Annotated in this window: 51 protein-coding genes and 2 tRNA genes (2 of these 53 running past the window's edge); 29 read left to right on the top strand and 24 right to left on the bottom strand. The window is 51.5% G+C overall.

The features are described from left to right. Positions 1-4 carry the 5' end (the start) of a dipeptidase PepE gene (gene pepE / locus DEV76_RS19345; RefSeq protein ID WP_109699572.1) on the bottom strand. It extends 701 nt beyond the left edge of the window, so 4 of the gene's 705 nt are visible here — the first part of the coding sequence; the start codon lies at positions 2-4; its stop codon lies beyond the left edge, outside the window. A 125-nt stretch (positions 5-129) separates the two neighbouring features. Beyond that, entirely contained in the window at positions 130-627 is a 498-nt protein-coding gene (locus DEV76_RS19340; protein WP_109699571.1) for a nuclear transport factor 2 family protein, read from the bottom strand. A gap of 146 nt (positions 628-773) precedes the next feature. Between DEV76_RS19340 and DEV76_RS19335 the strand changes: the two genes are divergently transcribed. From DEV76_RS19335 to DEV76_RS19305, 7 genes are all read left to right on the top strand, one after another. After that, complete coding sequence (locus DEV76_RS19335) at positions 774-1,100, top strand: MerR family transcriptional regulator (RefSeq protein ID WP_109699570.1); 327 nt, start codon at positions 774-776, stop codon at positions 1,098-1,100. 58 nt (positions 1,101-1,158) lie between these two features. Continuing rightward, positions 1,159-1,923: a type I methionyl aminopeptidase gene (gene map / locus DEV76_RS19330; RefSeq protein WP_109699569.1), complete on the top strand. Its 765-nt coding sequence runs from the start codon at positions 1,159-1,161 to the stop codon at positions 1,921-1,923. A 298-nt stretch (positions 1,924-2,221) separates the two neighbouring features. Then, a complete protein-coding gene (locus DEV76_RS19325) occupies positions 2,222-4,405 on the top strand; it encodes a chondroitinase-B domain-containing protein (protein WP_109699568.1) in 2,184 nt (727 codons plus the stop codon). An 87-nt stretch (positions 4,406-4,492) separates the two neighbouring features. Then, a complete protein-coding gene (locus DEV76_RS19320) occupies positions 4,493-5,671 on the top strand; it encodes a heparan-alpha-glucosaminide N-acetyltransferase domain-containing protein (protein ID WP_109699567.1) in 1,179 nt (392 codons plus the stop codon). A 9-nt stretch (positions 5,672-5,680) separates the two neighbouring features. Then, complete coding sequence (locus DEV76_RS19315) at positions 5,681-6,550, top strand: aldose 1-epimerase family protein (RefSeq protein ID WP_109699566.1); 870 nt, start codon at positions 5,681-5,683, stop codon at positions 6,548-6,550. Positions 6,551-6,730: 180 nt separating this feature from the next. Continuing rightward, the gene (locus DEV76_RS19310; RefSeq protein ID WP_109699565.1) at positions 6,731-8,815 is read left to right on the top strand and encodes a hypothetical protein; all 2,085 of its coding nucleotides are present in this window, start codon (positions 6,731-6,733) and stop codon (positions 8,813-8,815) included. Positions 8,816-8,827: 12 nt separating this feature from the next. Beyond that, entirely contained in the window at positions 8,828-10,150 is a 1,323-nt protein-coding gene (locus tag DEV76_RS19305; protein WP_109699564.1) for a hypothetical protein, read from the top strand. Here DEV76_RS19305 and DEV76_RS26355 read toward each other — a convergent pair. Then, entirely contained in the window at positions 10,071-10,493 is a 423-nt protein-coding gene (locus DEV76_RS26355; RefSeq protein WP_157963000.1) for a transposase, read from the bottom strand. The two genes, DEV76_RS19305 and DEV76_RS26355, sit on opposite strands and share 80 nt — an antisense overlap. A gap of 193 nt (positions 10,494-10,686) precedes the next feature. On the opposite strand from DEV76_RS26355, the gene DEV76_RS19295 reads away from it, so the two are divergent. From DEV76_RS19295 to DEV76_RS19285, 3 genes are all read left to right on the top strand, one after another. Then, on the top strand, positions 10,687-11,388 hold the full coding sequence (locus tag DEV76_RS19295; RefSeq protein ID WP_109699562.1) for a hydrolase: 702 nt from the start codon (positions 10,687-10,689) through the stop codon (positions 11,386-11,388). An 89-nt stretch (positions 11,389-11,477) separates the two neighbouring features. Beyond that, positions 11,478-13,232: an amidohydrolase gene (locus DEV76_RS19290; protein ID WP_232826992.1), complete on the top strand. Its 1,755-nt coding sequence runs from the start codon at positions 11,478-11,480 to the stop codon at positions 13,230-13,232. Positions 13,233-13,238: 6 nt separating this feature from the next. Continuing rightward, complete coding sequence (locus DEV76_RS19285; protein ID WP_109699662.1) at positions 13,239-14,609, top strand: alginate export family protein; 1,371 nt, start codon at positions 13,239-13,241, stop codon at positions 14,607-14,609. A 143-nt stretch (positions 14,610-14,752) separates the two neighbouring features. On the opposite strand, the gene DEV76_RS19280 is transcribed toward DEV76_RS19285, so the two are convergent. From DEV76_RS19280 to DEV76_RS19255, 6 genes are read right to left on the bottom strand one after another with little or no spacing between them, the layout of a single operon-like run. Continuing rightward, complete coding sequence (locus DEV76_RS19280) at positions 14,753-14,944, bottom strand: hypothetical protein (RefSeq protein WP_157962999.1); 192 nt, start codon at positions 14,942-14,944, stop codon at positions 14,753-14,755. A gap of 38 nt (positions 14,945-14,982) precedes the next feature. Next, on the bottom strand, positions 14,983-15,690 hold the full coding sequence (locus DEV76_RS19275; RefSeq protein ID WP_109699559.1) for a DNA alkylation repair protein: 708 nt from the start codon (positions 15,688-15,690) through the stop codon (positions 14,983-14,985). Positions 15,691-15,699: 9 nt separating this feature from the next. Continuing rightward, positions 15,700-16,572: a pirin family protein gene (locus tag DEV76_RS19270; protein WP_109699558.1), complete on the bottom strand. Its 873-nt coding sequence runs from the start codon at positions 16,570-16,572 to the stop codon at positions 15,700-15,702. 11 nt (positions 16,573-16,583) lie between these two features. After that, the gene (locus DEV76_RS19265; RefSeq protein ID WP_109699557.1) at positions 16,584-16,814 is read right to left on the bottom strand and encodes a (4Fe-4S)-binding protein; all 231 of its coding nucleotides are present in this window, start codon (positions 16,812-16,814) and stop codon (positions 16,584-16,586) included. 11 nt (positions 16,815-16,825) lie between these two features. Next, entirely contained in the window at positions 16,826-17,197 is a 372-nt protein-coding gene (locus DEV76_RS19260; protein ID WP_109699556.1) for a hypothetical protein, read from the bottom strand. 21 nt (positions 17,198-17,218) lie between these two features. Continuing rightward, positions 17,219-17,518, bottom strand: coding sequence for a GNAT family N-acetyltransferase (locus DEV76_RS19255; protein ID WP_109699555.1), 300 nt, complete (start codon positions 17,516-17,518; stop codon positions 17,219-17,221). Positions 17,519-17,712: 194 nt separating this feature from the next. Here DEV76_RS19255 and bioA point away from each other — a divergent pair, with 194 nt between their 5' ends. After that, entirely contained in the window at positions 17,713-19,002 is a 1,290-nt protein-coding gene (gene bioA / locus DEV76_RS19250) for an adenosylmethionine--8-amino-7-oxononanoate transaminase (protein WP_109699661.1), read from the top strand. Positions 19,003-19,358: 356 nt separating this feature from the next. On the opposite strand, the gene DEV76_RS19245 is transcribed toward bioA, so the two are convergent. The 3 genes from DEV76_RS19245 to DEV76_RS19235 all read right to left on the bottom strand — a co-directional run bounded on the left by DEV76_RS19245 (position 19,359) and on the right by DEV76_RS19235 (position 21,608). Further along, entirely contained in the window at positions 19,359-19,853 is a 495-nt protein-coding gene (locus DEV76_RS19245) for a DUF2911 domain-containing protein (RefSeq protein ID WP_109699554.1), read from the bottom strand. Positions 19,854-19,934: 81 nt separating this feature from the next. Continuing rightward, positions 19,935-20,480, bottom strand: coding sequence for an SRPBCC family protein (locus DEV76_RS19240; protein ID WP_109699553.1), 546 nt, complete (start codon positions 20,478-20,480; stop codon positions 19,935-19,937). 27 nt (positions 20,481-20,507) lie between these two features. Then, positions 20,508-21,608, bottom strand: a complete 1,101-nt coding sequence (locus DEV76_RS19235) for an ABC transporter permease (RefSeq protein WP_109699552.1) — start codon at positions 21,606-21,608, stop codon at positions 20,508-20,510. Between the two features lie 225 nt (positions 21,609-21,833). On the opposite strand from DEV76_RS19235, the gene DEV76_RS19230 reads away from it, so the two are divergent. Further along, entirely contained in the window at positions 21,834-22,172 is a 339-nt protein-coding gene (locus DEV76_RS19230; RefSeq protein ID WP_109699551.1) for a hypothetical protein, read from the top strand. Between the two features lie 181 nt (positions 22,173-22,353). Here DEV76_RS19230 and DEV76_RS19225 read toward each other — a convergent pair whose 3' ends face one another. Both DEV76_RS19225 and sppA read right to left on the bottom strand, forming a co-directional pair. After that, on the bottom strand, positions 22,354-23,139 hold the full coding sequence (locus DEV76_RS19225; RefSeq protein WP_157962998.1) for a hypothetical protein: 786 nt from the start codon (positions 23,137-23,139) through the stop codon (positions 22,354-22,356). Positions 23,140-23,216: 77 nt separating this feature from the next. Continuing rightward, complete coding sequence (gene sppA, locus DEV76_RS19220; RefSeq protein WP_109699549.1) at positions 23,217-24,968, bottom strand: signal peptide peptidase SppA; 1,752 nt, start codon at positions 24,966-24,968, stop codon at positions 23,217-23,219. 81 nt (positions 24,969-25,049) lie between these two features. Here sppA and folK point away from each other — a divergent pair, with 81 nt between their 5' ends. Together folK and DEV76_RS19210 are read left to right on the top strand one after the other, a co-directional pair. Further along, on the top strand, positions 25,050-25,544 hold the full coding sequence (gene folK / locus DEV76_RS19215) for a 2-amino-4-hydroxy-6-hydroxymethyldihydropteridine diphosphokinase (protein WP_109699548.1): 495 nt from the start codon (positions 25,050-25,052) through the stop codon (positions 25,542-25,544). A 3-nt stretch (positions 25,545-25,547) separates the two neighbouring features. Then, complete coding sequence (locus tag DEV76_RS19210) at positions 25,548-26,171, top strand: deoxynucleoside kinase (RefSeq protein ID WP_109699547.1); 624 nt, start codon at positions 25,548-25,550, stop codon at positions 26,169-26,171. Between the two features lie 78 nt (positions 26,172-26,249). Here DEV76_RS19210 and DEV76_RS19205 read toward each other — a convergent pair whose 3' ends face one another. Then, on the bottom strand, positions 26,250-26,456 hold the full coding sequence (locus DEV76_RS19205) for a hypothetical protein (RefSeq protein ID WP_109699546.1): 207 nt from the start codon (positions 26,454-26,456) through the stop codon (positions 26,250-26,252). 179 nt (positions 26,457-26,635) lie between these two features. Here DEV76_RS19205 and DEV76_RS19200 point away from each other — a divergent pair, with 179 nt between their 5' ends. Continuing rightward, entirely contained in the window at positions 26,636-27,229 is a 594-nt protein-coding gene (locus DEV76_RS19200; RefSeq protein WP_109699545.1) for a hypothetical protein, read from the top strand. A 130-nt stretch (positions 27,230-27,359) separates the two neighbouring features. Next, positions 27,360-29,306 carry a peptidase associated/transthyretin-like domain-containing protein gene (locus tag DEV76_RS19195; protein WP_109699544.1) on the top strand — a complete coding sequence of 649 codons (1,947 nt, stop codon included), beginning with the start codon at positions 27,360-27,362 and terminating at the stop codon, positions 29,304-29,306. Here the strand turns inward: DEV76_RS19195 and DEV76_RS19190 are convergent. Further along, a complete protein-coding gene (locus DEV76_RS19190; protein WP_109699543.1) occupies positions 29,303-30,547 on the bottom strand; it encodes a BaiN/RdsA family NAD(P)/FAD-dependent oxidoreductase in 1,245 nt (414 codons plus the stop codon). The genes DEV76_RS19195 and DEV76_RS19190 overlap by 4 nt on opposite strands. Before the next feature lie 121 nt (positions 30,548-30,668). Here DEV76_RS19190 and DEV76_RS19185 point away from each other — a divergent pair, with 121 nt between their 5' ends. After that, a complete protein-coding gene (locus DEV76_RS19185) occupies positions 30,669-33,104 on the top strand; it encodes an MG2 domain-containing protein (protein ID WP_109699660.1) in 2,436 nt (811 codons plus the stop codon). Between the two features lie 126 nt (positions 33,105-33,230). Here the strand turns inward: DEV76_RS19185 and DEV76_RS19180 are convergent, their stop codons facing one another. Further along, a complete protein-coding gene (locus tag DEV76_RS19180) occupies positions 33,231-34,439 on the bottom strand; it encodes a hypothetical protein (RefSeq protein WP_109699542.1) in 1,209 nt (402 codons plus the stop codon). Positions 34,440-34,860: 421 nt separating this feature from the next. Here DEV76_RS19180 and DEV76_RS19175 point away from each other — a divergent pair, with 421 nt between their 5' ends. The 4 genes from DEV76_RS19175 to DEV76_RS19160 all read left to right on the top strand — a co-directional run bounded on the left by DEV76_RS19175 (position 34,861) and on the right by DEV76_RS19160 (position 38,928). Further along, entirely contained in the window at positions 34,861-35,199 is a 339-nt protein-coding gene (locus DEV76_RS19175) for a DUF4180 domain-containing protein (RefSeq protein WP_109699541.1), read from the top strand. Positions 35,200-35,289: 90 nt separating this feature from the next. Then, positions 35,290-35,363 (top strand) — tRNA-His (locus tag DEV76_RS19170). A gap of 72 nt (positions 35,364-35,435) precedes the next feature. Beyond that, a complete protein-coding gene (locus DEV76_RS19165) occupies positions 35,436-36,026 on the top strand; it encodes a DUF445 domain-containing protein (protein WP_157962997.1) in 591 nt (196 codons plus the stop codon). A 322-nt stretch (positions 36,027-36,348) separates the two neighbouring features. Next, the gene (locus DEV76_RS19160; RefSeq protein ID WP_109699539.1) at positions 36,349-38,928 is read left to right on the top strand and encodes a TonB-dependent receptor domain-containing protein; all 2,580 of its coding nucleotides are present in this window, start codon (positions 36,349-36,351) and stop codon (positions 38,926-38,928) included. A gap of 130 nt (positions 38,929-39,058) precedes the next feature. Here the strand turns inward: DEV76_RS19160 and DEV76_RS19155 are convergent, their stop codons facing one another. Continuing rightward, positions 39,059-39,715, bottom strand: a complete 657-nt coding sequence (locus tag DEV76_RS19155; protein WP_109699538.1) for a protein-L-isoaspartate(D-aspartate) O-methyltransferase — start codon at positions 39,713-39,715, stop codon at positions 39,059-39,061. A gap of 97 nt (positions 39,716-39,812) precedes the next feature. On the opposite strand from DEV76_RS19155, the gene DEV76_RS19150 reads away from it, so the two are divergent. Beyond that, a complete protein-coding gene (locus DEV76_RS19150; protein ID WP_109699537.1) occupies positions 39,813-41,534 on the top strand; it encodes a phospho-sugar mutase in 1,722 nt (573 codons plus the stop codon). Beyond that, positions 41,534-42,484, top strand: coding sequence for a DUF2279 domain-containing protein (locus DEV76_RS19145; protein WP_109699536.1), 951 nt, complete (start codon positions 41,534-41,536; stop codon positions 42,482-42,484). The genes DEV76_RS19150 and DEV76_RS19145 overlap by 1 nt, the downstream gene beginning before the upstream one ends. A 2-nt stretch (positions 42,485-42,486) precedes the next feature. Here DEV76_RS19145 and DEV76_RS19140 read toward each other — a convergent pair whose 3' ends face one another. Then, complete coding sequence (locus DEV76_RS19140; protein WP_109699535.1) at positions 42,487-42,984, bottom strand: phosphoribosyltransferase family protein; 498 nt, start codon at positions 42,982-42,984, stop codon at positions 42,487-42,489. A 63-nt stretch (positions 42,985-43,047) separates the two neighbouring features. Between DEV76_RS19140 and DEV76_RS19135 the strand changes: the two genes are divergently transcribed. The 4 genes from DEV76_RS19135 (at position 43,048) to DEV76_RS19120 (ending at position 47,243) form a co-directional block, all read left to right on the top strand. Next, on the top strand, positions 43,048-44,337 hold the full coding sequence (locus tag DEV76_RS19135) for a (Fe-S)-binding protein (protein ID WP_109699534.1): 1,290 nt from the start codon (positions 43,048-43,050) through the stop codon (positions 44,335-44,337). A gap of 10 nt (positions 44,338-44,347) precedes the next feature. After that, positions 44,348-45,130 (top strand): (Fe-S)-binding protein, encoded by a 783-nt coding sequence (locus tag DEV76_RS19130; RefSeq protein WP_109699533.1) that lies wholly within the window; start codon positions 44,348-44,350, stop codon positions 45,128-45,130. Between the two features lie 32 nt (positions 45,131-45,162). Beyond that, positions 45,163-45,675: a hypothetical protein gene (locus DEV76_RS19125; RefSeq protein ID WP_109699532.1), complete on the top strand. Its 513-nt coding sequence runs from the start codon at positions 45,163-45,165 to the stop codon at positions 45,673-45,675. A 161-nt stretch (positions 45,676-45,836) separates the two neighbouring features. Next, positions 45,837-47,243, top strand: coding sequence for a hypothetical protein (locus DEV76_RS19120; protein ID WP_157962996.1), 1,407 nt, complete (start codon positions 45,837-45,839; stop codon positions 47,241-47,243). Positions 47,244-48,176: 933 nt separating this feature from the next. Here the strand turns inward: DEV76_RS19120 and DEV76_RS19110 are convergent. The 5 genes from DEV76_RS19110 to DEV76_RS19090 form a co-directional block, all read right to left on the bottom strand. Then, complete coding sequence (locus DEV76_RS19110; protein ID WP_109699529.1) at positions 48,177-48,617, bottom strand: energy transducer TonB; 441 nt, start codon at positions 48,615-48,617, stop codon at positions 48,177-48,179. Beyond that, entirely contained in the window at positions 48,611-49,213 is a 603-nt protein-coding gene (locus DEV76_RS19105; protein WP_109699528.1) for a hypothetical protein, read from the bottom strand. The genes DEV76_RS19110 and DEV76_RS19105 overlap by 7 nt, the downstream gene beginning before the upstream one ends. A gap of 95 nt (positions 49,214-49,308) precedes the next feature. After that, on the bottom strand, positions 49,309-49,911 hold the full coding sequence (locus tag DEV76_RS19100) for a hypothetical protein (protein WP_109699527.1): 603 nt from the start codon (positions 49,909-49,911) through the stop codon (positions 49,309-49,311). A gap of 924 nt (positions 49,912-50,835) precedes the next feature. Continuing rightward, positions 50,836-50,908, bottom strand: a tRNA-Gly gene (locus DEV76_RS19095). A gap of 121 nt (positions 50,909-51,029) precedes the next feature. Beyond that, positions 51,030-54,749 (bottom strand): CBM96 family carbohydrate-binding protein, encoded by a 3,720-nt coding sequence (locus DEV76_RS19090; RefSeq protein WP_109699526.1) that lies wholly within the window; start codon positions 54,747-54,749, stop codon positions 51,030-51,032. Positions 54,750-55,252: 503 nt separating this feature from the next. Between DEV76_RS19090 and miaB the strand changes: the two genes are divergently transcribed. Together miaB and DEV76_RS19080 are read left to right on the top strand one after the other, a co-directional pair. Further along, entirely contained in the window at positions 55,253-56,671 is a 1,419-nt protein-coding gene (miaB, locus tag DEV76_RS19085; RefSeq protein WP_109699525.1) for a tRNA (N6-isopentenyl adenosine(37)-C2)-methylthiotransferase MiaB, read from the top strand. A gap of 14 nt (positions 56,672-56,685) precedes the next feature. Continuing rightward, on the top strand, positions 56,686-57,671 hold the 5' portion of the coding sequence (locus DEV76_RS19080; protein ID WP_109699524.1) for a sigma-54 interaction domain-containing protein. Its footprint extends 268 nt past the window's final position; 986 of the gene's 1,254 nt are visible here — the first part of the coding sequence; the start codon lies at positions 56,686-56,688; its stop codon lies beyond the right edge, outside the window.

Genomic DNA, 57,671 nt, shown 5'->3' with positions numbered 1-57,671 from the left:
GCATGTCCCGAAATTACGGATACTAACCCAATCGGTAAGCCGGTATTACATGATTTTACAACATTGCCTGAAAAGAAACCACGGAGCCGCTGATAACAGCAACTCCGTGGTACAGCGGTAAAGCTCCGGTCAGGAACCAGCGCTGGCCTGCAGTAAAGCGGCCGAGTCTTCATAAAAATGGTAGGATACGATCTTTCCCCCTCGCACCACGCATTTTAATGCCCAGTCGCTGGAAAAGAGTTTACCCGTGGCTTTCACTTCATGCGTGAACTTACCGCTGGCAAATACGATCTCTCCTTCGCCGATCACCTGATCTACCGTAAAGGCTTTGGTGCTGAAGGCAGCTCCCAGCCCGGACACGAATTCCCTTACGCCGGTGTGGCCTTTGTAAGAACCGTAGAGCTGTCCGGCAGCCCTTTCTCCGGTACGTACTGCGGTGATTTCCGCATTGGGGTCAAAAGTCTGAACGAGGGCTTCGAGATCGCCTTTCCCGAATGCGGCAAAGAATGCCTGAACGGTGGCTTTGGCAGGTGCTTTATCAGCACGGGAAGAGATGGCATGGAGGTTCCGGGCCTGTACCGGGGCAATAGCTCCGGCCAGACAAACAGCTAATAATAAACGTTTCATTTTAGGGTGTTTTGAAGAGTAATGTGCCGCCCATGGCGGACTTCGTAAACAATGCTAATAAATGGCCATTATTGTAAGTTATTTACAATTGCAAATTAAAGGAATCCTTTCTAATTTTACAACAATCATTGTAAATAATTTACAAAATGGAATCATCCGAAGAGCTGCAATTCGACTTTGCTTTCCTGGGGAAGCTGGTGGTAGGCATAGGGGAAGTATCCCAGATTACAGGCATTGCCGCACGGCAGATCCGGTATTGGGAAGATAAGGGGATCATTGTGAGCCTGACCGAAGAAGAAGGGAAGAACCGCCGTTATGACTACGCCAATATCAAGAAGATGCTCCTCATTAAAGAGCTGATCGATGAAGGGTACACCCTTGATTCGGCGGCGGAGAAGATCCGCAAGCGCATGGAAACAATTGACAAAGCGCTGAAGCAGCTTAGTAAGCCGGGTAAAGCACCTAAGCAATAATGCCTAGACGATACCGGGTAGTATTCCGTACATTGCAGTAACTGATAAACCTACGCCCATGTCAATAACGAACGAAGCAGAGCTCCAGGGCATGCGGGCAGCCGGAGAGGCGGTAGCCCTTACTTTAAAAGCAATGCGGGAATATGCCCGCCCGGGAATGTCTACCGGTGAGCTGGACGAATTCGGGAATGCCGTAATGGCCTCCTTTGGCGCCAAAAGCGCCCCTAAATTAACATATGGATTCCCCGGCTGGACCTGCATCTCCGTCAACAGCGAAATCGCCCACGGCATCCCTTCCAATAAGCGTATACTGAATGAAGGCGATCTGCTGAACGTAGACGTGTCTGCCGAACTAAACGGCTTCTGGGCCGATAACGGCGGGTCGTTTGTACTCGGGGAAGATATCCACGGCCACCAGAAACTGGTAGATGCCTCCCGCGAGATCCTCCGCAAAGCCATCGATAATATCCGCGACGGTGTGAAGATCGCCGAGATAGGCGGACTGATAGAAGCAGAAGCCAAAAAAAGAGGCTACCGCGTTATCGAGAACCTTACCGGTCATGGCATCGGGCGCAGCCTGCATGAAGAGCCGCACTCCATCGCCAATTACTACGACAAATACAACCGCAACCGCTTTAAGAAAAATGGTGTAGTAGCCATCGAAACCTTCATCTCCACCAAAGCCACCTGGGCTTACGAGAATGGTGACGGCTGGACGCTGCAAACCAAAGACGGCAGCTTTGTTGCCCAGCATGAGCACACCATCATGGTAACCGATGGCGCTCCCGTACTGCTCACCGCCGGGAACGATATCTGGAACTGATCACACGAACGAAATAATGAAAGGGCCGTCTCATACTATTGAGACGGCCCTTTTAATGTTCCCCATATTATCATACCCCTCCCCCTTCTTCTTGACTATAGTATATATAGCATCAGCCTCACCCTCCCCAGAGCAAAAAACTACCTGATTTCAGCAAAAAAGCATCTATATTTTTGCAAACGTTTGCATACATTCGGTTACCATTTAACCGCGTTATGAAAAAGCATCATCTGTCAGGATAAAAACTATCCATTTTTCCCTTTACCAGTCTTTCATATCATCACCCAAAATTCCACTTATGCGAAAACGTTACCAATTATTACTGAGCCTTCAGCTCCTGTGCGCCGGCGCATGGGCCATCGACCGAAACGTGTCGAACATGACGGCACTTAACACTGCTATTTCAGCAGCACAACCGGGCGACCGTATCATCCTCCAGAACGGTGTATGGAACAATGCCGCAATTACATTCAGCTCGGCAGGCACCTCCGGCTCCCCCATTGAAATGAGGGCACAAACACCCGGCGGCGTTACCTTTTCCGGGAACTCCACCCTCACCGTTACCGGTACCTACCTCGTGGTGCACGGCTTCAAATGGACCAACGGCACCGTTACCGGCAACGTAGTCACCATCAAAGGCAGCTACAACCGCATCACCCAGTGCGCCATGATCAATTACAATTCAGGCAGCAAATGGATGGTACTCGACGGTCTCCGGGCTACGGTAGACCATTGCCATTTCGAAGGCAAAAACACCGTAGACCCCACCTTTCAGATTGAGGTACGGGACATGACGGCCGACTATCACGTGGTGGAATACAACCACTTCTCCCGCCGCCCGCCACTGGGTGTGAATGGCGGGGAAACAGTACGGGTAGGGTATTCCGGGCAGATGGATAACATCTCCCGCACCCTCTTCCAGTACAACCTGTTCCGCGAATGCGACGGGGAAAATGAGATCATCTCCAACAAAAGCTCGGAGAACCTCTACCGCTACAACACCTTCCGCCGCTCAGAAGGACAGTTCTGCTTCCGGCATGGCGACCGTAACGTTCTCTACGGCAACTGGTTCCTCGGTGAAGGAAAAGCCAAGACCGGCGGCGTACGTGTGATAGGCTCTCAGAACTATATCATCAACAACTTCTTCTACGGACTTGATGCCGAAAACTCTACCGGCGATGCAGTGATCATCCTGCAGAAAGGGCAAACCTACCCTGCCGGGGAAGTACGCTACAACCCGCAGATCAACGGTTGTGTGATAGCGTACAATACCATCGGGGAGTTCAACAGCGGCAAGGCTATTGATGTGAACAACGGCTCCCGACCGCTATCGCCCACCGGCGTGAAAGTGGCGAATAATATTGCCGTGGATGCCAACCAGACCCTCGTAGCCAATAACCTCACAGGTTCAGAAACCTGGATGGGCAACATCTTCTCAGGCACCCTCGGCATAACGAACCCCGGCGGTATTACCATGGCCAATCCCCAACTGGAATCTGCAGGCAGCTGGAGGATAGGTGCTGCCAGTCCGGCTATAGACGCCGGTGTTGGCGGATGGGGCGGCGTACTCGCCATTTCCGGATTACCGGTAGACGTGAATGTATCTCTTGACATCGACGGACAAACACGCACCAGCTCAAAAGACGTAGGCGCCGATGAGCGCACCTCCGGCACGGTAACCAACCGGGCGCTGGATTCCATGGACGTTGGTCCGGCCTGGCTGGGCGGCCCTGCAGAACCCGGTACCCCTCCTGTCCTCGTAAACCTGGCGCTTAATAAATCCGTTACAGTAAGCAGTGCCCCACAGCCGGAGAACCCAGCAGCAGCGGCGGTAGACGGGGATGTGAACACCCGCTGGTCGGCCAGTGTATATCCGCAGTGGCTGGAAGTGGACCTGGGAGCGGTGTATAATATTTCCAAAACGGAAGTAGTGTGCCTGAACGACCGGGCCTATCAGTTTACCATACAGTCCAAAACCACATCCGGCGGCAGTTATACGCAGATCGTGAACCGTTCGGCCAATACACAGGGCGGCTCTGCTGCTGCACCCATTACCGACAACTTTGGTCCGGTTCAGGCACGGTATGTACGCATTACAGTGACCGGCGCGGCAGATTATACCGGCACCTGGGCCAGTATTGCGGAGTTACGGGTATTTGGAGAAAGTGCCGCGGTAGGAATGATGGCACGCAAATTACCCGAAGAGAAAGCGGCAGCTCCGAAGGAAGTTGCGCTGCAGGCATATCCCAACCCGGTATCGGGCGGGGCTTCCACCATAAAGTACAGTTTGCCCGAAGCTGCGGTGGTACGGGTGCTGGTGCATAACATGAACGGACAAACAGAAACCCTGCTGAATGCCCGTCAGGAAGCAGGTGAGCACACGCTTCGCTGGCCGGCGGTACCGCAGCCTGCAGGGGTGTATATATTGCAATTACAGGCCGGCCGGCTGGAAAAGCAGATACGGCTGGTGGTAGCACGATAATTTCTGAGGTTACAACCAGAATGGACACGGGGTACGGTTGAAAATACCGGCCCCGTTTTTTATCTTAACACAAATTCCACTTTCCCCATGACCAATTCGCACAGGATCGCGTCGATAGATATTACCCGCGCCATCACCATGACCCTCATGATATTCGTGAACGACCTCTGGACGCTGCACGGCATCCCGGGCTGGCTGGAGCATACCAAACCAAATGAAGACGGTATGGGCCTGGCAGACACGGTGTTCCCTGCCTTCCTCTTCCTCGTAGGTATGAGCCTCCCTTATGCCATAGCCGCCAGGATTAAGAAAGGCGACAATACCCCTGCCCTCCTACGGCATGCCGGTGAACGGGGACTGGCTTTACTGGTGATGGGCCTCGTACTGGTGAACGGGGAATACCTGAATGCGGAAGCCACGGGCATATCACGCGGACTGTTCAACGTCATCGGCTGCACGGCCTTTATCCTCCTCTGGCACCAATATGCCGCCACAACTTCCAAAGCCCTCAAATATGGGCTTAAAGGCCTTGGTATCGCCATGCTGCTGTTCCTTGCCTGGATTGCCCGCGGAGGCGATGGCACGGATACGTTTTCCATTTACTGGTGGGGCATCCTGGGCCTGATAGGATGGGCTTACCTCGTAAGTGCGGTGGTTTACATCCTCGGGAAAGGCTCCCTTGCCGTGGTACTGGGTGCATGGGCGGTATTTACCGCCCTGAACATGGCAGTTCATGGTAACCTCATTCCCGGCGATCACTGGATACGGCCAATCATTGGCCCCCTTGGCGATGGCGGCCATGTAGCCCTCGTTTTGGGTGGTGCCTTCACTTCCATGATCTTCCGCCATTTAACGGCTAAGGAACGCTCCGCTTCCGTTATTGGATGGTTAACATTAATAGCTGCCGGACTGATTGCTGCCGGATTAGCTACCCGTCCTTTCTGGGGTATTTCCAAAGTATTGGTGACACCCAGCTGGGTACTCATCTGCAGCGGTATTACCATCGTACTGTTCGCGGTAATATACTGGCTGGCGGATCTGAAAGGACAGGCGGATAAATTCCGGATCATAAAACCCGCCGGTACCGACACGCTCCTTTGCTACCTCATGCCTTATTACGCATATGCCCTTGTGGGGATGACGGGCATTTCACTCATGTTCCCTTATGGCGGATGGATCGGCCTGCTGAAATCACTGGCATTCGCTTTGATCATTGTACAGATAACAGGATGGATCAGTAAAAGAGGAATCCGCCTGAAACTGTAAATTTGCAGCATGACCACTATCGAGAATGAAATCCTCCGCGTGCAGATCAGTGCCAAAGGTGCTGAACTGCAAAGCATCAGCAGAAAAGATAATCACCTGGAATACCTCTGGAGCGGCGACCCCGCTTTCTGGGGGAAGAAAAGTCCTGTACTGTTTCCCATTGTAGGCGGACTGAAGAACAACCGTTACCGTTACAACGGTCAAACCTATGAACTGGGGCGCCATGGCTTTGCCAGGGATAAAACTTTTGAGCTGACAGAGCACACACCGCATTCGGCCACCTTTGTATTGACGGATGACGAAGATACGCTCAGCCACTACCCTTTCCCATTCAGCCTGAGTATCCGTTATACCATAACCGATGCAACGCTGGCCGTGCGGTATTCCGTACAAAACACGGGCGATGCTGCCATGTATTTCTCTGTTGGTGCGCACCCTGCATTTAAAATGCCGCTGGTGGAAGGTACAGCGTACAGCGATTACGCCCTGCACTTCAATGCTCCCGAGAATGCCGGTTTATGGCCACTTTCTCCCGAAGGACAAATACTCCCCGAACCGGAAGCCTTCTTCTCTAATTCTGAAGTACTGCCGATTTCGAAGAAGCTTTTCTATAAAGACGCCCTGGTGTTTAAACACCTTGCTTCCAATGCCATTGCCATCCGCAGTGAAAGCACACCCCACGGGCTGGAAGTGCGCTTCCCCGGATTCCCTTATATGGGCATCTGGAGCGCGAAGGACGCAGATTTTGTATGTATAGAACCCTGGTGCGGCATCGCGGACCATACGGATGCCAGCGGGGAGCTTAAGAAGAAGGAAGGCATCATCGATCTTGCCCCTGAAGCCATCTTCCAGCGGGAGTGGTCTGCAATTTTTTTCTAAGTATTTCAGCGTATGCTTAACATATCCCCGCCGGGTACCTTTCCGGCGGGGAATACCCCTATTTTACTGATGGCCAATTCGTTTGTACGTTGGTGTCATAACATGCATTAACATTTTAACCAGCCTGAATTCCCTTAATTGCGTCCGTTAATGCATTGTTAATCTAATACACCTCCCCCAATGTCTATCTTTGATTATCCCAGGATCAATTACAAGGGCCTGATTTCCATTAACGTAGGTACGGCCAACAACGACGACTATTCCGGAGAACAGTTTGTTGGCGGTCCATACAACGGCCAGCCTGTAAGGCTCGCGGATTCTGCCAGCGTACAGCCCATGACCTACGGAATGGACGATGCCACGTGGGTGAAATGGGCCGTTACCCCGCTGGGGGTTTATAACCCGCCTCCTTCCAACCCCTGCGCCATTACTGCCAAACGCTTCGAAGGTGAACGGCCTGCCCCTTCGGTAGAAGTTACCACCAACGACACCATTTTCCCCGGAGAATGGAACTACTATGGCGATATGGGACTGGATATGATCGGTGTTAAAGTAACCGGTATCAACGATCCCAAAAACTTCATTCCCTCTTCCCTGAAAAGCACCATCCAATCCAGCCAATTGTCTTTCCTCAACCGCACAGGCCCCAATGGCCGCAGTTCGGGCATGGTGATAGACATCAATCCGGAAGACCCTACCAACACCCAGATCTACACCGATTTCCTCAGCCTTATCTCAGGTGATACGGCAGTTTTCACCGGCAAGCCTTCCAAGGCCATGACACGTTGGATCAACTTCTTCAAGAATGGCAACCTCACCGGGCCTAACGGCGCCGCTGCCATGTTCCAGTGCGTGATCCCGATGAGTGAACTAACCGGCCAGCCCATCCTGCAGGGCATGCCTGCAACTTCTCCTACCTGCCAGTCGCTCACCGGTATCGTATGCCGGTTTACGGTGTACAGGCCACTGCAGAAAATCAATGTTTTTAAATACAAAGGCCAGGCTTATATAGATGCCATGACGGCCCTGTATGCCACACAGGGCACCAATTCAGACTTCCTTGAGATACAGGGTACCATTGCCCCATGGTTCCAGGGCGATGCCATTTCGCAAACCACAGGCCGCTACCTCGAACCACAAACCTTCCCATGGCCCATAGGATGGAAAGGAAACAGGATGGGAGCACCGCAAATGCAGATACCACCCGCTATATTGTATTACCGCAATTACGACCAGTTCAAACAAATACCCGGGCAGATATCGATAGATCTATCCGCCGTGCTGCCGGATATGTATCTGGGTAATTATGACCCCATGGTTACCGGCAACAATCCCAAATTCGATATGGGACAGCTCTACCTCGCCATCGGTAATCCCGCTAATCTCAACGATCCCAACACCCTCGTACTGGGGCAGATCAATTACATGGACCTGCAGGCGAACGATGCAAACGGCTGGGTATTCGACTTCACCTGGAACGCTTTCATCAACGCCAAAGTCAACAATGGCGAACCATTCTTCCTATACGTTTCCGGTCCTATGGGTATCAATCAGGCAATCCATATCGAAAAGCCGTTATTCCTTTTCTCGGAAACCTCCGGCGTATATGCAGAACAGAATACCGTAACACCCAATGCCACTACTACGCAGTTCAGGGATTACGGTCCGGGTACAGTGCCCATCTCGTTCATCGGTTACAAAAACGGGGTGCCTTTAACGAACAATGGCGGGTACAATTACCAGCTCTGGTATTACGATACCACGCCTAACCAGGCACCGGGCAATGCCATGAAACTGCAGGACAATTACAACCTCGGTGATCCCATTTCACTGCCTGTCTGCAAAAAAGGGAATGTACTCATTACCTGTACACCTTCCGATACACCACCCCCTTCCTGCTACGCCCAGTTTAACCCGCTCACCGGTTCCATCATCAACGTGCGGGTGCTGCCTAACGACGAAGACTATTCGCAGTATTACAAAGACCCGAATTCGCCCACCCCAACCGGCAACGATAAGCTGACGTGGGATGTGGTTTACAACAAGGTGCTGCGTAATTATTACCTCCTCTACCCTGCCATGAGCCAGGTAGTGAACCTGAGCGACCCTGCCATCTGGAAAGATCCTGTGATGGCCCGTGCGCTGATGGGGCGCATCAGTCTGGACGTATGGAATACAGCCAGTGCCATGCCCCGCACCCGCGACCTGTCAGACTCCCGCAGGAAGCTGCTCAATGCCTGGTGCCTCAAAGTCATTAACCCTTAAAAACATCCATCCATGAAACACCTTATACTTGGCCTTCTCCTTTGCGCCACCATAACGGCTGCCGCACAGGCGCCCTACACCATCAGCCTGAAAAAAGCTGCCAATCAACCCGCCCCTGCCCTGCAATCTTTCTGCATCGCCGTTCAGAACGGTCTGTGGCTGGTAGTAGGCGGGCGCACCAACGGCTTCCACGGAACCGCCGGCTCCGGCTCCACCTTTCCTTCCTCGGAATCCAACAAATTCATCTGGGTGATAGACCCTGTCAATAACAAATCCTGGAAAGGGAATATCCCCACGGCATTGCAATACCAGCTCAGCTCCACCAACATCGCATTTTACCAGGACGGCAATACGTTGTACTGCATAGGCGGATATGGTGCGGGATGTGCGAACGACGGCTGTTATCAGACCTTCGGACAGATCACGGCAATAGACGTACAACGTACCATTGCCGGTGTGCAGAACGGGTTTGCACTCAACAATTACATTACTACCACGCAGGATAGTCGCATGGCCGTAACCGGTGGCTACCTTGTAAAACTGAACGACTGGTTCCACCTTGTGATGGGGCAGAATTACACCGGCAAATATTCCGGAGCGGTTACCGGTAAATACACGGAACAGATTGCCCGTTTCAAGATCAGCACCAGCGGCGGCAACCCGGTTGTCTCTAATTACACAACCATTACCACCGGCGAGCAGTACAACGGCGCCAATCAGTTTCACCGGCGCGATTACCCTTCCGTAACAATGGTGATGCCTGCCAACCGGAACGTGGGTGTAGGCGTATTTGCCGGTGTGTTTAATAACCAGGGTGGCCCCTTCGTGAACCCCGTGTATTTTGAGGATATGGGCTTTAATACCCTTGCACGGGTAGATACCTCTTTTAAGCAACGGTTCTGCATGTACGACTGCGCAGCCATATCATGCTACAACTCCGCCACCACGGAAGCATATATCTCCTTCATCGGCGGCATTACCGACTGGTATATCGACGATAACGGAAACGAAGTTCCCGGCAATGCGTCCAATTTCATGCCCTGGTTCAACCGGGTATCTACCATTGTGCGTACCGCCAACACCACAAAGGAATATCCGCAGAAAAATACCACGCTGCCTGGTTATATCGGCGCCAATGCAGCATTTATCATTGCACCTAACACCCCGGTGATGAGCAAAACTACTGATGTGATTGATTACGCCAGATTAGGTTCGGGCAATACATTAATAGGATGGATGTATGGCGGGATAGAAGCTACCGCGCCGCAAAGCAGCGGGCTGAATCCCACCAATTCATCAGGCACCATTTATGAGGTATGGTTACAGAAGAACTGAAGGGAAACCCTGCATTGGGGCTGACCCAAAAGGTCAGTTTCGTGAAAAAGTAAAAAACATATGGCCCGCCCTGGCGGGCTATATGTTTTTTAGGATCAGCAAGTTTTTGAGGAGGTTGTATAGGGGCTGCGAGAAGATCAGGAAATAAAAGAGCTGCATTGAGCTTGTTTTCCCTATCAGGAGCCTTTTGAATACCCTTGAGATAAACTTTTCGCAGGTTATGGGCCATGGCCACCAGTGCAAACTCTGTTTTTACCTTGCGCAGGCCACCCAGGTGGTAGCGACGGAAGCCCATACTGTGTTTGATGTCTCCAAAAAAGCTAACCTTTTGGGTCAGCCCCAAGGGTTTGTTAAAAGCGGGTCGTTTTTTCTACTCATTGCTCTGCAAGTGGTAGTTTATTCTTCTCACCGGGCCACTAGATGATATGTACAACTACTTTCATTATATGTCACTTGCCTTCATCTTTCTACAGTGATAATTTTGTGTCATAGATTTTTTATCAAAAAACAGAAGAACAATTCAAACTAAAAAGAGTATGAAAAAGATAATCAGATCAATGACCGCTATAGTTATCGCTGTTGTTGCAGGGGTGGCTGCCAACGCTCAGAAGCCTTCATCAGACCTGCTGACCCCTACCAACCATGCGTTGGTGTTGATAGATCATGAAAGTCAGATGGGTTTTGCTGTCAAGAATATTCCTATTGAACAGTTGAGGCATAATACGGCAATTGTAGCCGGTGCATCCAGTATATTCAAGGTGCCTACGGTAGTTACTACCGTTGCAGAGAAATCATTCAGTGGACCGGTTTTCGCTGAAGTAGCCGAGTTTTATCCTCCAGGTAAGTTTCCTTATATCGACCGAACAACGATGAATTCCTGGGAGGATGTGAATGCGCATAAGGCTATCACAGGTAAGGGTAAGAAGAAGATCGTGTTGGCCGGTTTGTGGACCAGTGTATGCATAGTAGGTCCCGCTTTATCTGCCAAGGCTGATGGTTATGACGTGTATGTGATCACTGATGCCAGTGGTGATGTGAGTACGGAAGCGCATGAGATGGCCATCAATCGTATGGTGCAGCAAGGTATAAAGCCAATGACTTCCATTCAGTATTTGCTGGAGTTACAACGCGACTGGGCCAGGGGTGAGACTTATGAGGCTGTTACCAATCTTGTGAAAAAATACGGTGGTGCTTATGGTATTGGTATTCAGTATGCACATGAAATGCTGAAGCATTAGTAATATTTGTTTTATTACGCAGGGGCAGGATCATTCTGCAGCTTAATTTTTGAGCGATGAAAAGGTTATATGTATTCCTGCCACTGCTGATGGCGGGTTATACGGGAACTGTATTGACCGCGCAGGGGCAAACCAAAGCTGATGTTATTGTTGTGAATGGCAAGGTAACGACTGTTGATGGTGAAAGGGAGACTCAGGCTGTAGCCATAGCCGGTAATAAGGTATTGTTTACCGGAACTGATGCGCAGGTGCTTAAGCTAAAGACGAAGCAGACAAAAGTAATAGATGCCGGCGGCCGACGGGTGATCCCGGGATTGTTTGATAGTCATTTGCACGTGATACGTGGTGGGAGGTTTTATAATACGGAGCTGAGGTGGGACGGTGTGAGCTCTCTGAAGCGGGCGCTGGAAATGTTGAAAGAGCAAGCCCAGCGGACTCCGGCTGGTCAATGGGTAAGGGTGGTAGGCGGATGGAACGAGTATCAGTTTGACGAGAGAAGGCTACCTACGCTTGCAGAGATCAATGCAGCCACGGGTAATGTTCCGGCTTTTATTTTATATCTGTATGGTAAGGCCTGGTTAAATAAAGCTGGTTTACAGCAGTTAGGCATCGATGGCAACACGCCCAATCCTGCTGGTGGTTTGATTGAAAAAGACGATGAAGGCAATCCAACTGGTTTGTTAGTTGCCGAGCCGAATGCGTTTATCCTGTATTCTACACTGGCCAAACTGCCGGAACTCACGACTGCGGAAAAGGTAAATTCTACTCTGCAGTATATGACGGAGCTGAATCGGCTGGGTGTGACGGCTGTAATGGATGCCGGTGGAGGCTTTCAGAATTTCCCGGATGATTATGGTATTACTGATTCGTTGAACAGGCTGGGTAAGATATCTGTTCGGTTGCCTTATTTTCTGTTTGCGCAGAAGAAGGGTACTGAGTTGGATGATTTTAGAAAATGGACGGGCATGGTGGAAATCGACGATCACGGGGATAATGGTATTAATGGGGTAGATTATTATGTAAGGGGTGGTGGTGAGAACCTGGTCATGGATGCGGCCGATTTTGAGAATTTCATGTTTCCACGTCCCGAACTGCCGGCCAGCCTGGAAGGCAACCTGAAGGCTGTGGTACAATTGCTGGTAAAGAAGCGCTGGCCTTTCCGCTTGCATGCAACTTATAACGAGAGTATCAGCCGGGCGCTGTCTGTAATAGAAGCTGTGGATAAGGAAACTCCGTTGAATGGGCTGGCATGGCTGATAGATCATGCTGAAACGGTTAGTGAAGAAAATATGCAACGTATTATGGCTTTGGGTGGTGGTATAGCTGTGCAGCATCGCATGGCTTACCAGGGGGAAAGTTTTATTCACCGGTACGGTAAGAAGGCTGCATTGGCGGCGCCACCGGTAAAGCGGATGCTGGAGATAGGCCTACCCGTGGGGCTGGGTACGGATGGCACACGGGTAGCGAGTTATAATCCGTGGGTGACGCTGTACTGGATCACTACCGGTAAATCAATCGGCGGCTCTCAGGTAATGGCTAAGGAGCATACTTTAGACAGGCTGACTGCTTTGCGCCTGTTGACTGCAGGTGGCTATTCTCTAATTAAGGAGAAAGGAAAGGGAAGTATTAGGCCGGGCAATTATGCAGACCTCGTGATCCTTAATAAGGATTATTTGACTATTCCTGAGGGAGAGATAAGTTCTATAAGTTCTGTGCTTACGATGGTGGATGGAAAGGTGGTATATGGTGATGACGTTTTCAAGTCTTTGGCGCCTGCTGCGCTGCCGGTAATTCCTTCCTGGAGCCCGGTGAAATATTTTGGAGGATACCAGTATTCAAAATGATAAGTGGTGTGCAAGCTGTTTTTCATATTGTTGTTACTGTGTTTTGTGCAGGTTGATGGGCAATCCGTGCCTCCTTTTAAGTTGTTGCGGTATGATGAAGATTACCGGTTATTTAGCAAGGATTCTTCGGGCGACTGGTATAAGCGGATGAAGTTTTCTCCGTTGTCGAAGGATGGGCGAACGTATATAGGTTATGGGGGTGAGGTGCGTTTTCAGTATTTCTATGTAAATAATGCAAATTGGGGGGACGATCCAGACGATAGGGATGGTTATGTGTTGTCAAGGTATCTTGCGCATGCCGATTTTCATGCGGGGGAGCATTTCAGAACGTTTGTGCAGTTGCAGAGTAGTATTGCCGGCAGCCTGGTATCTGCGGGGCCGGTGGATGAGAACCCATTGGAGGTGCACCAGGGCTTTATGGATTTCCGTATAGCGCCCGCCCGCCGGTCTCAGCTGGTGTTGAGGCTGGGACGGCAGGAGTTATCTTATGGATCTCAGCGTTTGGTTTCGGTACGTGAACGGCCCAATAACCGGCAATCTTTTGATGCTGTGCGTTCTTTGCTGGTGGCGGGGGATTATAAGGCTGACCTGTTTTACAGTTATTATGTGACGGCCAAGGATGGAATCTTTGATGACGGCCTTAACAGGGATATACGTTTGTGGGGTTTGTATGTAGTGAAGCAACAGGTTGCCGTGATCAGGAATGTAGATGTTTATTATCTGGGGCTTTGGAAGCGCAGTGCTTTTTTTGATGATGGCCAGGGGAAGGAGCGGAGGCATTCTTTTGGGGTAAGGATATGGGATGATAAAAGGAACTGGCGGTATGATGCCGAGGTTGTTTACCAGACCGGGCGCTTTGCCGGTAAAACGATTAGTGCCTGGACTGCCTCTCTTAATACTTCTTATTTGTTAAGTAACGTGAAGTTACGGCCTGAACTGGGCCTGAAGGCTGAATTGATCAGTGGCGACAGGCATTATGATGATGGCAGGCTACAAACTTTTAATCCGCTTTTTCCGAAAGGTGCTTATTTCGGCCTTGCTGCTTTGATAGGCCCGGCCAACCTGATCGATGTTCATCCCTCTTTGTCGGTAAGCCTATTGAAGAAGGTAAAGGTGGGTATAGATTACGATGTTTTCTGGCGTTATAGTGTTAATGATGGGATTTATGGAGTGAATATGGCGCCTTTGTATACGGGCAGAAATGTTGCTGACAAGTATATTGGTGGGCAACTGGCTACTGATGTTTCTTATACGCCGAATGGTTTTATTTTCCTGAGTGCTGAACTTACCTGGTTTAAAGCCGGTTCTTATTTGAAGGGGGTAAGTTCAGGCGAGGATATTTTGCTTACGGGCACTACTGTACAGTTCAGGTTTTAGGTTGTCAGGCTTTGGGGGCGTTCATTCCGAGGAAGGAGTAGCAGGTAGTTGCCGTCTTCTATTATCCAGCTTTTGATGTATCGTTTATTGATGTGAATCCATCAATGCTGGTTATGCTTCGGATAACCGGAAGTCGATCACTTTTAGTTGCAGGTGTTTTTCATCGTTCCAAACGTTCTCATCGAGGGTGAAACAATGTCGATCGGCTTCTGCTCCTGCAGCAGGTGGAATTTGCGGGCCATGTTGAACCCAATGCCGTTGAAGAGTATGTTTTCCTGGCGCAGGGAAAATTTGATGTGGTTGTCTTTCACTACTCTTGAATAGCCGCTGTTCATAACGTTTTTGGTCACCCATATCTACGGGATATCCCCATTTAACATTTAAGCGTCTTCTTTTTCTTTGCCCCTCCGGGCCTCCCGCGCGAAGCGGCAATATACCCTTCCGCATCCGGTACTTTACAGGCAGTATTTCCCATATTTACCGTTACGGCCCCTATCTTCCGGGCTGCTTCCACCGCTGCATGATGCGCAGCATCCACATAGGTGCCTGCGCCGATCACGAAGCCGTTCATGACATAGCGAACCCGGTTGGGTGCATCATGAATCTCATTCTCCACCCGCTTCAACAGTGCCAGTACCTGCTTCACATCGATCTGATCATCGGGCAGCAGGGATACCAGTCCGCCGAGGGTGGCCCATCCGCTGACGGCCACTTCTGGTGAAGCATCGTCTATCCACGACAGCGCAATGTTCCATGCATCGGGATGCTCCGCCGTTACCCAGGGTACTGAATATTCACTGATGCCACCGGCATTGGCAGTTTCCGCCCAATTGCGCAGCTGTGCGGCCGTCATCAGCGCTCCATTGGCAGCGAGGCCGGCCAGATACTGTGCATCGTAATGGCCCGTTTCGTATAGGGCCAGTGCAAGCGACTGATCTTTCCGGATCTGCTTCAGGATCACTTTCAGGTCGGCAACCTTCACACCTGCAATAGGTTCACGGGCGCCGTGGTTCATCAGCGTTTTCTTCGTTTGAGCGGTTCCGGCGGCGTTGATGGCCGCCATGGTTTCTGCAAGCGTCATGTCAGGGGTTTATTCTTCTATTAATATACCCATTTTTCCCATCTGATAATCGCGCATGGCTTCCAGCACTTCCGTTTCGGTGTTCATGACGAACGGTCCGTTGGCAGCTATCTTTTCACCGATAGGCTCACCGGAAGCGATGAATACACGGGTATCTTCTTCGGCGGTAATGCCGATCCCCTTCCCGTCTTCCCGGAACACGAGGCAGTGAAACCCGGTGTATACGCTGGCGCCTGTCACTTTCAGCTCCCCGTCGAGCAGGTACATGAAAGCATGATGCGTTTCGGGCAGGGGGATATAGAAATGTCCGCCTTTGCGGAAATGTGCGGTAAAGGTATTAACGGGGGTAATGGTTGGCACGGGGCCTTTTACACCCATGAGTTCACCCGCTACCACATGGATGGTCACCAGCCCGTCTTCACTCTTCACCACCGGTGTATCCGATGCGTGGAGGGGAAAGTAGGAAGGCTGGTCTCTTTTATGGCTGGCAGGGGAATTCACCCATATCTGGATCATTTCCTGCTCTCCGCCGGTATCATGAATATCATCGGGCGGGCGCTCGCTGTGAACGATGCCCATGCCGGCATGCATCCATTGCGTGCCTCCGGCGCGCACGATGGAGTTATTACCCCGGCTGTCGCGGTGATGCACGCCGCCTTTGAAAATAAACGTAACGGGCGAAAAGCCGCGGTGCGGGTGCGGGCCTACCCCTGCCTGGCGTGGCGGCAGGTAGTCGGGCACTCTTACATTGATGTGGTGAAGGAGCAGGAAGGGATCTATCCGGTCGGCATGAACGGAGGGAAACGGCTGCCTCACGGGCATATCGCCCATATCTTTCTGGTCTGCATACAGTACATGCTGTACGCTGCGGTATTGCTGCATGCGGGAATGGGCTAGTCTTTCGGTTTATCTGCGTTCATATAAAAGCTTAATGCTCCCGAAGGGCATTGTTTTACCTGGAGTATGATGGCGCTGGTATCGGCCGCATCCATCCTGATCCAGGGTTTCTCTTTGGGCAGGAAAACGGTTGGCAGCCCGCGTGCGCAGATACCGGTATGCCGGCAGATGCGCGGTTTCCATACCACCGTTACTTCTCCGTTGGTATATTCATGTTGCATATCCATGGGCAGGCATTTTAAGATTGAACCAGTTGCTGCTTGAATGCTTTGAACTCTTCGCGCAGTTCGATGAACAGGCGGTCGAAGGTTTCAATGTCGTCCTGTAGCTTATTGTGCAGCATATGGAGCTGTGCGTTATCGCCTTCTGCTTCCGACATCATTTTATCGCCTTTGGTGACGTTACCGAGGAGGTCATTCACTACTTCTTTCTGGCGGATGAGGGCATTCTGGAAATGTTCCACTTTAACGGCGGTGTCGTGATCCACACGGCCTGCGGCCAGTTCGGTGAGTTCTTCGCGCAGCGATTTGATTTCTTTTTCGTTCAGCAGCAGATCTTTCTTCCATTCCTGGTGTTGGTGATGAAGCTTGTCAAAATTCGTTAAGGGCATATGTTTATAAATTAAAGTGTGTCAGACGTTGATACCATGAGCAAGGAGGCGTTTCCACTCCGGATTTTTCCGGATAAAGGTAGCTACATAAGGGCAAAGCGGCACTATTTTGGCGCCGCGCTCATCGAGGATGGCCAGCACGCGCTCCACCAACGCTGCGGCAACGCCCTGGCCTTCCAGCTGGGGCGCCACTTCGGTATGCGTGAGGAAGATGCGGTTACCGCCTTCCATATATTCTACTTTCGCAAGAAATCCGTTTACACGGGTCTCGAATTGTTTTGCATTTAAGTTCTCCTTGATCTCGATCAGCTTCGCATCCATATTTTCACTTTTGGGTTGTAACAGGAATCTGGTTTGATATGGCTAATATTAACGGGGCACCGATAACCAAAAGGCGTGCCATCTCATTACAACACAAAGGTAGGCAATTGGTTGGCACCCCAGATTAATTACAGGAAACATGAATATGTGACATGCTTGTTTCCGATGTACAAATGAAGCTATACATTTGCGAAATGCAAAAAAGCTTAAGTGAACGCGACCAGGCCGTAATCTGGCATCCTTACACGCAAATGCAAACCGCCCCCGCTCCTGTGGGCATTGTTAAGGGCGAAGGCGCCCTTCTGACAGACGAGGCGGGCAATGAATACATCGACGCTACTTCCAGCTGGTGGGTGAATATACACGGGCATGCCCATCCCTACATCACGCAAAAACTGGCAGCGCAGGCCGCCGTACTCCACCATTCCATTTTCGCGGGCTATACCAACGAACCTGCCGTAGCATTGGCAGAGCAGCTGCTGCCCGTATTGCCCGATAAACAGGCCAGGGTGTTTTATTCAGACAATGGCTCCACTGCGGTGGAAGTAGCATTGAAGATGACGATCCAGTACTGGCAGAACAAGGGCCTCCCCCGCCGCAAGCTGCTCGCCTTCCATGATGCATACCACGGCGATACCTTCGGGGCTATGAGTGTGAGTGCACGCAGCGTGTTCACCCGGGCGTTCGACGACTATCTTTTCGAAGTCACTTTCCTTGATCTCCCAACAACGGATAACCTTCCCGAACTTACAGCGCAGATAGATGCGCTGGGTGATGATACCGCAGCTTTCATTTTTGAACCGCTCATTCAGGGAGCGGGTGGTATGCTCATGTACGAAGCGGCTGCACTCAATATCCTGCTGGCGCATTGCAAGTCCAAAGGCATCCTGCTCATTGCCGACGAGATCATGACCGGCTTCGGCCGCACGGGTACAAATTTCGCGATGGACCAGGTAGCTACCCCTCCGGATATGATCACCCTCTCTAAAGGGCTTACCGGGGGCACCATGGCCATGGGCATCACTACCTGTACAGCGGAGATGTATGAAGCGTTCCTGAGTAACGATAAGCTGAAGACGCTCTTCCACGGGCATTCCTTCACGGCTAACCCGCTAACCTGCGCGGCGGCTCTCGCCAGCCTTGAACTCTTTTTAGCCCCTTCCTGCGCCGAAAACCGTCTCCGCATCGCCCGGCAGCACCAAACCTTCACCAACACCCTCCGGGAGCATCCTGCGGTCAAAAATGTACGGCAAACGGGCACGATCGTGGCGTTTGAAATCCAGACCGGGGAGGCAGACAGCTATATCAACGACCTTTCGGGCTTCCTGCATGCCTTTTTCCGTGAAAAGCGCGTGATGCTCCGCCCCCTTGGCAATACGCTCTACATCCTCCCGCCATACTGCATCACCGATGCGCAGCTGGAGGCCACCTACAACAGCATCCTAGAAATGCTGGCAGCGTACACCGCCGGAAAGGGAAAATAAGGCTGTTTCCAGGGTAAACCTCCTTTCTCTTTACAGTATTATCACTTACTTTTTACTAATAGGGTACTTTTATCGTACAAAAGGTTTACTGCAGGGTAACTTATAGTATCCTTCTTCGAAGTTTCAGGTATACAGAGTTGTATACAAGCCGCTACTGCATTGCATCTATCCCCCTTAAATATACCTTTACCCTGCTTTAACCCCCAAGTATCCCTTCTTTAACTACGGAGTATCCCTGAAGTAAGCACGGCGTTACCCTGAAGCAGGTATTGCGCATTCACGGGGCTACAGGGCATAAAAAAGCCCCCGGGGTTACCGGGGGCTCCAAATTCGTTGGCTGTGTTGACTGTTAACTGCTAGAATTTCATGGGAACGGAGATCTTGGTATCGTCCCATTCCATTTGCAGTGCGCCTTTAGGGAAAGAGTAAGTCAGTTTCTCTACGGTAGAGGCAGTTTTCTGACGGGGAACTTTCACTTCAGCAACATTCTTTTCTTTATTGGCTTCGTATTGGGAAGAACCCATCTGGCCGGTTACGCCATTGAGGATCACCGTAAAATCCGTAGCTGTGGGAACGATGAATAGGGCATAAGAACCAGCTTTTACTTTCTTACCGCCGAAAGTCACATCTTTCTTGAAAGTAATGTCGGTTGACTTGTTAGCGCCTGCACGCCATACTTCGCCGTAGGGTACCAGTGCACCAAAAATCTCACGGTTTCTTTTGGAAGGCTGGCTGTAGGAGATTTCCACATTGTCACCTTTGGCGGAAACCAGCGGGCTTTTCGGAGGATCCTGCGCCAGCACGGCTGTGGCGGAGAACAGAAGGGCGAGGCCCATTAACATGCTTTTCATAAAAAATAGGATTTGATGAAATTGAACACTGAAATTACGCCGGAAAAAGGTAGAAAACCAAACCGTTCAACATAAAAGCCATTACGGCATCTCTGCAATACGTTTCAGATGGTTAAGCCCCTCTTCCATCGTGGCGCCGAACATCCTGTCCATCATAAACCCGCGGAGCTTCCACCAGGGCGTCATCCCCACATGTGCTTCAAAGCGCCAGAGGATGGCGGTACCGTTACCATCAGCAGTAGGCTTCAGGTCGAAGTGTGCGGTAATGTGTTTCATATCCGGATGCGTCATGATGTAGGTAATGCTTTTGCCCGGTACCACTTCCGTGATCTTAACACGGCCCAGGCCTTTGGTGCCCGGGGTTTCCCAGGTATACATGGCGCCTGCTCCGGAGGTAATGGGGCCGTAGGTAACGGTAACACCCTGTTTAGGGTTGTATTCCGGATGCCAGGGGTTCCACTCCTTCCATGTTTTTAGGTCCGACAGCCGGTCGAACACCTTACCGGCCGGTGCTTCTATTGCGCCGGAACGCTCCAGCAGGGCGGTTGAAGGGAAGGCCAGCGACAGCACGAAGCCCAGTACTACCAGGATGCCCATGGAAAGCAGGAAAAATTTGATGAGTCTCATATCAGGTCTGATTACAGTTAATGTTGATTATTCCCAGCGGAACACTTTCACGGCCACGGCATATACCACTACTCCCCAGATGGTGAGTACCAGCAGCTGCGGGCCCAGGTGCCAGAGGTGAAGGCCTTCAAAAGCTACTTTACGCAACGCATCGTTCAGGTAAGTGAGCGGCATGATCTTACAAATGGGCTGCAGCCATGCCGGGAACACATCCACGGAAAAGAAGGTGCCCGCCAGCAGGAACTGCGGAAGGGTTACCACGTTGGCCATGGGCGGAATAGTACTTTCCGTTTTGGCGATGCCGCTTACTACAAATCCGAAACCCATGAATACGATGAGGCCGAATAAACATAACACCAGCATTTCGAGGAAAGTTACAAATCCGTTCACCAGCGTGAAGCCGAAAGCAAAATAACCAAGGCCGATGATGATGATGGAACCGAACGACTGAAACAGCAAACGGCTGAGCGCTTCACCGAGGATGATGTACATGCGGTGAATGGGCGTGGCGAAAAAGCGTTTCAGAACCAGCGTTTGCCGGAGACTGAAAAACAGGAACGCCGTACCGAATACTGCGGCGCTGAGCAGGGAAAATCCCAGCTGGCCGGGCAGGATAAAATCGATGGGCTTATAAATACGCCCCGGAACGGTTTCCGGAATTACTTCTGCTACTGTGGGGCGGGGATATACTTTATCGTTGGCAGCATTGATGCCGGTTTGCAGTGCGTTTAAGAGAAGCGCTTTACTGTCTGCATTGGTGGCGGTGGAAGTTTTTACATGTACTTTATAAGCCGGTGCGGTGGCGGTGCCGCCGGTATCGATGCGGAGGATGGCCGTCATACTCCCTTTGCGGAGGGCGGTTTCCATATCGGGCTGGGCCTGATCGGTGATGAGGCGGATATGGGGAGCGGAGGCGAGATTTTTGTATACGAGGCTGGCGGTATCCGAATTTTTATCGACCCCTATCCTTACCGTATCTCCGTTACCGCCGATAAAACCGAATACTAAAATGAATACCAGCGGGAAGGCGAGACTGAACACTACCGCCGAAGGGCTGCGGAACATTGCCCGGATACTTGCCTTCGTGATTGCCCACATTGCCTTACGCTGATTATATACTGACGCCATGCTGATTTTTCTTTAACAAGGGGCAAAACTAGCAAACAACGGTCAATTATCCCCCTAAATCTGCTAAGCGGCTACCAGGGTCTGCTGCTGGGTAATGACCCACCAATAACCGGCGCTTAACATTCCGTGGAGGGGTCATTTCTTAGTTTGCACCTGCATCTTCAAGTTATCCGCGTATTACGTCTGTCAATTTTGCCGCAAGGGCCCCTTTAAAATCAACCAATTATGGCCGAGAAAAAAGTTCAAACCACCGAAGCTTCTACCAATGTGGTAGAGCACATGTGCCGCAGTTACGATGAAATACTGCAAAACCTCCAGGAATTCGATGCCTTTAGTGCATCACAAATCATTTGCAATGTAATTAACGAGCACATCAAGCGTCTGAGCAGCGTGATCCGCCATCATAATGAGATTGCGGAATCCGCAGAAAAGTCTATGGAAGCACTGGCAGACGGCCTCCGCCGCCTCCGTATGCAGGCCCAGAAGATCGTGGACGAAAACCACAACAACGTTATCCGCCTTACGCCGGAAGAGCGCGACCCCGTTTACACAGAAGAGGGTTGATCCGCTCCCTGAAAATTCATACCGCCAACTAAAGCCGGCAATTCAAGGCTGCTAGAAGCCGGCTATTTTCCGGTCCGGCCAACAAGGCGATGCCTTTACTGCACCGGGGGTCGGGGATTCCATGCCGGTCACTATATCCCGATGTTATGGTTTTCCCCGCCCCGGGGACCGGCCTTTCCGGTTACTTCCGCACCGGCTCCAGCCGCACGTAGTGTTCTATCACGTCCATATCTTTCGTAGTCACGGAAAAGATACCTACCAGCACCTTTTCGTCCAGCCACTTGATCCTTTCAGGCCCCCAGCGGTCCGGCTGGTATTCATACGCCAGCACCAGCCCTTTGGGTGTTACGTTGAAACATTGCAGGCCGTTTGTTGTAAAGGCCGCCATCAGGTCGGTATTGCTGGCGATCACCTGCTTCCCATCGGGCGATACCTGCGGGAGGTTTATCATCTGTACCAGCTCCCCCGTATTTTCATTCACCACCTGCACATCAAAATATTCATACCCATACAGGTGTACCACATAACTTTTCAGTGCAGGGATATAGCCCTGGTAAGTGAAGTGGGCAAGGTCTTCCCCGTCACTCAGGTTATTCACCAGCTGCTTCACTTGCCCGTTCGTCAGCTGCATCGTGAGCGTATCTCCGTGGCGGCGCACACGGTCTTTCTGCTGCGCGATATTCTTTTCCTCACTGGTATCGGGTGTAAACTCCTTCGCACTTGCGAACAGCTCCTGCGTGGAAGGTACCACGCGGTATAATTGTCCGTTCAGCGTGAGGGTATCGGGCAGTCCTGCCGGGCCGGGTAATGCCGTATCGCTGGATAATTCAGGGCCGGTGGCTTCGATCAGGCTGTCGGCCTGCTGGTCTGCCTTCGTGGTATCGGCACCATTAGTAGCGGCACCCTGCTGGCAGGCGGCCATTCCACAAACAAATGCTACGGGGAGTAAGTATTTCAAACGCTGCATAAAGGGATTTTAAAAAGCAAAATGCCGCTCCCTACAGGAAGCGGCACCGCAATATCAGACTTTTTTTCATTTCCGGTTTATTGGATAACCATTTCATAAGGCAGCTTAGCCTGGGCTTCGCCCTGCATGGCACGAACCTTTTTGATGGTCTCGTAAATACGGTAATCGTTACCCAGCTCTTCTTTCAGGTAGTCCGCCTTTATACTTTTACTAAACCCTTTAAAAAGCTTCTCAAAGGTATCTTTCGGACGTGGGTATGTAATAAGTTTAGGTTCGGGGATGTTAGCCATACGGGTGGCACAGTCGATGGCATCCTGCACACCACCGAGGCGGTCTACCAGCCCCAGTTTCAGCGCCTGGCGGCCTGTCCATACCCTGCCCTGTGAAATACTGTCCACAATAGCGGCATCCAGCTTACGGCCTTCTGCCACGCGGTGTTTGAAAGTAGCATAGATACTGTCTACCGACCGTTGGATGAGTACTTTTTCCTTATCCGTAAGCGGGCGGTTTACTGAACCCGCATCTGCAAACGGAGCGGTTTTTACACCATCGAACGTAATACCCAGTTTGCTGTTGAAGAAGCCCTGCATGTTGGGGAGTACGGTAAATACCCCGATGGAACCGGTGAGGGTATTGGGCTCGGCGAAAATACTGTCGGCCATGCAGGAAATGTAATACCCGCCGGAAGCTGCATAGTCGCCCATGGTTACGATAACGGGTTTGGCTTTGCGTGCGAGGCTCAGTTCCCTCCAGATGTTTTCGGAAGCAAGGGCGCTGCCGCCGGGAGAGTTCACCCGGAACACGATGGCGCGGATCTCCTTATCCTGCCGTGCCTCACGGATCATTTTCACATAATCGTCACTGGCAATCTTGATATCACCATCTTCCCCGGTGCGTATTTCGCCTTCGGCATAGATGAGGGCAATGTTGCCATAGTCATCACCAAAACCTCCCTTTGCGAAAGCATAGCGATTGAGGGAAATGAAATTCACTTCTTCTTCCCCGCCGATGGCGAGACTGCGTTTGATTTCATCCATCACCTGGTCATCGTAGCGGAGGCCGTCGATCAGTTTATAGCGTTCTGCATCGGAAGGTTCGAGGATGAGGCCTTCGTTGGCATAACCATGTAGGGTGGCGGTATCTATTTTGCGGGACTCTCCTACCCTGGAGAGGAAGTCGCCATACAGTTCATTGAGGAATTCGGTGGTCTGGATGCGGTTGGCGTCCGACATTTTGTATTCGCGCAGGGGCTCCGTGGCGGATTTGAATCGGCCATTGTAGAAGATCTGCGGTTCAATGTCCAGTTTTTCCAGCAGGCCTTTGAGGTACATCATGGTCATGGAATAACCGGTGAAGTCGACCCCGCCTTTGGGGTGAACATAAACTTTAGAAGACGCTGAGGCTATATAGTAAGCGTTCTGGGAGAGGGATTCCGCATATGCATATACGAATTTGCCGCTTTTACGGAAATCGGTGATGGCGCGGCGAAGCTCTTCGCTGCCGGCGAAACCGTTGCCATTGCCGTCTGCTTTAATAAATAAGCCTTTAACATTATTATCGGTAGCGGCGGCGCGGATGTTGCGAACGGCATCGAAAAGGCCGGGAACATTGCCCGATTCGGAGGTGTAGAGGCCAAGGAAGGGATCGTCTGTCCGAAGTTCGTGGAAGGTCTGTGCAAGGTCAACCACTACTACGGCATTGGAGCCTACTACTACCTTTTTCTTCGTGCCCATCCTTGCAAATACCATGATCATGAATAGGAAGGAGAGGAAAGAGAAGATAATGAGGGCTACAAAGGATGCCAGGAAAAATTTGAGGAAACTGCGCATGTGTTATCTGGTTATTGAAAAGGAAACTATATTAATTTTCTCAAAAATACGGAATATGGGTACTTTTGGACCGTCAAATTCATGAATACTGCAATATTACTGATAGGAGGCAATATGGGAGACCGCTCCGCCAACCTGCAAAAGGCCATAAAGCTGTTGCAGGCGGAAGCCGGTATAATAGCCCGTGAATCAGCCTTATATGAAACGGCTGCCTGGGGTGGCGTGCAACAGCCCGACTATCTCAACCAGGCCCTGGAACTGCATACGGAACTGGATGCTCCTGCCCTGCTGGCCCTTATGCTGGACATAGAGCGGAGGATAGGCCGGGTGCGCCGGATGAAATGGGGTTCCCGTGTAATTGACATCGACCTCCTGTTTTTCAACAATGAAGTGATTACCCTTCCGCAGCTGAAAGTACCGCATCCGCAGTTACAGAACCGCCGCTTTGTGCTGGCGCCGCTGGCAGAGATCGCGGCAGAGAGGGTACACCCTATTCTGCAGCTGACGGTGGCTGAGTTACTGGCTGCCTGTCCGGACCCGTTGCCCGCCGTAAAGCTCGTTACTGCTCCTCACTAACCCATGCAATACCGGTTTATAACCATAGAAGGTAATATTGGTTCGGGTAAAACCACCCTTGCCCATCAGCTCTCCGACCATTTCCGGGCGCGCCTGGTATTAGAGGAATTTGCCGATAACCCTTTCCTGCCCAAGTTTTATGCAGATCCGTCGCAGTATGCCTTTCCGCTGGAGCTGTTCTTTATGGCCGAGCGCTACAAGCAGCTGAAGGATATGAACACGGCGCCCGACCTCTTTACGGCACATACCGTGAGTGACTACCTGTTTATTAAAAGCCTGCTGTTTGCGAAAATGAACCTGGAAGCGGATGAGTATTCGCTGTACCAGAAGCTGTTTGATATTATTAACCCCCAGCTCCCCCAGCCCGATATACTGATATTCCTCAATGCGCCGGTGGCGCAATTGCAAAGTAATATCCGTAAGCGCGGGAGGCCTTATGAGCAGCAGATAAAGGATAGTTATTTAAAGCGTGTGCAGGAGATGTACATGCAGTTTATCCGCCAATACCCTATGCGTACGCTGATGGTGGATACCACGAAGATGGATTTCCTGCGGAGCCCGTCTGATTTCCAGGCATTGCTGGCGGCGCTGGAGAAGGATTATGCGCCGGGGGTACATTACTTATAATTCAGGTTTGGTATAAAAGAGATAAGCAACCTGCTTGCGCAGGTTGCTTATCGAAAATCGGTGTGAAATGCCTGTGTACTACGCTGCTGTTACCAGCGGGTCCACAAACGAGGTCAGCAACCCAAATACCAGCGGGCCGGCCAGGGGCACGTTGGGTGTGAAATTCTTTGTCAGGAAATAAGCGCCTTTAACGAGGGTCAGGAGGTTAGCTACATAAGCACCGCCCTGAACATTCTGCATGTCTTCCATGCCAAGCGGCTCGCAGCCGAAATACTTGTTTTCCATAGTTTGTAGGTTTTAGTCAGAATAGATGTGAGTTCAATTTACCTGTATTCATCCTGTTCATTCTGTTCATTCTGATAATCAACTATTCAGTTTCGTTCAGAAAAAATATTTGAGGGGGCTTATGGGGGAAGGGGCGATTTGTCCGTCATATAAGCAGCAATCACAAAATAGCTACCTATATGAAAAGACTTGTAACATTTATCGCCCTGCTGCTCATGATGTCGCATACGCAGGCACAGGAAATACAGACCCTTTCCGGCAAATCCTTCAAGCCCAAACAATTTGGTGCCTACGGTGCAGGAATTGGCACTATCACCGCCATTAATGGAGATTTTGCCGTGATGACGGGTGCTTACGGCGGGGTATTCCTCAACAAGAAATGGCTGCTGGGAGTGGGTGCCAAAAACCTCTCCAACAACATCCGCCTCGAATCGGCCGACCGCCCATACCTCAACTTCTGGTATACCGGCGCCGTAGCAGAGTATGTTCACAATACCGATAAAATGTTCCATTGGTCTGCCGGTACCCTCATCGGTGGCGGTGGTGTATCTGAAAGGGAAAAGCGTGGTAAGGGCAGGGATGCCGTTTATGCTTCCAGCGCCGTAGTGGTGGCCGAGCCCTTCGTGCAGGTGGAAATGAATATCACCCATTACCTCCGGGTGGTGGCAGGCGGCTCTTACCGCAGGGTTTTCGGCTCCGGTGGTATAAACATCAGCGATGAAAAGCTCAGCGCCCCCGGCTTCCATCTTGGTGTAAAAGCAGGCCTTTTCTAACCGTCTGTCCTCTTTCCCCTTTTATCCATTCGCCGTTTTACGCTAATTTTGGCCCGCCGGTCTCTACAAAGAGCCGGCGTCCGCCATGTTCAAACCCTGCTCCAAATTGCTCCGTAACTGTCTATTCCTAATGCTCCTCTGGCCCTCCTGCCTGATGGCGCAGCAACAACTCCAGCAAGCAGTTTCCTTCCGTGCCGTGCAATGGCCCGTGGATTCCGTACTGTCTAAGATCACCGCTCAATCCGGACTCAACTTCTCCTATGCAGGAAGGCCTTTCCGGGGCGACAGCCTGGTTACCATGACCGTACAGCGCAAACCCGTACGCCAGGTGCTCGACCAGCTCTTCCAGGGCCGCATCCGCTATTCGGTGGTAGACGGGCACATCATCCTCCATGCCGCCGAAGGCACCCGCGAACGGTTTTACGTGATCAGCGGGTATGTGCGCGACAAGTCCAGCGGGCAATCGGTCGTAAACGCCAGTATTTATGAGCGTACCGACCTCATGTCTGCCTTCACCAACCAGGAAGGCTACTTCCACCTGCGGTTGAAAGACAAAGGCAAACACCCTTCCGTGGAGATCACCGTCAGCAAAGAGTTTTATATGGATACGGCACTGTACGTCATCCCCGGGTACGACCGGGAGATATCGGTAGCCATTTCTCCCGCCATGCCGGTGCAGCTGCGGGAGTTCACCGTATCCGATAATGTGGACAAGACATGGGCCGGCAGCCGTCTTATCGGCGATGCCCTTCGCCGCCAGACGCGCAACATCGGCAGGTTCCTTGCCAACAAACCGGTACAAACCTCCCTCCTGCCTTCGCTGGGTACACACGGCAAAATGGCCGGCAGTGTAGTCAATAAGTTTTCCCTGAACCTGGTAGGCGGATATTCCGCGGGGGTAGACGGGGTGGAGATTGCAGGCGGCTATAACATCAATAAAAAAGACGCACAATACGCACAGGTGGCGGGTATCTTCAACCTCGTAGGCGGCGCCGTAACAGGCGTACAGGTGGCCGGCCTCTTTAACCGGAACATAGAATCGGTACTGGGCGCACAGATCAGCGGTATCAGCAACGTGGCCGATGGCAAACTGAGAGGCGCTCAGATCACAGGGCTCTTCAACCGCGCCAAAGACTCCGTGTATGGTATCCAGATAGCAGGGCTCTACAACAGAACCCGTGGCAATGTGGTTGGCGGACAGATCAGCGGATTGCTGAACCATAGCGGCGGCTACCTGAACGGCCTTCAGATCAGCGGACTTATTAACCGCGTGGCAGGTAATGCCACCGGCATCCAGATTACCGGGCTCATCAACTATGCATCGGAAATGAAGGGCATACAGATAGCTGGACTTATCAACCACGCAGCGGGCAGTCTTGCCATAGGTGGTGAGGTTTCCCCTACTCCCTTTGGACTACCCACTGGTGCAGCTCCCGGCATGCAGATCTCCGGGCTGTATAACCAGCACCGTGGCTCCGGCCATGGCGTACAGATAACAGGCGGCTGGAACCATGCGCGTGATACCATGCGGGGATTACAGTTATCCCTGTTCGGTAACAGCGCAGGCTACAACCGCGGCCTGCAGTTCGGGCTGGTGAACATTTCTGACAGCTCCAGCGGTGCGTCCATAGGGCTGGTAACCATCGTAAAGAAAAGAGGATATTATAAGCTGGATGCCTTCGCCAGTGATATGGCGCCCATAAACCTTCAATTCAAAAGCGGCCGGAAAGGGTTCTATTCCATCCTTACCGGCGGTAAAGGCAGCGATCTCCACTTCCTGGGCCTGGGTATCGGGGCAGACTATACCCTGAAAGGCAGGCTCTCCATTTCGGGAGACATTGTACAGGTGAATTACTTCGACAACAACTGGAAAACGCTTGGGCAGGCCTGGCGCCTCTCTCCTTCCCTGCGGGTGAAGGTCAGCAACTGGTTTACTTTATTCGGCGGGCCGGCATTCACTTTCGCGGACGATAACAATAAGATCGTGAACCGTCCATGGAAAGGATATCCCGGCTTCTCCTCCGACCAGGGCCGATCGGGATGGCTGGGCTGGCAGGCTGGCATCAGCTTTTTCTAAAAGGGCTGTCCTTCGAGCTGTGCGGCTATCCACCCGCTCGTCCAGGCATGCTGGAAGTTGAAGCCACCGGTGATACCGTCCACATCCATTACTTCACCAGCGAAATACAGCCCCGGTGCTATGCGGCTCTGCATGGTAAGCGGGTCTATTTCCGGCAGGCGGATGCCTCCGCAGGTCACGAATTCTTCTTTAAAAGTCGTTTTCCCTGAAACGGGGAACTCCATGGCGGTAAGCTGGCGGATGAGTTTGTTTTGCTCTTTTGCCGGTATTTCGGCCCAGCGGGTGCTTTCCGGGATGCCCGATTGGGCGAGGAGGAACAGCCAGAGGCGGGAAGGGAGCCCGAACGGATTGCGGGTCCCCGTCATTTGCCGCCCCAGTTCCTGCCGCCATTGCGGCCAGGCATCGCGCAGGGCGTTTTCATTCATTTCGGGCAGCCAGTTCACTATGAGGGTAAATTTGTAGGATTGCTCCTGCAGATAACGTGCTCCCCATGCGGAGAGCCGCAGGATGGCGGGGCCGCTCATCCCCCAGTGGGTGATCAGCAAAGGGCCTTTCTCTGCCAGTTTACTCCCTGCGATGCGCACAGCCGCTTCGGGCACTGCCACGCCCATGAGTTCCGTTACCGGGTTGCCGGGCATGTTGAAGGTGAACAGTGAAGGGGCGGGTGTTTCTATGGAATGGCCCGTGGCCGTGAGGTAACTGAATTTATCGGAAGCCGCATATCCGCCTGCGGCAATGCAGATGTTGGGGGCAGTGATCGAAGCTCCTCCTGCAAGGGACACTTTCCATTGACCGGCTTCCCGTTCGAGTGACTGTACATCGGCGTGGCGGCGTACCTGCACCTTATGGCGGTCTGCCTCGCGGAGGAGGCAGTCGATAATGGTCTGCGAATCGTCGGTATCGGGGAACATTCTGCCATCGGCTTCCGTTTTAAGCGTTACATCGCGCTCCGCGAACCACCGGATGGTATCGGGTACAAAGAAGCGGGAGAACGACTTCTTGAGGAAGTTACCACCGCGGGGGTAGCGCTTCACCAGTTCGCTGACACTGTCGAGCGCATGTGTTACGTTACACCTTCCGCCACCGGAAACTTTTACTTTGGAGAGTACTTTACCCGTCTTCTCCAGCAACACCACTTTCTTACCGGGATGGAGCCTTGCTGCGTTTACTGCACAAAAAAATCCGGCGGCGCCGCCACCGGTCACAATCAGGTCGGCCTGTTCGGTTTGAGGATGTTCCATATCTGTTATTCGCCTGTATACGGGCGCAATTTCGCAAAAAACGAAATGTTAAAAAAACGGGACTCCCTCCTACTAATTATTCGTAATGTATTATCTTGGTACATTAAACGACCCGCAATCCATGCAACAAACATCCCTGAAAAAACTCCGCGTACTGCTAGCAGCCTGTCTTTTAGGCTTCGGCGCATGGGGAGCTTCGGGCTTCTCCACACCTGCAGACTGGACAGAAAGAATCATTCAGGCTTTAGAGAAGTTCACCAGTAATTACCCGCAGGAGAAAGTATACCTGCATCTGGACAAAGATTATTACGCCGCCGGCGAAACGATCTGGTTCTCAGGGTATGTGACACTGAACGACCTCCCGGCATATGGCGCCCGCAACCTGTATGCGGAGCTGCGCGATTCCAGGGGCGTAGTAGTGCAGAAGGAATTGCTGTTGATTTACGACGGCGGTGCTGCCGGTGAATTCACCCTCGCGGAAAATACCAAACCCGGCCTTTATCAGCTGCGCGCTTACACCGCCTGGATGCTGAACTTCGACACTACGTTTATGTTCTTCAAAAACATACAGGTGTTTGATCCTAAAACCGGGAAAGCCGGTGAAACTGCGGCGCCTAAAGATTACTCCGTTCAGTTCTTCCCCGAAGGCGGCGACCTGATCCAGGATGTGAGCAGCGCCGTGGCTTTTAAAGCCATCGATGAAAACGGGTATCCCATTAAAGTGGCTGGTGTTGTGCGCGACAGTAAGGGCAACCAGGCCGCGGTGATTGAAACGCTGCACGACGGTATGGGCTCTTTTGAACTGAAGCCCGCACCGGGAGAAACTTATAAAGCCGTGATCACCAATGCGGCCAAACAGGAAAAAACCTTCGCTCTCCCTGCAGTGAAAGCTTCCGGCATAGCCCTGAAGGTTTATAACCGCGGGCAGCGCATCTTCTACCTCACCGGCTTTAACGGGCTGGGGGCAGATCAGAACCAGATGCTGCTCATTGCACAGATGCGCAACCAGGTGATTTATAAAGCCGACCTCAATGTGTCTGAAGGAAAGGTAAGCGGACTCATCCCCGCCAATAACCTGCCGACGGGCATTATGCAGCTCACGGTGTTCGACCAGAAGGGCACGCCCCTCAGCGAGCGTATCGTGTATGTAAAAGGCAAAACAGACTCCCTCGAATTCTTCCTCGACCCGCAGGAGCTGAATAAAGCCCCCCGCATGCGTACCGAACTGGTGCTCCAGGTGCCTGACTCCATGCGCGGCCGCATCAGTGCATCCATCACGGATGCCGACCAGGTGGCTTTCGATCCCAACGCCAATAACATCATCAGCCATACCTTCCTCACTTCCGACCTGAAAGGATATGTACACAACCCGTACTGGTATTTCCGGAACGATAGTGCTTCCACCCTTCAGGCGCTCGACCTCGTGATGATGACCAACGGATGGAGAAGGTTTAGCTGGCAGGAGATCCTGCAGGATAAATTCCCTACGATTAAGTACCCTTACGAACAGGGTGTTAGCATTACGGGCAAAGCCATGTCTACTGCACGGCAGCCTTTAACGAGTGGTAATGTGAACTTCCTCGTTCGCATACCGAAAGACAGTTCACAGAACTTCCTCTCCGCCCCGGTGAAGCCCGACGGAACCTTTGAACTTAATAATCTCGTATTCGGGGATACGGCGCTTTTATATTTCCAGGGGCAGATGGATGCCAAGAAGAACAGGGATGTGGTGGTGGAATTCGACCGGCACTTCTTTGATGTGTATGCACCTGTGAAAACACCTGTGCCGTTATTACCACCCCCACCGATGGATAACCGCATCCTGAAGAATTACCTCTCTACTGTAATGGAAGGCAACAGTGTAAACCGCATGATCACCAACCGTACTATTCAACTGAAAGCGGTGGATGTGAATGCACGGAAACCCACTGCGGCAGAAACTACCTCTTCGCGTTACGCCAGCGGTATGTTCAGCAGTGATAACGGTTACACCTTCGACCTTACGAATGAAACGCCTACTAACTTCAACGTATTCCAGTACCTCCAGGCGCGAGTTCCGGGCCTGCAGATCCAGGGAGATGTCAGCAACCCTACCCTTAGCTGGCGTGGCGGTGCACCCGGTGTATTCCTCGACCAGATGCCGGTAGATGTAGGTACGGTGGCTAATATCCCCATGGCGGATGTAGCGCTGATTAAAGTGTTCCGGCCTCCCTTTATGGGCGGTATGGGTGGTGCCAATGGCGCTATTGCCATCTGGACGCGCAGAGGCGGCGATTCCCGTCCTGACCCCAATGCCCGTAAGCTGGAGCTGCTGAAAAAAGGCGGTTACCGCATCATCAAGGAGTTTTACAGTCCTGATTATGCGGTGAAGAAAGCACAGCACGAGCTGCCCGACAAGCGCCTCACGCTGTTCTGGAGCCCCAACCTGGTGGTGGATACCATCAGCCACACGGCCCGTATGATCTTCTACAACAACGATCAGACGAAGAACTTCCGCGTGGTGGTAGAGTCTATGGACCAGTTTGGCCGCGTAGGCAGGGTAGAAAAATACTTCTAGCATTTACTTACCTCAGTATATAAAGCCCTCCGGTATCCGGGGGGCTTTTTTTGCGGGCATAGAAAAGGCCTCCCGGGATGGGAGGCCTTTTCTGTTTACACAGCAAGGATCATTGGGTATGACTGCTTAGTCTTTCAGTTTGTTAAGATAGTAGCTCAGTTTGTACAGTAGCTCATCCTGCAGGCCTGCGCGCAGTTTGGCTTCATCTTCGGTGATGCCGAGGCGGCGGAGGCGCTGGTAGTATACATAAGAGCCGCCGATGAGTTCCAGGCATTCCTGGATCTTGGTTTTCACTTCGGCTTCCTTTGAGCGCTTCTCGAATTCCTTCTTCGACAGGATTTTATCCACGAAGTAGAAAGGGTCTTTATCTTCTGCCCACTTCCCGTTTTCCTGGTGCTGGGGTTTGTATACTTCGAGGTATACGCTGTCCAGCTTCAGGGGCTCCCCGAATTCGGCTTTAATGTCGATTACCAGGGGTTTGGCACTGGCGGGATTGGCGAGGCGCTTTTTGATGGCGTTGCTGATCTGTACGCCGAGGTCCCCGCTGGCCATGAGCAGCTGGTTCAGTTCTGAGAACTCCAGTCCGATGGTGATACGGGTATAACGGCTGCCGGTTTTCTGCTTTCCGAAGAGACTGGGGGTGGTTTTATCGTCGAACACGATATCCTCTACCAGTACTTTAGAAATGGTTTTGTAATTGGGTTTGTACCCTTCTTCGGCGGGCGACAGTCTTTTCCTCGCTGCGGGGCGGGTGGTTTCCTGCCGGTGGATGTGCTGGATAAAATCGTCTACGAACCGGAGCTGATATTTCTTCAGTTTGGTGTAAAGCTCGTGGGAGCTGTAGCTGCTGATTTTAGACAGTACGATGAGATCTTCCCAGCTGTTATGCTGCTGCACGCGATGGAGTTCATCGAGAATGTCCTGCGCGGGCATGTTACGGCGGTAGAGCAGTTCCCCGATGAGGAATACGCCATAGTCGTTTGCGGGGTATCCCAGTTCGGGGAGCACGTCAAACGGGCTGCGTTTCTGTTCCATAGCCTGCGTGAGCTGATCCAGATCGCTCATAACGGGTGAGAGTAAATATTTCCGTGCGGCGGTGCGCAATTTACGGCTGACATAATCGAGAAGTTGATCATTAACGCTTCCGTGGTTCACAAAATCATGCAGAATCTGTACAAACCTTTTGGAAACGGGCAGGCCAAACTGGGTGAGGATGTCGCTCTCCAGATCCTGCACACCGTTGGCCCCTTTGGCAACGGCTTCCTGCTTCGGCTGTTTATCCAGCTTCCGGTAGTTTTGGTAATACTCCTGCAATTTCAATTTTAGCTGATCCATATGCAAATTTTGTTGTGTTTCAGTCACTTATATAGTAAATCCTTCACTAGTAAAAACAGAATAGCCCAGCACTTCGCATGCTGGGCTAGTAAGTTTCGGGTGATTGCGAACCGCAAATATACGCCATTTTTTGTGGAAATCCTGTGCATAAGTGCCCCTTCGACACAGATAGTTTTGCGGAATATATTAATGCCTTTACGCTCAGATAATTAAATATAGAAGGCGGGGCTTCATTTATTTTGGGGCATCGTACCCATGCAATAAGATACTGATAATCAACAGTAACGATTATTTAACCCATTGCTTTAGGTTGATTTTCAGGGCGGAACGGAGGTTTACGGGCCCTGTATTTTCATTGTTGATCAGACCCGGGAAAAATGGTAGTACTTTTGGAAAGTAAAACGAACAATAAAGTATAGTAATGGAAACATCGGTAAATAATTTCCTGGCAAGCCAGCATAAGCTCAAATTAACGCATGTAGAAGATCCAATCACGGTGATGGAAAGTGGTATGTCAGGGATGATTTTCACGCTCGATGATATTGATGAGAAATTCTTCGATCTGAAGAACGGTATACTGGGAGAAACGTTCCAGAAGTTTGTGAATTACCGTTTTCCTGTAGCCATTGTTCTGCCTGCGGATCATGGATTCGGATTAAGGGTAACGGAACTGGCGAGGGAGCATGCGCGGCATGATGTTGTCAGATTCTGCAAGACCATGGAAGAAGCGAAAGCATGGATGATAAAGGTTTTAGGATAACGCTGTAAATTTTTCAAAAAAACTGTTTCCACTATTTGGAAATAAGAAAAGAAAATTATTACCTTTGCACTCCGCAAAACAAACGACACGGTGGTTGTAGCTCAGTTGGTTAGAGCATCAGATTGTGGTTCTGAGGGTCGGGGGTTCGAGACCCCTCAATCACCCAAAAAAATGGTCTCCTGGTAACATGGAGACCATTTTTCATTTAGATCAAACTGCATCAAAAGGAAATGGTTATGCTGTATCTTATTCCGTTGCTGACTGCTTTTACCGGCTGGTTTGTAAACCGCGCCGCTCTCTGGCTGCTGTTTCACCCCGTAAAGCCCATTAACCTGGGTTTCTTCACCCTCCAGGGTGCTTTCCCTAAAAGGCAGCCCCAGATCGCGGAAGCCATCGGTAAAGCTGTGGCACAGTTCATTTCTTTTGACGATATCCGCACCAAGCTCACCGATCCTGAAAAGATCAGCGCACTGAAGCCGGTAGTGGAAGAACACCTCGATCACTTCCTCCGCAACAAACTGCCGCAGGCTATGCCCATGATCTCCATGTTCATCGGCGACAGCACCATTACCCAGATCAAAACTACCCTTGCCGCAGAACTGGACCTCCTGTTCCCCAAACTCATCGGCCAGTTCCTCGATAAAGCACAGGCCGACCTCAACCCTGCCGCCCTCGTTACTTCCAAAATAGCCGGTATCGCCAGCGAAAAGGTGGAAGCAGGCCTTCGGGAGAAGATGGGTGGCGCCCTTGCCGTAATGAGCCTCTTAGGCGCAGGCATCGGCCTTATTATCGGCTTCATCCAGCTCTGGATCGTACTGATTGCTTAATCCGGTTCCGCCATTATTGATACATTGCTCAAAGGGACGTTATATGTCTCTAACCGTATTGTAACCGTATTAGAACAGTATTGTTACCGTATACGCATAGTATCAGCTTAGTATCAGCCCGGCATCAATACCGCATACATACCGTATTAAAAGCAAATACCCGGGAAACTACCTGTGATTCCGAAATCCATCCTTCCGCCGACTGCTTCATCCGGGTTAAAGACCGTTGCTACCATACTCATGTAAAATTTACACAATGGTGCAAGTACTTTCCAAAAACAGCGTCTAATTTTCAGCTAATTACGTTTCAATTCTGATAAAAATGAGAAAAATATACGTCCTCCTTGCAGGTCTGTTCCTTTTCCAGCTTCATTCCATTGCCCAGGCTCCTCCTTCCGGTCAACGCCCCGGAGGCCAGCAGGGTGGCCAGCGTCCCGGAGGTGGTCCGGGAGGTGCCGCTCCCACCATCGGTCACATTTATGGTAAACTGGTAGACGCGAAAACAAAACAACCCGTTGAATATGCATCCGTTGCCCTCCTCCGCGCCAAAGACTCTTCCGTAGTAACCGGGATGCTCAGCAAAAACAATGGCGACTTCAGCCTGGAGAACCTGGCCTTCGGCCCTTACCTCCTCCGCATCAACTTCATGGGATATACCACCCTTTTCAAAAAGGTGGCCGTAACCCCGCAGGCCATGGCGCAGGACCTTGGCAACATCCGCCTCGATCCCAACGTAAAAGCCCTCAACGAAGTGGAAGTAACCGGACAGCGCTCCGCCTTCCAGATGGCGATTGATAAAAAAGTGTTTAATGTAGACCGTAACCTAACCTCCGTAGGCGGTACCGCTACCGACGTACTGAAATCAGTACCTTCTGTAAACGTGGATATCGACGGTAATGTACAGGTACGTAACTCCTCTCCCAACATCTTTGTAGACGGTAAGCCCAGCACCCTTTCGCTGGACCAGATCCCTGCGGATGCCATCGAGAGCGTGGAGCTGATCACCAATCCCTCCGCCCGTTACGACGCGGAAGGTATGAGCGGCATCCTCAACATTGTCCTCAAAAAGAATAAGAAAGCCGGTTTCAACGGACAGATACAGGGCGGCATTGGCACCAACGACAAATACAACCTCGGCGGTAATATTGCCGCACGCCAGGGTAAATGGAACGTGTCTGCCAATTACAACCTCAACATGAACCGTAACTGGGGCGATGGTATTACCGAAAGGGAAAACTTCCCCACTGCCACCTCTCCCCGTAACTTCATCAACCAGGAAACCGACAGCTATGGCGGTGGTAAATTCCAGTTCGGGCGTATCGGTGTCGATTACTTCCTCGATAACCGGAACACCATTTCCCTGTCGCAGAACATCGTTGGCGGTTCCTTCAAAAACCATGAAGAGCTGGGCAGCCGGTACCTGAATGCAGATAAAGGGCTCACCAGCCGTAATCAACGTATCACAGACAGTAAGTTCGGTTTCAACAACTATACTACCACGCTGGGCTTCAAACACCTGTTCGCGGAGCCTAACAAGGAGCTCACGGCCGATGTGTCTATGAACAAAAGCAGCAATAACCGCAGCGGCGGGTTCACTACTTACCCGCAAAACCTTAACGGGGAGCCGGCCGGCGATCCTTACATGCAGTCCAACAAAGGAAAAGGCAATACCGACTTCTACTCCTTCCAGGCAGATTATGTGGACCCCATGGGTAAAACCGGTAAGTTTGAAACGGGCGTAAAAGGCCAGTTCCGCAACTATAAGAGCATTTACGATGTGTATCAGGGCGGCCAGTACTCCGATGCGCTCTCCAACGACTACGAGTATAAAGAGCAGATCTACGCTGCCTACGCCAACTATTCCAATACCATCGGGAACTTAGGATACCAGGCGGGCCTGCGTGCGGAGCAGTATGTATATTCCGGCTCCATCCCCAGCGAGAACAAAACGTTTGAGCCTACCAAGGCAGTGCCGGGCTTCTTCCCCAGCGTGTACCTCTCCTACAAACTGCCGAAGGAGCAGGAACTGCAGCTGAACTATTCCCGCCGGGTAAACCGTCCTAACTTCTTCCAGCTGGTGCCCTACCGCGATTTCAGCGACCCGCTGAACCACCGCGAGGGTAACCCCAACCTGAAGCCGGAGTATACCAACTCCATGGAATTCAGCTACATGAAGCAGTGGAAAAACCACAACTTCCTCGGATCGCTGTACTACCGTAACACCAATAACCTCATCAGCACACTGAACACGCCCATTTCTGCCGGTAACGATACGCTGCTCACCACTTTCGTGAATGCGAACAAGAACTACAGCTATGGTGCGGAACTGACGGTGAAGAACCAGATCGTGAAAGGATGGGACATCACTACCAACGTGAACCTGTACCAGACGGAGCTGACGGTGCGTAACGATAAAGAGAATTACACCAACCGCGGCTTCTCCTGGCTGGCAAAAGTGAATTCCGAAACGAAGCTGCCGCTTAACTTCACCTTCCAGGTTACTGCCAACTACCAGGCACCTGCAATCACTATTCCGCAGGGTAGCGGAGGCGGTGGTGGCGGCCGTGGTGGCGGAGGCCCTATGGGTATGATCCCCGCATCGGCACAAGGCACCATCAAAGGCCTCAGCAATGTGGATCTGGCCGTAAGGAAAGATTTCCTGAAGAACAAAGCCGCTTCCCTCACGCTTGCCCTGAGCGATGTGTTTAACACCCGCCAGTTCGAGATCGACCAGGAATCGATGTACTTCTCCCAATACATGCTGCGCAAACGTGAATCACGCATCCTGCGCCTCAATTTCTCCTATCGCTTCGGTAAAATGGACACCCAGCTGTTCAAACGCAGGAACAATAAATCCAGCGCCGAAGGTATGCAGATGGAAGGCGGACAGGGCGGTTTCTAACCGGCATATATCCCCCATCTTAAAAGAAAGCCGCCCCGGAAGATGGGGCGGCTTTCTTATGGATGCATGTGCATAAAAAAAGGCTGACAGCCGGTGCGACTGTCAGCCTTTTTCATAATTCCTTTATGGCTCAGCTGTTTTTGCCTGCCAGCATAGGCACGAAGGAGAAATCGTCGAAGATCTCTTCCTCGAACTTATCGTCGGCCACTTTGGTGATGCGGAGCATACGCTGTACATCGCCACCGCCAACGGGGATAACCATTTTACCGCCGATCTTGAGCTGTTTGAGCAGTTTCTCGGGGATTTGGGGAGCTGCCGCCGTAACGAGTATTTTGTCGAACGGGGCATAGGTAGGCAAGCCTTCATATCCGTCTCCATAGAAAAAGCGGAGGGTGGGATATTTGGATTTGAATTGAAAAAGCTTGACCAGGTCGAACAGTTTCTTTTGCCGTTCGATGGTGTAGACATTCGCTTTCAGTTCACCCAGCACACAGGCCTGGTAGGCGCTTCCTGTCCCGATCTCGAGGATCTTCTCAAATGGTTTTACTTCGAGGAGCTGCGACTGGTAGGCCACTGTATAAGGCTGCGATATCGTTTGCCCTTCCCCGATCGGAAATGCCCTGTCTTCATACGCGATCCCTTCGAACGCGGTATCCAGGAAATAATGCCGGGGAATGTTGTTGATGGCAGCCAGTACGTTCTCGTCAGTAATACCTTTTCTTCTGATGTTGTCAACCAATTGTCTGCGTAGTCCTTTTTGTTTGTAGTTGTCTTCGTACCGCCTCATATTACCGCAAAAATAACCATTACCCCCGTAATTCCCTTTTTCTCCTTATTTTACATTCCGTTTTTAGTCAATAAGCCCTCTAAAGTTAATTCACAACATGGACGCAAACATTCTCAGCAAAGCAGAACAATGGCTGCAAGGTGGCTATGATGCTGATACCGTATCTAGCATTGAAAAACTCATTAAAGAAAACCCGGAAGAACTGACCGACGCATTTTACCGCAGCCTCGAATTCGGCACAGGCGGACTTCGCGGCGTTATGGGCGTTGGCACCAACCGTATGAACAAATATACCGTAGGGATGGCCACGCAGGGTTTTGCCAACTATCTGAACCAGTCTTTCCCCGATGGTGTTAAAATAGCCATAGCGCACGACAGCCGGAACAACAGCCGCTTCTTCGCGGAGGTTACCGCCAACGTAATGGCAGCCAACGGTATTAAAGTATACCTTTTCGAAGCACTGCGGCCTACGCCGGAGCTTTCCTTCGCCATCCGCCACCTGGGCTGCCAGGGCGGTATCGTTATCACCGCTTCTCACAACCCCCGCGAATACAACGGCTATAAAGCCTACTGGAACGATGGCGCCCAGCTGGTGCCTCCCCACGATAAAAACGTGATCAAGGAAGTAGAGAAGATCAATGGCATCGGCGAAGTGAAATGGGCCGGATGGGAGCAGAACATCACCCTCATCGGCAAAGAACTCGACGAAGCTTATCTCAGCATGCTGAAAGGCCTCAGCGTATCGCCTGATGCAGTAGCAGCGCAGCACGATCTTAAAATTGTTTATACCCCCATCCATGGTACCGGTATCACGCTCGTTCCCGAGATCCTGCAACGCTTCGGCTTCACCAACGTACATATCGTGGAAGAGCAGGCTAAGCCCGATGGCAACTTCCCTACTGTAGTATATCCTAACCCGGAAGAATCGGAAGCCATGAGCATCGGCCTGAAGAAAGCCGCTGCGCTGGATGCCGACATCCTGCTCGGTACCGACCCCGACTCCGACCGTGTGGGCATCGCCGTGAAAGACCATACCGGCAAATGGATCCTCCTCAACGGGAACCAGACCGCCGTGCTGCTCTTCAATTACATCGTGGAAGCACGCAAGCGGAAAGGGCTTTCCAAACCCAACGATTACATCTGCAAAACCATCGTTACTTCCGACCTCATTGATGTGTTTGCCGCCAGCAACCAGATCAACTGCTATAATACCCTCACCGGCTTCAAATGGATCGCTGACCTCATCCGCACCAAGGAAGGCACCGAGAACTTCGTTTGCGGCGGGGAAGAATCGTATGGTTATATGATCGGCGATAATGTGCGTGATAAAGACGCCATTGCTTCCGTAGCCATGATCTGCGAAATGGCCGCCTACGCCAAAAACGAAGGGCGCAGCCTGTACGAGCAGCTGATCGATATTTACCTCCGTTACGGATTCTATAAAGAATCCCTCATCAGCATCACTAAAAAAGGCATGAAAGGTGCGGAAGAGATTGCCGCCATGATGACCCGCTACCGCGAGAACCCTCCGGCAGTGATCAACGGGTCTAAAGTGGTGAAGATCTTCGACTATGAGCTGCAACATGTAACTACGCTGGCTACCGGTGAGAAAGCTGCACTCGAACTTCCGAAATCCAACGTACTCCAGTTCCTGCTGGAAGATGGCAGCCGCATTTCTGCACGCCCTTCCGGTACAGAGCCTAAGATCAAATTCTACTTCAGTGTATCCGAGCCGCTCGAAAGCGTGGCCGACCTGGAAAGAGTTGAGCAGAAGCTGGACGCGAAGGTGACCAACATCATTCACGACATGCAATTGTAATGCGCCTCAGGGTCGTTTCACTGCACCTTGCATCTATATTCTTTTACAGCACGGTATCCGCTCAGGAACCCCGGCGTACGGGGTTCTTCGATCTTCCGGACACCACCGTTCCGGCCAGGGTCTGGGCGCTCGGGGCGGGTACCGTTGCTGCTTATTCCGGCTCCCTGCTGGTACTTAACAAGTACTGGTACAAAGGGTATCCCCGGCAGCCATTCCATTTCTATAACGATGCCGGTGAATGGCTGCAGATGGACAAAGCCGGCCATGTGTTTTCCGCCTACGCTTATTCCAAACTAAGCAGGGAACTGTGGCGCTGGTCGGGCCTTCCGCGTAAGCAACAGATCTGGATCGGCGGGCTCAGCGGTTTCGCATACCAGTCTGTCATCGAAGTGCTGGACGGCAGCTCTGCCAACTGGGGCTTCTCCTGGTCGGATGTAGCCGCCAATACCATCGGCTCCGCCGCTATGATCGGGCAGGAACTGTTATGGAACGAACAGCGTATCCAGTTTAAATTCTCCTGGTCGCCGGTACGCTACCCCGATCCTGTTTTAAAACAACGGGCAAATGGTATCTACGGTGTAAATGCGCTGGAGCAGGTACTGAAAGATTACAACGGACAAACCTATTGGGCATCCCTCCGCCTCGCAGCCTTCTTCCCTGAAAAGAATTTCCCAAAATGGCTGAACATCGCATTCGGATATGGCGCCGACGGGATGTATGATGCATTTGAGAATGCATGGGAAGACAATGAAGGGAAGCCCGTCAATTACACACACATCCGCCGGGTACGGCAATTTTATTTGTCGCCCGACATAGACCTTACGCGCATCCCCACACGGCGCAAGGGTGTGAAAGTGCTGCTACAGGCACTGAACATGATCAAGATACCCGCTCCCGCACTGGAACTCACCAGTGGCGGCAGGCTTCGGGCACATGCTTTCCATTTCTGATATTATACGAGGTAAGCGGAGGCGATCTCCTCTCCTTCCACATCTACCATCACCATATTTTGCGGAGTGGTGGCAAGACTGTAGCCCACAAAGTCGACAGACAGCGGGAAGGATTTATGCCGGCGGTCTACCAGCACGGCGGTGAGTATCTTTTTGGGAAGATATTCCAGGATGGGTTTGATGGCATAGAGCATGGTGCGGCCGGAGTTGGCTACATCATCGATTACTACGATCACTTTGCCATTGAAATCGATTTGTTCGGAGAGGGTTATTTCGCCGGGGGCCTGTTTATCGAGCTTTATTTCCATGACTTCGATCTTAAACGGGGCGATGCGGCGGAGGTGTTCTGCAATCTTGCGGGTGATGAGGGAACCACGGTCCCAGATACCGGCGAGTATGATGGATGGCTCGTCGTAATTGTGCTCGTATATCTCGTATGCGATGCGTTCGATCTTCTTTTCAATTACTTCCCGGGTGAGGATGACGTTCCTATTTTCCATACATAAAGATTGTTCAGCCGTAAAAATACATAAATTGCGACAACAACCGGTCAAATCAAGGATATGCAAATTGTTTCGCAACTGCTCTTTCTCGCAGCCCTGGCCGCTGCCATTTATTTTTTCAGCCGGAGGGCTGCCGGCATCCGCCGCAGTATCATGCTGGGGAGGGATATAGACCTGTCTGACCAGCCTGCCCGCCGCTGGAACAACCTGCTGCTGCTGGCTTTCGGGCAGAAGAAGATGTTCCGCAATCCCCTGGTGGCCGTGCTGCACTTTTTCGTGTATGCGGGCTTCGTCATCATCAACCTGGAGATCCTGGAGATTATGATCGACGGGCTGGCCGGAACGCACCGCATCTTTGCCCCTTACCTCGGATCGTTGTATAATGTACTGATCGGCTGCTTCGAGATTCTGGCGGTACTGGTAGCAGTATCCTGCGCCATCTTCCTCGTACGCCGTAATATCCTGAAACTGAAACGCTTCATCAGCCGCGACCTCGATGGCTGGCCGCGCTCCGATGCCAATTACATCCTCATCACCGAGATCGTGCTCATGCTGTTGTTTCTCACCATGAATACGGCCGACGGGGTATTGCAAACGCGCGGTGCAGCCCATTACCCCGTAACCGGGAGCTTTTGGGTAACAGGGGCCTTCCAGCCGCTGTTTGAAGGCATGTCCGACTCCACCCTCACAGCCATCGAAAGAGGCGCCTGGTGGCTCCATATCCTCGGTATTCTCGGCTTTCTGAACTACCTCACCTGGTCGAAGCACCTGCATATCATCCTCGCTTTCCCCAACGCGTATTTTGCGCGGCTGGATTCTAAAGGAAAGATGGAAAATATGCCTGCCATCCAGCAGGAAGTATTATACGCCATGCAGCCGGAAATGGCCCCTACCGAGCCCACAGGCACCGAGGTACCTAAGTTCGGTGCCAAAGATGTGGCCGACCTTACGTGGAAGAACCTGCTCGATGCTTATGCCTGTACGGAATGCGGCCGGTGTTCTGCTGCCTGTCCGGCTACGCAAACCGGCAAAGCCCTCTCCCCCCGCCTCATTATGATGAAAACGCGCGACCGTTCGGAAGCGCTGAGCCGTGGAGAGCAGGATAAAACCCTCCTGCGCGATTATATCACGGAAGAAGAGCTGCGTGCCTGCACCAGCTGCAACGCCTGTGTGATGGAATGCCCTGTGAGCATCAATCCGCTGGATATCATTCTGCAGATGCGCAGACACCTGGTGATGGAAGAGTCCAGCGCGCCGCAGGAATGGACGCTGATGTTCTCCAATATAGAAAACAACATGGCCCCCTGGAAATCCTCGCCGGACGAACGGGACGCATGGATACACGCTTAAACTTATGAGTATGCAGATCAAGACCATGGCCGAATATTTTGCGGAAGGCGAAACGCCCGAAGTACTTTTCTGGGTAGGATGTGCCGGCAGCATCGACCAGCGCTCTCAAAAGATAACCCGCGCCTTTGCGGAGATCCTCACCCGCACCGGTACCCGCTTTGCCGTACTGGGTAAAGAAGAGGCCTGCACAGGCGATCCTGCCCGCCGCGCCGGAAACGAGTTCCTCTTCCAGATGATGGCATATAACAACATCGCGGTGCTGAACAACTATGGCGTGAAGAAGATCGTGACCGCCTGCCCCCACTGCTTCAACACCCTGAAAAACGAATATCCCGAGCTGGGCGGCCAGTACGAGGTTGTCCATCATACCACCTTCCTCCAGCAGCTTATCAACGACGGCCGCATTAAAATGAAGGAAGGCGGCAGCTTCAAGGGTAAAAAGATCACCTACCACGACTCCTGCTACCTTGGCCGCGCCAATGGCATTTACGAAGCCCCCCGCGCCGTATTGGAAGCCCTTGATGCCGAACTGGTGGAAATGAAGCGCTGCGGCAGCCGCGGCCTTTGCTGTGGAGCCGGTGGCGCCCAGATGTTCAAGGAAGAAGAAAAAGGCACCACCCGCATCAACTTCGAGCGTGGCCGTGAAGCGGTAGACACCGGCGCCGAAGTAATCGCCTCCAACTGCCCCTTCTGCATGACCATGCTGTCTGACGGGGTAAAAGAAACCGGTAAGGAAGACAGCGTAAAAGTGCTGGATATTGCCGAAATGATAGCCCGGGACATGCAGGAATAGCCCTTTTGCCCCCGATTCCGTAAATTTGCAGTATGGAACCAAATAACATCATACAACAGCTACCCGCCGGCTTCGCCCCCGAATCCCGGGTTTGGATATACCAGAGCAACCGTCCTTTCAGCGAACAGGAAACGCTGGAGATAGAAGAACAGCTCCACCAGTTCACCAGCCAGTGGAACGCCCACGGCACTCCCGTTAAGGGATGGGGCAAGCTTTTGCTGGGCCAGGTGATCGTGCTGATCGCCGATGAGTCAGAGACGCATGTAAGCGGCTGCAGTACCGATAGTTCGGTAAGGATCATCAAAAGCATCGAGCGCCAGTACGAAGTGAACCTGTTCGACCGCCTGCTGCTGGGCTTCATCGTGAAAGACTCCTTCCAGCTGCTGCCCCTGCAACAGGTAGCCTACGCACTGGAAAAAGGGTATATCACCAAAGACACCCTCTATCTCAACAATACCGTACTTACCAAAGGCGAGATGGAAACGAAATGGCTCATTCCGCTGAAAGACAGCTGGGTGATGCAGCGCATCAGGCAAACGGCCTGATCCATTTACAGATATTATTTTCTGCAGGCGCAGCTCCCATCAGGGGCTGCGCCTTGTTTTTATGCTGATAAGTACAATTACTCAGAAAAAAATTGAGAGATAGTACTGGCATTCCCCCTTTCCCGTGGTGATAATTTTGTGTTACAATAATGCTTCACAACATGCTTAGTCCCACATCCGCAATTCTGCGTAACAGAATGCCCGCAGCTATTCTCTTTACATTATTACTGATTACAGGTTCCTGTAAAAAGAACCCTAAAGAAGATAATGGTCCGGGTGAGAAGCCTGGTCCCTTTACTGAAATCCCGGCAGATATGAAACTGCTGGTAACACCTAAAGCCGCCCCCACCGGGAATACCGTAACGGCTGTAATAGGCCCTGCAGGTGGTACCCTTGCCAGTGAAGACGGGAACATAGCCATAGAAGTGCCTGCAGGTGCTGTGGCGGCTGCCACCACGTTTAGTATCCGTCCGGTGGAAAACACCCTGCAGAAGCGTGCGGAAAAGACCAGCTACGAGCTGCTGCCGCACAGTGTAAAGTTCAACAAGCCGGTGAAGATCACTATGAACTACGACATGGACGTGTTCGATGATAATGCCGATGCATTGCAGGTGGCCTCCCGTGATGAGGCAACCGGACAGTGGATTGCATTGCCTACTGCCCTTGATAAGGATGAAGGGACACTGACGGTGGAGAAATCCAGCTTCAGCCTGTTTGAGTTCTTTGAGAAATTCATGCTTTTTGCTGATGATGATGCGCTGGATGCCGGGGAATCCACCCAAATAAGAGTGGGTTATCTCGCCTCAGCCAAGAGAGTCACTGACCCGGACGAAGTATTGCTGGCGCCACTAGTTCCGAATTTCGAGAACAATGGCTACAATTATTACATCGTATCCAAAAAGAATCCTGTAATTGAAAACTGGCTGATCATTGAAGGCCCCGGTACGATCGCGGTTACCAATCAGGTTAAATCCACTGCTAAATATACGGCTCCCGCTACCCTCACAGACGATTATGCTATTGTGCAGGTAACACTGACGGAGATCCCTCCTATTATTGACCCTAAGGTACCCGGTGGTGTAAGGAATGGAGGTAAAATGTATCTCCGGGAGCAGATTTCGCTGCTCCGCGCCTGGATAAAGGTGGGTATTAACGGCCAGGAATACTATGTGAAAGGAGAAATTGTTGGCGGATCAGCCGGCAGCAAAACGTTTGGCATAGGAGGCTCGTCTATTATTGATGGTGTTGGTGAAATACTCGTTTCCGCAGCGGTGGTATTAGGAAAAGGCAACCCCGTTGCTAAGTCAGGAAGCTATCCTTTCGGCATAGGCTTCCCCGGTGGAGCTATTGTTTCGGTGAATATCTTTGAGCAGGACTGGGTTTCAGGTTACCACGATTGTGATGCACATACCATGAAACCTTCAAGTGGCAAGATTAATTATGCCACATGGGGAACCACACCAGGAACAGTACTCGAAGGATCTACTACTTTCACCGCCTATCACATGACCAGTGAGTGTGACAAAACCTCAAAGAGTATTAGTCTTTCCTGGCACATCCCCCTTTAAATAAATTCTTTTTCATACCCGATCATATCCCTTCGAAGCAAACCCGTACGTACATCCGTTCGAGTAAAACCACAAAAAAAGGCCGTCCATTCCGGGCGGCCTTTATCATTTGAGTATTACTACCGGTTATTTCAATCGCGAAAAAGTACGGCTAAAAGCAGAGGGTGCATGTAGTAGTTTAGTGTTGTGCAGCGGCTTACTGCATACCGGCAGTCACCAATGGGATTACAGCTAACACGGCTGCCGGTTTCCGTTGGGAAACCATGCTTACAGAGCGAACACATGCGAGCGCCTCTTTTGGGGCGCTTTGTTTTTTAGTCTGTCTCATCTGATGCCAAAGTACTATTCCGAACTCGCCGTACTTTAATGAAATGCAGTAGATTCTGCACTTCTGTCTTCAGGTAACTCCAACTTAATACAACAAATACAACAGCCAAAATCAGGCAATAGTCTTGAAACTGGATGTTAAATCCAATTCTATTTACTGAAGCTCCAAATTTATAAACAACTAGAACTGGTGTATATCCAGCCACTGCGAAGGCACTTAGAAACAACATCAAAAGCACAACAAACCGGAACAACCGCAAGCCCAGAAACAGGCTCATCCAGGCCATAGCAATGCATCCAAACCCTATATAATGCTCGTAACTAAGAGCAACATTAGATGTACTTACGACATAAATACAATTACAGAGCTGATAAGTAAAAATCAGCAACGGCAGCAAACCAACATACTTCTTTAATATTCCCATAATTGACACAGTGGAAAAAATATAGTTATTGAGCAGTACTATCTTTTACAATTGGAGGCAGATACTCTATCGGAGCAGCGCTTTTATTACTCTCTCCGTATTTCGGTTTCCATAACAACGCGAAATATAAGATAATAGGCATAAAGAAAAATATAAAGATTTCATTCATTATCCATACAAATTACTCCTGCAGTATCATGCAACTCACCCGGTACGTCATCATCACCGCAACTTTACGCCCGTTACATTTACCCGGTTTAAAGCGGCGCATTAGTTTAATTACGCGGATGGCTTCCTGATCTACGAGTGTGTATTCTTTTGGTGATTTACCTGAAATATGTGGGTGAACAATTTTCCCGGCCGGGGTTACAAAGTAACTGACTGCTACCCTTGTCTGGTAAGTTTCCTCCCGCACCGGGTAGCGGAAATGTTCGTTGAAGAATTTAACCTGGCCATAATCTCCTCCTGGATATACGGGCATTTCATTTACAAAAAGAAATACGGGTCCGCCATAGAGGGAGTCGTATGTACCCTTACAGCTATCATCCGTCACTACCTGCTGCGACCATGCAGATGCGGCATTAACCGATATCAGTATTGCGATTAAGAAGATTCTTAGCATTTGAAGCCCTCCCACGTATACTTCACTTTCAGTATCCTGTTCAGTTCCATAGTAATTTTCTTAGCGCGGATGTATACTTCTGATTCCACAGCACGCGAGTCAAGATCTACTACCATATTCGTATTCACATCCAGCAGGTGGATTACCTCCCCTCCTTTCATGCGAAGCTGGATGGTACAGTGAGCAGCTGTGCCGCCACCGTCTTTCCCGAAGCGTTTGGTGGGTGCGCCTGTTACGAGTAATCCAATGATTTCGTTTATATCATATGTGAGGGTGCGGAAAATGGTTCTGCGGATGGAAAGGATGCCTGTGAGCTTATCGATGGTGAGGATCTGCCCCATGGGCTTGAACAGTCTGGCCAGTGCGCCTCTGCCCAACAGGATCGTTCCGAAGGCAAATACGGCTCCCAGCAACAGGTAGAGCCATTTCATATCTTTCAGTCCTGAACGCAGGCAAAAGTATGCAAGCCAGGCCACAGCGCCCCACAATACAAGGGAACGGAGGGTATCCAGCCAGTCTTTAAGCGATTTATAAAAAATAAGCCCCACGGAAGTGGGGGTATCGGTAATACGAAAGTTGTCGAAGCGCTTTGTCATAAGCTGGTTGCCGGTATGGAAATCAATTTACATCAAATCGTTGTAAAATAGTAACCGAACCATATGGAGGATCGTCCTTTACGGCAAATAACACCTCACTTCACAAATGCAGCTCCTTCATTCAACAGCTGAATATGCCTGTTCAATTCCACGGCTACTTTCTTCGCCTGTTTAATCGCCTCCATTCTGGGATGCCTGTTTCCCAGGTTAATGATGTTGGTGGTGGAAAGATGCGCCAGGTTCACGGTGGTACCATTTTTCAGTCTAAGCCGCAGGGTACGGGGAACGGGTTTGCGCATATAGTGCAGAAAGGATATCCTCACAGAGCGGTTCCCTGATGTAAGCTGACTTACTTCCTTCAGCGGGTATGTACGTGTCTGGAAAATGGATGGACGAATAGTGATGGAGCGGGCTTGTTTGTCTATCCATAACATCCTTCCCGATGGAACGATCAGCCGGGATATTGTATCCGCTGCCAGCAGGAACGTTGCGAAGATGAGGAAGCCTCCCAATACCAGTGGCCCCCATGATAAGACGGATACTCCATTCCGGAAAATAAGCCAAGTAATCCAGGCTGCACAGGCAGTGAATATCAGGGAGCAGCACAGATCGAACCAGTGGCGGAACTGTTTATGAAACCAGAGTTCCACGGCTACCGGGGTTTCTGCTATATGGAAATTATTGGCAGACTGGGGCATGGTATTTCATTAAACGGGATGATAGTAAGTTGTTGTGCTGTGGCAAGCCATTCTTGCAACAGGGTTTTGGCTATCCTAATTTAACGTAAATGCATGATATTACCGGATAAGGCTGTATAGCTGAGGTTAATGAATTAATGGCAATGGCTTTTTACTTTACCGGAGGTGATGGATGCCTGATATACATTCAGAAAGCACTCAAAAGCTTATTCAATGCTTGCAACAAGCCGGAACATGCATACAAATTGCTTATTACATCCTTATTACATCCTTATTAGAAGCAGTTATCTCTTAGTCTAACAGAAAGCAACTACTGGTGAAATAGCAATTAAACGCGTCGATAAGGCGGTCTTGAGGTGGACATGAGGTGGACTTGAGGTGGACTTGATCCCGCTTTAAAGTATAGCTGATGGCAGGTGGAGTATAGGTAAGATGGACACCTGCAGCCCATGGTAATGGTTGGCAGTGAGGAGCTATGCCTTACAATATACGGGATAACAAATATTGATAATGAATAACTTACGGCAAAACACACGTAGTCTTATGGCCAATTGCCCTATACAATAACCGGGTTCTGGCACCGGGCGTAAAGAGTAACTGCCGCTGCGATGGCACAAGATCCCCCTCCCTGGCCGGATTTAAATAAGAAATGGCAGCTTAGATTGCCAGAACATAGACATCCTGTTGAGGTTAAAAGTACAAAAAACGCACCATCACAATTGGCAGATTGATTGGAGAATATCTAATACCATTGCATCACAGTTTGCGGAACAACGAAAGACCAATGCAATGAGGCAGCATAATTTTCAAGGGGAGTTACTTTAGTGTTAGAAGCTTTCGAAACCTGAAAAATCTACGGTTTAAACCAGGAGAAACCAGTAAAACAAAAAAAGCAAACGCCGTTAAACGTTTGCTTTTCTATTGAGCGGGAAACCGGGCTCGAACCGGCCACCCTCAGCTTGGGAAGCTGATGCTCTACCAAATGAGCTATTCCCGCTTTTCCCTCCCTCGATTTCTCCGGAAGGGAAACAAATATACAATTGTTTGGAATTAGATAACAAATATCCACATCCAAAAATTTAATAGCGGCAGCACATGGGTGTGCTGCCGCTTTGGTGTTATTCTTTCATCAGTTTTTGGGTGATGGCTTTATTGCCGTGGGTCAGTTTCAGGATGTAGATACCGGCGGGGTGTTTGCCGGTAGCAAAGCTCGTACGGTGTTGGCCCGCAGGCTGCACGCCATCGGCCAGACGGGCCACTTCCCTGCCCTGCATATCAAACAATGCCAGCTGCACACGCCCTGCCTTTTTCAGCGAATAGGTTACTAACAATACATCGCGGAAGGGACTCGGGAAACTATGCAGCACTGCGCTGGCAGTCTGCTCCTGTTCAGGGAGCTTGCCGGCTGCAATAGCTGCAGGCGCAAGGGATTGCGTATGCGTGAAGATCAGCTGCGGAACATTACCCCCTGCTTCATCTGACCGGAAGCTCAGGATAGGCGTGGATACCGCCGTGGCTTGTATGGCGAATGATACGGTGTTCCTGCCAGCCGCTCTTTCCGCGTTTACATAGCTGGTAACATCCCAATTGTAGAAACGGGGTACCGAATCAGTAATCGTAGCGGAGGCCAGTGCAGTTGTACCTGCAGCGGGTTTGTTGTTGAAGGTAAGGGTGCTTTCCGTCCAGGTGGTAGTGGCTACGCTGCTGGCGCTGACGGGTATGTTGGCGCTGCGGTTGTCAGTAAGCCCGCCAAACAGCCTGATCTTCACATTGCTCACTGTGCCGGTAATGCCAGCAGTGTTGAAGGTGAGATAAGTGATGCGGTCGTTTCCAGCTGTAGGACTACTATTCAGCTTCACGATAAGCGCATTGGGATCGGTAGTGCCATGCGTCACGGTGGCATTAGTTCCATTGCGGACATATGCGTCGTGGATGGCAGTAAGCGGTGTTTCCACTGTGCCGCCACCGCCGCCGGTTACGAATTTTACTTCGGTGTAACTGTTCCATAAGTTCACGCTGTTGCCATGACCGAGGATGCGGATGTACTTGGCCTGCGTGGTCGGGATATTAAATGTTTCCAGCGCCAGTGATGTGCCGCTGCTGCTCCGGTTGGCGGATACCGTAGTCCAGGTACTGCCATCGTTCCCCGCCTGTATATCGAAGTTGGATGAGCGCACATCACCACTGTAGAACGCGATCTGTACTGCGGTTACGTTGAGCGTATCACCCAGGCAGAAAGCGATCCATTCCCCATCGCCCTGCATAGACCAGCGGGTGGCGAGGTTATTATCCAGCACATTGGCCGGTACGTTGCCATCGTTACCACTGGCGGTTACAGGATCGCAGGGCGGTTCGGTTCCGCCACCCTGTGTGATGACCGTCAGCTGCGGACCATTTGATCCAAATTCGCTGGCATTCCAGAAGATGCGCGGATCATGCGCTGCCTGGCTCTTCAAAGCAAACGATACTTTGTTGCGGCCTGCGGCTTTTTCTGCCTGCACATACGCCGTTACATCGAAATGGTAATAAGCGAATGCCGTATTGCTGACGGTTACGGTAGCCAGAGGGTTTGCGCTGGTAGCGGGTTTGTTGTTCCAGGTGAGCGTGTTTTCCGTCCAGGTAGTGTTGGCTACGGAATATGCACCTACACCTACTGAGGGCACGGTGGTGAGGTCCAGCTTACCGTACACTTTCAGTACTACAGATGCAAGCGGATCAGTTATACTGCTCAGATCGAACTGCAGGTAGCTTTCGCGGGCATTGTTGAGCTGCCCTGCGGGAGATACTTTGGTGATGAGCAACGTAGAATCTGTAGTGCCATGCGTGATGGCCGCGTTGGTACCGTCGCGCACATAAGCATCGTGCACCGGTGCGAGGTTGATGGGCGCAGGTGCGGTTTTGAATACTGCTTTATAAGTGGCGGGATTATCGGTTACAGTGATGTTCTGCTCCCTTGTTCCGCCATGTTCCCAGTAATCGAAAACATAAGTGGTACCATTGAGCGTTTGCGGGCTGGGCGCAGCCATTGGCCTTACCATGCCGGAAAGTGAATTCTGTACATGCGGCGTTACATACGGGATATCGTTCAGCGTGATGGTGAGCCCTGCGGGAACGGTTTGCAGTGTGATGTCTGTAGTTACGGGGAAGATCTCGATATAAGAGGTGTCTTTCCCGCCCTGCGCGTCCGTCACTTCAAGGTACAGCCGGTACCAGATATCGGTTTCGGTATGGCCCTGTGTGGAAATGGGGAAGCTGCCCGAAGTGGCGCCGGGAGTAAGTGCAGGACCGGGATGGTGGTGGTTGGCATGATGGAAATCTACCCACCATACAAAAGCTGAAGCTGGTAATGTACCATCTTCTGCATCAGTAGCCGAACCGCTGTATTGAATCACATCCCCACCGCGGAACACCGAGTTGTTGGCCGGAGTAAGAATGGTAGCTGCAGGCAGGGTATTGGGGGCAGACACGGTGAGGGTTGCATTGGCGCTGGTTACAGTACCGGCGGAGTTGGTGACTACTACGTTATAACTGCCGGCATTGGCGGGCTGTACATTGCTGATCGTATAAGATGCAGCCGTAGCCCCGGCAATATTGGCAGTGCCTTTCCTCCACTGATAAGTGGGCGCAGGCGTTCCGGTAGCAGTTACCGTGAAGGTGGCGTTGCCACCCTGTGGTACGGTGATGCTTTGCGGCTGCGAGGTGATAACGGGTGCAGCGCTGCCGGTATAGATGATTTTATACAGCGTATTGTTAGCCCTGCGGAGGAAATACAGGTTGCCATCCGTGCCCTGCTTCATGGTAGTGAGCTCATCGCTGAGGCCGGTTCCGAAACTGTTGCGGGTGGATGGTGAAGCGGGATTGATATAATCGATCCAGGAGCCGCAGTAATCGAGGAAGAAGTATTTGCCGTGATACGTTGCAGGCCAGTTGCTTCCCGTGCTGTTCAGGAAAGTACCGCCATTGATGGCGCAGCCCTGGCCGTTAGGCGGACTGGCATCCCGGTTGGTGGCGTATACATAGATGGGATTGGTAAAGCCTGTACAGCCGGATGTACACATCCCTTCTTTGGTGGGCCAGCCGAAGTTGCGGCCGCTAACAGTAGCGTCGTTCACTTCTTCCCAGGTGGCTTCGCCCACATCGTTCACATAGATTTTACCGCTTACGGGATCTGTGGCGATGGTGAAGGGGTTGCGCAGGCCGTAAGCCCATACCCTGCTGCGCTGGGCGCCGCCCGTAAAGGGGTTGCCGGAGGGTACGGTACCATCGGTATTGATGCGGAGCACTTTACCGAGGTAGCTGTCCAGGTTCGAGGAGTTGGCGCCAACCTTGTTATCGCCGGTGGCAATGAGCAGTTTACCGGTATTGTCGAAGGCAAGGCCGCCGCCGTTGTGGTAAATGGCGCTGAGGGTAGGCATGTCCAGCAAGGCCAGTTCCGACTGCGCCAGGTCGCCGTTCATGGTAAAGCGGCTCACCCGGTTATGCGGACCGGAAGAAGCGGTGTAATACAGGTAGATGTAGCTGTTGGTACTGAAAGCAGGGTCTACCGCAATACCGATGAGGCCTCTTTCGCCGCTGGTGTTTACGGACAGGGAAACGGCCGGAGTACTGAGGAGGGCATTGTTTTTAAATACCCGCAGCTGGCCGTTTTGCTGGCAAATGAGGATCCTGCCGTCGGGCAGGTGGGCGAAGGAGGTGGGACCGGTGAGCCCTGCCGTAACGCTGACCCTGGAGAAGTTAGCGGGCAGGGTTTGTGCATACGATTGCATTAAGAAGGAAAGAAATAAAGCGAGCAGGGCGATGGAATACCGCCGGAATCTGTTGGGAACAGTTTTCGTCATAAGGGATCGGGTTTTATGATTGTTAACAATAGAGCATAGTGGGAAACCAAGGCTCCTGCGGGCATTTCAGCTAACGGTTCATAACGGGATCAGTTCTTTCCGGGCAGGGTTTTATTCAAATCAGCATATAGTTGTAGCATTAGGGTGTTGCTATCCGGACCGGTGCGCTCTTCTTTACAGGATCAACACTATTCTAAATTATGCAACCGTTTGCATAATACCAAATAAGTCTTTTCAAAACCTGCTGACATCCTACTGACATCCTTCAGTGATCCTTCAGTGGTGTTCAGTGGTGGTACAGGTTTGAGGGTGTTTGACTGAAGGATCACTGAAGGATGACTGAAGGTTCACTGAAGGAATAAGGGGTCTGTTATAACCCTCCCGGTATGTTAATTAAGTGAAAACACTGTTAAATGGCTGTATTTCTCCCCTATTAACCGTGATTCTTCCTGTCATTCTGTCATTTTTTTATGTAAGTTTGCAGTTCTTAAATTTTGACAGGCATGCTGGAAACAGTTCAGAAAGTACATGATGAGAGCCGCCAGGGCGAAGCTATCGCTCCTGCGGCAGCAGATACCCGTACCTATTCAAAAAAGTTCTATATCGAAAGTTATGGTTGCCAGATGAATTTCAACGATTCCGAAATCGTGGCATCCATCCTCAATACCCAGGGCTACGGCGCCACCCGTAACGTGGAAGAAGCCGACCTCGTGCTGCTCAACACCTGCTCCATCCGCGAAAAGGCAGAGCAGACCGTTCGCCAGCGCCTTACCACCTTCAAGAAAACCAAGCAGCAGAAGCCCGGCTTCCTCGTAGGCGTACTGGGTTGTATGGCCGAGCGCCTCAAATCCAAGTTCCTCGAAGAGGAAAAGCTGGTTGACCTGGTGGTCGGCCCGGACGCTTACCGCACCCTTCCCTCCCTCATCGAGGAAGCAGGTACCGGCCAGAAAGCCATTAACGTACTGCTCAGCCGGGAGGAAACTTACGGGGATATCAGTCCCGTACGCCTCGACAGCAACGGGGTTACGGCTTTCGTTTCCATCATGCGGGGCTGCAACAATATGTGCACATTCTGTGTTGTGCCTTTTACCCGTGGCCGCGAGCGCAGCCGCGACCCGCATTCCATTCTCGCAGAAGCTACCGATCTCTTTGAACGTGGCTACCGCGAAGTGACGCTGCTGGGCCAGAATGTGGACTCCTATTATTACATGGACGAAGCGGGTGATGAAACCATCACTTTCGCCCACCTGCTGGAAAGAGTGGCCAATATCAGCCCCCTCCTCCGCGTGCGCTTCAGCACTTCCCACCCGAAAGATATCACCGATGAAGTGCTACATGCCATGGCCCGCCATGAAAACATCTGCAACTACATCCACCTCCCGGTACAAAGCGGCTCCACGCGCATCCTGCAGCTGATGAACCGCACCTATACAAGGGAATGGTATATGAAGAAGGTAGACCGTATCCGCGAGATACTCCCCGACTGCGCCATTTCTACCGACGTGATCACCGGGTTCTGTACCGAAACGGAAGAAGACCATCAGGACACCATGTCTGTCATGGATTACGCCCGGTACGACCTCGCTTATATGTTCGCCTATTCCGAGCGCCCGGGTACCCTGGCCGCCAGGAGGTATACGGACGATGTACCGGAAGATGTGAAGAAGCGCAGGCTGGCAGAGATCGTGGCACTGCACCGCGGGCACTCCCACGAAAGCATGCAGAAAGAAGTGGGTAAAACCGTGAAAGTACTCGTGGAAGGCGTTTCCAAGAAATCTGACGACCAGCTGTTCGGCCGTACGGATCAGAATAAAGTCGCCGTTTTCGACAAGGGCGACCTGCAGAAAGGCGAATACGTGATGGTAAGAATTGATGACTGTACGGCAGGCACCCTTATCGCCACGGTGATAGGGCGCTGCTGATAAAACATAACTGAATGGACAATATTCAAAGCATAAAAAACCGCTTCGGCATCATCGGCAACTCGCAGGCGCTTAACTACGCCCTGCAGGTAGCGGCACAGGTCGCCAATACCGACCTTACGGTGCTGATTTCCGGCGAAAGCGGTGTGGGCAAGGAAGTATTTTCTCAGATCATTCATGCGTTAAGCGCCCGCAAACACAATCCTTTTATAGCCGTAAACTGCGGCGCCATCCCTGAAGGCACCATCGATTCCGAGCTTTTCGGGCACGAGAAAGGGTCTTTCACAGGGGCGGTAGACAGCCGCAAGGGTTATTTCGAAACCGTGAACGGCGGCACCATCTTCCTCGATGAGATCGGGGAAATGCCCCTCGGCACACAGGCACGCCTGTTGCGCGTGCTGGAAACGGGTGAATACATCCGTGTGGGCTCATCCAAAGTACAGAAAACCGATGTACGCGTGATTGCCGCCACCAACCGCGATCTCCTCGAGCGCACCCAGCAGGGCAAGTTCCGGGAAGATCTTTACTACCGTCTTAACACTGTTCCCATCCGCGTGCCTTCGCTGCGCGACCGTAAGGAAGACATTCATATGCTCTTCCGTAAGTTCGCTGTGGATTTCGCGGAGAAATACAAAACCACTTCCGTTCAGCTGAATGATGAAGCGCGCGAGCTGCTCGTCAACTATCCCTGGCCGGGTAACGTGCGGGAACTGAAGAATATCGCGGAACAGATTTCTGTACTGGCGCCCGACAAACTGGTGACCGGTCCGGATCTGCGGCACTTCCTGCCGGAGCAGCCTGCAGTAAACCGCTTGCCCATGCTGGCACCCGGCGGGCATAATCAGAGCAACGGCGATTTCTCGAATGAAAGGGACATCCTGTACAAGCTATTCTTCGACATGAAGAAAGATGTGACGGAGCTGAAGAAGATGTTCTTCGACATCCTGCAAAATCCCAATATCGCCCAGTCGGCCTCCTTCCAGGATGCGGGGGCAATTTC

Source organism: Chitinophaga deserti (genome assembly GCF_003149455.1).
GTDB classification, from domain to species: Bacteria; Bacteroidota; Bacteroidia; order Chitinophagales; family Chitinophagaceae; genus Chitinophaga; species Chitinophaga deserti.
This window is presented reverse-complemented; position numbering and strand designations above follow the sequence as displayed.

What these genes read in the sequence shown, in the direction of transcription:
- DEV76_RS19340 (WP_109699571.1), bottom strand. Translation starts at nt 627, where the DNA reads ATGAAACGTTTATTATTAGCTGTTTGTCTGGCCGGAGCTATTGCCCCG.
- DEV76_RS19335 (WP_109699570.1), top strand. Translation starts at nt 774, where the DNA reads ATGGAATCATCCGAAGAGCTGCAATTCGACTTTGCTTTCCTGGGGAAG.
- map (WP_109699569.1), top strand. Translation starts at nt 1,159, where the DNA reads ATGTCAATAACGAACGAAGCAGAGCTCCAGGGCATGCGGGCAGCCGGA.
- DEV76_RS19325 (WP_109699568.1), top strand. Translation starts at nt 2,222, where the DNA reads ATGCGAAAACGTTACCAATTATTACTGAGCCTTCAGCTCCTGTGCGCC.
- DEV76_RS19320 (WP_109699567.1), top strand. Translation starts at nt 4,493, where the DNA reads ATGACCAATTCGCACAGGATCGCGTCGATAGATATTACCCGCGCCATC.
- DEV76_RS19315 (WP_109699566.1), top strand. Translation starts at nt 5,681, where the DNA reads ATGACCACTATCGAGAATGAAATCCTCCGCGTGCAGATCAGTGCCAAA.
- DEV76_RS19310 (WP_109699565.1), top strand. Translation starts at nt 6,731, where the DNA reads ATGTCTATCTTTGATTATCCCAGGATCAATTACAAGGGCCTGATTTCC.
- DEV76_RS19305 (WP_109699564.1), top strand. Translation starts at nt 8,828, where the DNA reads ATGAAACACCTTATACTTGGCCTTCTCCTTTGCGCCACCATAACGGCT.
- DEV76_RS19295 (WP_109699562.1), top strand. Translation starts at nt 10,687, where the DNA reads ATGAAAAAGATAATCAGATCAATGACCGCTATAGTTATCGCTGTTGTT.
- DEV76_RS19290 (WP_232826992.1), top strand. Translation starts at nt 11,478, where the DNA reads ATGGCGGGTTATACGGGAACTGTATTGACCGCGCAGGGGCAAACCAAA.
- DEV76_RS19280 (WP_157962999.1), bottom strand. Translation starts at nt 14,944, where the DNA reads ATGAACAGCGGCTATTCAAGAGTAGTGAAAGACAACCACATCAAATTT.
- DEV76_RS19275 (WP_109699559.1), bottom strand. Translation starts at nt 15,690, where the DNA reads ATGACGCTTGCAGAAACCATGGCGGCCATCAACGCCGCCGGAACCGCT.
- DEV76_RS19270 (WP_109699558.1), bottom strand. Translation starts at nt 16,572, where the DNA reads ATGCAGCAATACCGCAGCGTACAGCATGTACTGTATGCAGACCAGAAA.
- DEV76_RS19265 (WP_109699557.1), bottom strand. Translation starts at nt 16,814, where the DNA reads ATGGATATGCAACATGAATATACCAACGGAGAAGTAACGGTGGTATGG.
- DEV76_RS19260 (WP_109699556.1), bottom strand. Translation starts at nt 17,197, where the DNA reads ATGCCCTTAACGAATTTTGACAAGCTTCATCACCAACACCAGGAATGG.
- DEV76_RS19255 (WP_109699555.1), bottom strand. Translation starts at nt 17,518, where the DNA reads ATGGATGCGAAGCTGATCGAGATCAAGGAGAACTTAAATGCAAAACAA.
- bioA (WP_109699661.1), top strand. Translation starts at nt 17,713, where the DNA reads ATGCAAAAAAGCTTAAGTGAACGCGACCAGGCCGTAATCTGGCATCCT.
- DEV76_RS19245 (WP_109699554.1), bottom strand. Translation starts at nt 19,853, where the DNA reads ATGAAAAGCATGTTAATGGGCCTCGCCCTTCTGTTCTCCGCCACAGCC.
- DEV76_RS19240 (WP_109699553.1), bottom strand. Translation starts at nt 20,480, where the DNA reads ATGAGACTCATCAAATTTTTCCTGCTTTCCATGGGCATCCTGGTAGTA.
- DEV76_RS19235 (WP_109699552.1), bottom strand. Translation starts at nt 21,608, where the DNA reads ATGGCGTCAGTATATAATCAGCGTAAGGCAATGTGGGCAATCACGAAG.
- DEV76_RS19230 (WP_109699551.1), top strand. Translation starts at nt 21,834, where the DNA reads ATGGCCGAGAAAAAAGTTCAAACCACCGAAGCTTCTACCAATGTGGTA.
- DEV76_RS19225 (WP_157962998.1), bottom strand. Translation starts at nt 23,139, where the DNA reads ATGCAGCGTTTGAAATACTTACTCCCCGTAGCATTTGTTTGTGGAATG.
- sppA (WP_109699549.1), bottom strand. Translation starts at nt 24,968, where the DNA reads ATGCGCAGTTTCCTCAAATTTTTCCTGGCATCCTTTGTAGCCCTCATT.
- folK (WP_109699548.1), top strand. Translation starts at nt 25,050, where the DNA reads ATGAATACTGCAATATTACTGATAGGAGGCAATATGGGAGACCGCTCC.
- DEV76_RS19210 (WP_109699547.1), top strand. Translation starts at nt 25,548, where the DNA reads ATGCAATACCGGTTTATAACCATAGAAGGTAATATTGGTTCGGGTAAA.
- DEV76_RS19205 (WP_109699546.1), bottom strand. Translation starts at nt 26,456, where the DNA reads ATGGAAAACAAGTATTTCGGCTGCGAGCCGCTTGGCATGGAAGACATG.
- DEV76_RS19200 (WP_109699545.1), top strand. Translation starts at nt 26,636, where the DNA reads ATGAAAAGACTTGTAACATTTATCGCCCTGCTGCTCATGATGTCGCAT.
- DEV76_RS19195 (WP_109699544.1), top strand. Translation starts at nt 27,360, where the DNA reads ATGCTCCTCTGGCCCTCCTGCCTGATGGCGCAGCAACAACTCCAGCAA.
- DEV76_RS19190 (WP_109699543.1), bottom strand. Translation starts at nt 30,547, where the DNA reads ATGGAACATCCTCAAACCGAACAGGCCGACCTGATTGTGACCGGTGGC.
- DEV76_RS19185 (WP_109699660.1), top strand. Translation starts at nt 30,669, where the DNA reads ATGCAACAAACATCCCTGAAAAAACTCCGCGTACTGCTAGCAGCCTGT.
- DEV76_RS19180 (WP_109699542.1), bottom strand. Translation starts at nt 34,439, where the DNA reads ATGGATCAGCTAAAATTGAAATTGCAGGAGTATTACCAAAACTACCGG.
- DEV76_RS19175 (WP_109699541.1), top strand. Translation starts at nt 34,861, where the DNA reads ATGGAAACATCGGTAAATAATTTCCTGGCAAGCCAGCATAAGCTCAAA.
- DEV76_RS19165 (WP_157962997.1), top strand. Translation starts at nt 35,436, where the DNA reads ATGCTGTATCTTATTCCGTTGCTGACTGCTTTTACCGGCTGGTTTGTA.
- DEV76_RS19160 (WP_109699539.1), top strand. Translation starts at nt 36,349, where the DNA reads ATGAGAAAAATATACGTCCTCCTTGCAGGTCTGTTCCTTTTCCAGCTT.
- DEV76_RS19155 (WP_109699538.1), bottom strand. Translation starts at nt 39,715, where the DNA reads ATGAGGCGGTACGAAGACAACTACAAACAAAAAGGACTACGCAGACAA.
- DEV76_RS19150 (WP_109699537.1), top strand. Translation starts at nt 39,813, where the DNA reads ATGGACGCAAACATTCTCAGCAAAGCAGAACAATGGCTGCAAGGTGGC.
- DEV76_RS19145 (WP_109699536.1), top strand. Translation starts at nt 41,534, where the DNA reads ATGCGCCTCAGGGTCGTTTCACTGCACCTTGCATCTATATTCTTTTAC.
- DEV76_RS19140 (WP_109699535.1), bottom strand. Translation starts at nt 42,984, where the DNA reads ATGGAAAATAGGAACGTCATCCTCACCCGGGAAGTAATTGAAAAGAAG.
- DEV76_RS19135 (WP_109699534.1), top strand. Translation starts at nt 43,048, where the DNA reads ATGCAAATTGTTTCGCAACTGCTCTTTCTCGCAGCCCTGGCCGCTGCC.
- DEV76_RS19130 (WP_109699533.1), top strand. Translation starts at nt 44,348, where the DNA reads ATGCAGATCAAGACCATGGCCGAATATTTTGCGGAAGGCGAAACGCCC.
- DEV76_RS19125 (WP_109699532.1), top strand. Translation starts at nt 45,163, where the DNA reads ATGGAACCAAATAACATCATACAACAGCTACCCGCCGGCTTCGCCCCC.
- DEV76_RS19120 (WP_157962996.1), top strand. Translation starts at nt 45,837, where the DNA reads ATGCTTAGTCCCACATCCGCAATTCTGCGTAACAGAATGCCCGCAGCT.
- DEV76_RS19110 (WP_109699529.1), bottom strand. Translation starts at nt 48,617, where the DNA reads ATGCTAAGAATCTTCTTAATCGCAATACTGATATCGGTTAATGCCGCA.
- DEV76_RS19105 (WP_109699528.1), bottom strand. Translation starts at nt 49,213, where the DNA reads ATGACAAAGCGCTTCGACAACTTTCGTATTACCGATACCCCCACTTCC.
- DEV76_RS19100 (WP_109699527.1), bottom strand. Translation starts at nt 49,911, where the DNA reads ATGCCCCAGTCTGCCAATAATTTCCATATAGCAGAAACCCCGGTAGCC.
- DEV76_RS19090 (WP_109699526.1), bottom strand. Translation starts at nt 54,749, where the DNA reads ATGACGAAAACTGTTCCCAACAGATTCCGGCGGTATTCCATCGCCCTG.
- miaB (WP_109699525.1), top strand. Translation starts at nt 55,253, where the DNA reads ATGCTGGAAACAGTTCAGAAAGTACATGATGAGAGCCGCCAGGGCGAA.